Annotated in this window: 41 protein-coding genes; 21 read left to right on the plus strand and 20 right to left on the minus strand. The window is 63.0% G+C overall.

Annotation, left to right across the window (positions count from 1 at the left end; genetic code table 11):
- The 9 genes from flgJ to flgB all read right to left on the minus strand — a co-directional run.
- Window positions 1–772, minus strand: a 772-nt coding sequence (flgJ, locus tag ACO550_RS19950; RefSeq protein WP_485994943.1) for a flagellar assembly peptidoglycan hydrolase FlgJ, incomplete at its 3' end; no start/stop codon positions are given.
- Window positions 772–1,968 (minus strand): flagellar basal body P-ring protein FlgI, encoded by a 1,197-nt coding sequence (locus tag ACO550_RS19955; RefSeq protein WP_315593692.1) that lies wholly within the window; start codon window positions 1,966–1,968, stop codon window positions 772–774. The genes flgJ and ACO550_RS19955, both read right to left, overlap by 1 nt.
- A 7-nt stretch (window positions 1,969–1,975) precedes the next feature.
- Window positions 1,976–2,680, minus strand: a complete 705-nt coding sequence (gene flgH, locus ACO550_RS19960; protein WP_315593731.1) for a flagellar basal body L-ring protein FlgH — start codon at window positions 2,678–2,680, stop codon at window positions 1,976–1,978.
- A gap of 8 nt (window positions 2,681–2,688) precedes the next feature.
- Complete coding sequence (gene flgG / locus ACO550_RS19965) at window positions 2,689–3,474, minus strand: flagellar basal-body rod protein FlgG (protein WP_315593693.1); 786 nt, start codon at window positions 3,472–3,474, stop codon at window positions 2,689–2,691.
- 55 nt (window positions 3,475–3,529) lie between these two features.
- Entirely contained in the window at window positions 3,530–4,273 is a 744-nt protein-coding gene (gene flgF / locus ACO550_RS19970) for a flagellar basal-body rod protein FlgF (protein ID WP_315593694.1), read from the minus strand.
- Window positions 4,274–4,301: 28 nt separating this feature from the next.
- Window positions 4,302–5,555 (minus strand): flagellar hook protein FlgE, encoded by a 1,254-nt coding sequence (gene flgE, locus ACO550_RS19975; protein ID WP_315593695.1) that lies wholly within the window; start codon window positions 5,553–5,555, stop codon window positions 4,302–4,304.
- Window positions 5,556–5,666: 111 nt separating this feature from the next.
- A complete protein-coding gene (locus tag ACO550_RS19980; protein WP_315593696.1) occupies window positions 5,667–6,335 on the minus strand; it encodes a flagellar hook assembly protein FlgD in 669 nt (222 codons plus the stop codon).
- A 47-nt stretch (window positions 6,336–6,382) separates the two neighbouring features.
- Window positions 6,383–6,790, minus strand: coding sequence for a flagellar basal body rod protein FlgC (gene flgC, locus ACO550_RS19985; RefSeq protein WP_315593697.1), 408 nt, complete (start codon window positions 6,788–6,790; stop codon window positions 6,383–6,385).
- A 24-nt stretch (window positions 6,791–6,814) separates the two neighbouring features.
- Window positions 6,815–7,231, minus strand: coding sequence for a flagellar basal body rod protein FlgB (gene flgB, locus ACO550_RS19990; protein ID WP_315593732.1), 417 nt, complete (start codon window positions 7,229–7,231; stop codon window positions 6,815–6,817).
- Between the two features lie 401 nt (window positions 7,232–7,632).
- Here flgB and flgA point away from each other — a divergent pair, with 401 nt between their 5' ends.
- From flgA to ACO550_RS20025, 7 genes are all read left to right on the plus strand, one after another.
- On the plus strand, window positions 7,633–8,385 hold the full coding sequence (gene flgA / locus ACO550_RS19995) for a flagellar basal body P-ring formation chaperone FlgA (protein WP_315593698.1): 753 nt from the start codon (window positions 7,633–7,635) through the stop codon (window positions 8,383–8,385).
- A gap of 278 nt (window positions 8,386–8,663) precedes the next feature.
- A complete protein-coding gene (flgM, locus tag ACO550_RS20000; RefSeq protein ID WP_315593699.1) occupies window positions 8,664–8,981 on the plus strand; it encodes a flagellar biosynthesis anti-sigma factor FlgM in 318 nt (105 codons plus the stop codon).
- Between the two features lie 7 nt (window positions 8,982–8,988).
- Complete coding sequence (locus ACO550_RS20005; RefSeq protein ID WP_315593700.1) at window positions 8,989–9,453, plus strand: flagellar protein FlgN; 465 nt, start codon at window positions 8,989–8,991, stop codon at window positions 9,451–9,453.
- A 165-nt stretch (window positions 9,454–9,618) separates the two neighbouring features.
- A complete protein-coding gene (locus tag ACO550_RS20010; RefSeq protein WP_315593701.1) occupies window positions 9,619–9,789 on the plus strand; it encodes a hypothetical protein in 171 nt (56 codons plus the stop codon).
- Window positions 9,790–9,957: 168 nt separating this feature from the next.
- On the plus strand, window positions 9,958–10,986 hold the full coding sequence (locus ACO550_RS20015) for an FUSC family protein (protein WP_315593702.1): 1,029 nt from the start codon (window positions 9,958–9,960) through the stop codon (window positions 10,984–10,986).
- A gap of 102 nt (window positions 10,987–11,088) precedes the next feature.
- Window positions 11,089–11,988 carry a YhjD/YihY/BrkB family envelope integrity protein gene (locus ACO550_RS20020; RefSeq protein WP_315593703.1) on the plus strand — a complete coding sequence of 300 codons (900 nt, stop codon included), beginning with the start codon at window positions 11,089–11,091 and terminating at the stop codon, window positions 11,986–11,988.
- 319 nt (window positions 11,989–12,307) lie between these two features.
- Window positions 12,308–14,551, plus strand: coding sequence for an NADP-dependent isocitrate dehydrogenase (locus tag ACO550_RS20025; RefSeq protein ID WP_315593704.1), 2,244 nt, complete (start codon window positions 12,308–12,310; stop codon window positions 14,549–14,551).
- A gap of 124 nt (window positions 14,552–14,675) precedes the next feature.
- Here ACO550_RS20025 and ACO550_RS20030 read toward each other — a convergent pair whose 3' ends face one another.
- Window positions 14,676–16,010 carry a hypothetical protein gene (locus ACO550_RS20030; RefSeq protein WP_315593705.1) on the minus strand — a complete coding sequence of 445 codons (1,335 nt, stop codon included), beginning with the start codon at window positions 16,008–16,010 and terminating at the stop codon, window positions 14,676–14,678.
- Window positions 16,011–16,262: 252 nt separating this feature from the next.
- On the opposite strand from ACO550_RS20030, the gene ACO550_RS20035 reads away from it, so the two are divergent.
- Both ACO550_RS20035 and ACO550_RS20040 read left to right on the plus strand, forming a co-directional pair.
- Window positions 16,263–16,973 (plus strand): response regulator, encoded by a 711-nt coding sequence (locus tag ACO550_RS20035; RefSeq protein ID WP_315593706.1) that lies wholly within the window; start codon window positions 16,263–16,265, stop codon window positions 16,971–16,973.
- Between the two features lie 31 nt (window positions 16,974–17,004).
- Complete coding sequence (locus ACO550_RS20040) at window positions 17,005–18,894, plus strand: sensor histidine kinase (RefSeq protein ID WP_315593707.1); 1,890 nt, start codon at window positions 17,005–17,007, stop codon at window positions 18,892–18,894.
- A 7-nt stretch (window positions 18,895–18,901) separates the two neighbouring features.
- Here the strand turns inward: ACO550_RS20040 and ACO550_RS20045 are convergent, their stop codons facing one another.
- From ACO550_RS20045 to ACO550_RS20060, 4 genes are all read right to left on the minus strand, one after another.
- Window positions 18,902–20,197, minus strand: coding sequence for a hypothetical protein (locus tag ACO550_RS20045; protein WP_315593708.1), 1,296 nt, complete (start codon window positions 20,195–20,197; stop codon window positions 18,902–18,904).
- A gap of 100 nt (window positions 20,198–20,297) precedes the next feature.
- Window positions 20,298–20,822 carry a carboxymuconolactone decarboxylase family protein gene (locus tag ACO550_RS20050; RefSeq protein ID WP_315593709.1) on the minus strand — a complete coding sequence of 175 codons (525 nt, stop codon included), beginning with the start codon at window positions 20,820–20,822 and terminating at the stop codon, window positions 20,298–20,300.
- Between the two features lie 27 nt (window positions 20,823–20,849).
- Window positions 20,850–21,824, minus strand: a complete 975-nt coding sequence (locus ACO550_RS20055; RefSeq protein ID WP_315593710.1) for a tripartite tricarboxylate transporter substrate-binding protein — start codon at window positions 21,822–21,824, stop codon at window positions 20,850–20,852.
- Between the two features lie 67 nt (window positions 21,825–21,891).
- The gene (locus tag ACO550_RS20060) at window positions 21,892–22,686 is read right to left on the minus strand and encodes an SDR family NAD(P)-dependent oxidoreductase (protein WP_315593711.1); all 795 of its coding nucleotides are present in this window, start codon (window positions 22,684–22,686) and stop codon (window positions 21,892–21,894) included.
- A 105-nt stretch (window positions 22,687–22,791) separates the two neighbouring features.
- Between ACO550_RS20060 and ACO550_RS20065 the strand changes: the two genes are divergently transcribed.
- Window positions 22,792–23,829, plus strand: coding sequence for a LysR substrate-binding domain-containing protein (locus tag ACO550_RS20065; RefSeq protein ID WP_315593712.1), 1,038 nt, complete (start codon window positions 22,792–22,794; stop codon window positions 23,827–23,829).
- Between the two features lie 84 nt (window positions 23,830–23,913).
- On the opposite strand, the gene pstS is transcribed toward ACO550_RS20065, so the two are convergent.
- From pstS to ACO550_RS20080, 3 genes are all read right to left on the minus strand, one after another.
- Entirely contained in the window at window positions 23,914–24,918 is a 1,005-nt protein-coding gene (gene pstS / locus ACO550_RS20070) for a phosphate ABC transporter substrate-binding protein PstS (RefSeq protein ID WP_315593733.1), read from the minus strand.
- A 220-nt stretch (window positions 24,919–25,138) separates the two neighbouring features.
- Window positions 25,139–25,696 carry a GNAT family N-acetyltransferase gene (locus tag ACO550_RS20075; protein ID WP_315593713.1) on the minus strand — a complete coding sequence of 186 codons (558 nt, stop codon included), beginning with the start codon at window positions 25,694–25,696 and terminating at the stop codon, window positions 25,139–25,141.
- Window positions 25,693–26,751, minus strand: a complete 1,059-nt coding sequence (locus ACO550_RS20080) for a sensor domain-containing diguanylate cyclase (protein ID WP_315593714.1) — start codon at window positions 26,749–26,751, stop codon at window positions 25,693–25,695. The genes ACO550_RS20075 and ACO550_RS20080 overlap by 4 nt, the downstream gene beginning before the upstream one ends.
- Window positions 26,752–26,824: 73 nt before the next feature.
- On the opposite strand from ACO550_RS20080, the gene ACO550_RS20085 reads away from it, so the two are divergent.
- The 3 genes from ACO550_RS20085 to ACO550_RS20095 all read left to right on the plus strand — a co-directional run bounded on the left by ACO550_RS20085 (window position 26,825) and on the right by ACO550_RS20095 (window position 28,471).
- Entirely contained in the window at window positions 26,825–27,133 is a 309-nt protein-coding gene (locus tag ACO550_RS20085) for a DUF1272 domain-containing protein (RefSeq protein ID WP_315593715.1), read from the plus strand.
- A 107-nt stretch (window positions 27,134–27,240) separates the two neighbouring features.
- The gene (locus ACO550_RS20090; RefSeq protein WP_315593716.1) at window positions 27,241–27,594 is read left to right on the plus strand and encodes a hypothetical protein; all 354 of its coding nucleotides are present in this window, start codon (window positions 27,241–27,243) and stop codon (window positions 27,592–27,594) included.
- Entirely contained in the window at window positions 27,542–28,471 is a 930-nt protein-coding gene (locus ACO550_RS20095) for an ATPase (RefSeq protein WP_315593717.1), read from the plus strand. Before ACO550_RS20090 ends, ACO550_RS20095 begins: the two co-directional genes overlap by 53 nt.
- Here ACO550_RS20095 and ACO550_RS20100 read toward each other — a convergent pair.
- The gene (locus ACO550_RS20100; protein ID WP_315593718.1) at window positions 28,353–29,324 is read right to left on the minus strand and encodes a LysR substrate-binding domain-containing protein; all 972 of its coding nucleotides are present in this window, start codon (window positions 29,322–29,324) and stop codon (window positions 28,353–28,355) included. The genes ACO550_RS20095 and ACO550_RS20100 overlap by 119 nt on opposite strands.
- Before the next feature lie 134 nt (window positions 29,325–29,458).
- Between ACO550_RS20100 and gtdA the strand changes: the two genes are divergently transcribed.
- The 5 genes from gtdA (at window position 29,459) to ACO550_RS20125 (ending at window position 34,634) form a co-directional block, all read left to right on the plus strand.
- A complete protein-coding gene (gene gtdA / locus ACO550_RS20105; protein WP_315593719.1) occupies window positions 29,459–30,505 on the plus strand; it encodes a gentisate 1,2-dioxygenase in 1,047 nt (348 codons plus the stop codon).
- Between the two features lie 85 nt (window positions 30,506–30,590).
- Window positions 30,591–31,289, plus strand: coding sequence for a fumarylacetoacetate hydrolase family protein (locus ACO550_RS20110; protein WP_315593720.1), 699 nt, complete (start codon window positions 30,591–30,593; stop codon window positions 31,287–31,289).
- A 15-nt stretch (window positions 31,290–31,304) separates the two neighbouring features.
- Window positions 31,305–31,946: a maleylacetoacetate isomerase gene (gene maiA / locus ACO550_RS20115; RefSeq protein WP_315593721.1), complete on the plus strand. Its 642-nt coding sequence runs from the start codon at window positions 31,305–31,307 to the stop codon at window positions 31,944–31,946.
- 29 nt (window positions 31,947–31,975) lie between these two features.
- Window positions 31,976–33,190: a 3-hydroxybenzoate 6-monooxygenase gene (locus ACO550_RS20120; RefSeq protein ID WP_315593722.1), complete on the plus strand. Its 1,215-nt coding sequence runs from the start codon at window positions 31,976–31,978 to the stop codon at window positions 33,188–33,190.
- A gap of 97 nt (window positions 33,191–33,287) precedes the next feature.
- Window positions 33,288–34,634, plus strand: a complete 1,347-nt coding sequence (locus tag ACO550_RS20125; protein ID WP_315593723.1) for an aromatic acid/H+ symport family MFS transporter — start codon at window positions 33,288–33,290, stop codon at window positions 34,632–34,634.
- Here the strand turns inward: ACO550_RS20125 and ACO550_RS20130 are convergent.
- A complete protein-coding gene (locus ACO550_RS20130; RefSeq protein ID WP_315593724.1) occupies window positions 34,631–35,587 on the minus strand; it encodes a LysR substrate-binding domain-containing protein in 957 nt (318 codons plus the stop codon). The two genes, ACO550_RS20125 and ACO550_RS20130, sit on opposite strands and share 4 nt — an antisense overlap.
- Window positions 35,588–35,921: 334 nt before the next feature.
- Here ACO550_RS20130 and ACO550_RS20135 point away from each other — a divergent pair, with 334 nt between their 5' ends.
- Window positions 35,922–36,917: a tripartite tricarboxylate transporter substrate-binding protein gene (locus ACO550_RS20135; RefSeq protein ID WP_315593725.1), complete on the plus strand. Its 996-nt coding sequence runs from the start codon at window positions 35,922–35,924 to the stop codon at window positions 36,915–36,917.
- 127 nt (window positions 36,918–37,044) lie between these two features.
- Here ACO550_RS20135 and fliD read toward each other — a convergent pair whose 3' ends face one another.
- Window positions 37,045–38,505 carry a flagellar filament capping protein FliD gene (gene fliD, locus ACO550_RS20140; RefSeq protein ID WP_315593726.1) on the minus strand — a complete coding sequence of 487 codons (1,461 nt, stop codon included), beginning with the start codon at window positions 38,503–38,505 and terminating at the stop codon, window positions 37,045–37,047.
- A gap of 390 nt (window positions 38,506–38,895) precedes the next feature.
- Here fliD and ACO550_RS20145 point away from each other — a divergent pair, with 390 nt between their 5' ends.
- Window positions 38,896–39,207, plus strand: coding sequence for a hypothetical protein (locus tag ACO550_RS20145; protein ID WP_315593727.1), 312 nt, complete (start codon window positions 38,896–38,898; stop codon window positions 39,205–39,207).
- A gap of 229 nt (window positions 39,208–39,436) precedes the next feature.
- On the plus strand, window positions 39,437–40,423 hold the full coding sequence (locus ACO550_RS20150) for a tripartite tricarboxylate transporter substrate-binding protein (protein WP_315593728.1): 987 nt from the start codon (window positions 39,437–39,439) through the stop codon (window positions 40,421–40,423).
- Window positions 40,424–40,590: the final 167 nt, after the last annotated feature.

Consider the following 40,590-nt stretch of genomic DNA (forward strand, 5'->3'; position numbering starts at 1 on the left):
TGGTCGGGCCCTTCCAGTTGGCGCCGGCCTTGATGCCGAACACGTTGAAGGTGGTCGATCCATCCGGATTGCGAATCTCGCGGCGACCCCAGCCCGATTCCAGCGCGGCCTGGCCCACAATCAGCTTGGCCGGCACGCCCGAGGCGCGCGATGCAGCCATGGCCGGTTCGGCCATCCGATTGACGAAGCTGCTGATGTGTTCCGGCGAATCATCCGGCAGTTGGCCCAGCTGCGCCTGGCCGTTGCCCTGCCCGTCAGCCTGGTTCTGGTACTGGCGCAGGCCGGCCGTGGGGTTCCACGCGGCGCCCGGCAACGTGGTGCCGACCGGAGGCGGACCATCGGCGTCGGTGGCACCACGACCGTCGAGCAGGTGGGCCATCTGCGCATCGCGCACGCTGGCGCCGGTCACGCCACCGGCGGTGGCCATGCCCTGCGGCAGCTCGGTACCCGTGGCGCGTGCCAGCTGGCGAATCATTACATCAGCCAGGCCAATGCCGCGCGACGACAGTTGCTGCGACAGCTGTTGGTCCATCATCGACATGTACAGCTTGGTCTGCTCGTTGTCGAACATGCCGTCGGATGGCGTGGCATCGCGCATGCTCTTGAGCACCATCTGTGTGAACACCGCCTCGAACTGCTTGGCGGCGGCCTGCAGCGTGCCGGTGTTGTTGCCGGCGCGCGACTGGTTCTTTAGCGATTCGAATCCCTGCGTATCAAGGGCGAAGCGCTGCGAGATATCGGCCTGTCCGCTCAGCGTGTTGCCCGCCGCCATCAGATGATCTCCAGTTCGGCGCGCAGTGCACCCGCGGCACGCATCGCTTCGAGAATGGTCTGCAGGTCGGCCGGGGTCGCGCCCAGCGCGTTCAGGCCCTTGACCACCGCCGCCAGCGATGCGCCCGCCTTGACGATCTGCAGCGAACCGCCATCGCGCTTGAGGTCGATCTGCGACACCGGTGCCACCACCGTCTGGCCCTGACTGAACGGTGCCGGCTGGCTGATCACCGGCTGTGTATTGATGACCACCGACAGGTTTCCGTGGGCAATTGCGCAATCCTCCACCGTCACGGCCTGGTTCATCACGATCGAACCGGTACGGGCATTGAGAATGACCTTGGCCGCGGCCTTGGCGCGCGTGACGTCGATATTCTCGATACGGGCCATGAAGCCCACGCGCGCCGACGGCGACTGGGGCGTACGGACCTGCACCACGCGGCCGTCCATTGCGGCCGCCGTGCCGGCACCCAGGTTACGGTTGATGGCCTCGACCACGCGCTCGGCAGTGCCGAAATCGGTGTCCTTGAGTTCCAGGTTCATATAGCCGCCTTCGGGCTGGAAGGAGGCCACAGCGCGCTCGACGATGGCGCCATTGGCAATGCGCCCTACCGCCAGCTGGTTGATCTGGACCTTGCTGCCGTTGGCCGACGCACCCGCGCCGCCTACCAGCATATTGCCCTGCGCGATGGCGTAGACCTGGCCATCGGCACCCTTGAGCGGCGTCATCAGCAACGTGCCGCCGCGCAGGCTCTTGGCGTTACCCATCGACGACACCACCACGTCCATCTGGCTGCCCGGCTGTGCGTAGGCAGGCAGCGTGGCAGTCACCATCACCGCGGCCACGTTCTTGAGCTGCATGTTCTTGCCGGCCGGCAGCGTGATGCCAAGCTGCGACAGCATGTTGCTCAAGCTCTGCGTGGTGAACGGCGTCTGCATCGTCTGGTCGCCGGTGTTGTCCAGCCCCACGACGAGGCCGTAGCCGACCAGCGGGTTGTCGCGCACGCCCTGGAACGTAGCCAGGTTCTTCAGGCGTTCCGCATGCGCGGTACCCGTGCCCAGCACCAGGATGAGTGCGAGTAGCAGCAAGGACACGGCGCCGGCAAAAGAGACCGCGCGACCGGAGCGGGAACCAGGGCCGAACGGGGTGCCAAAGAACGAGCCTGGCTTATGGGAAGGCATCGGAGGCAGAAACATGGCGGAATCAGTACGGTAGGACATTGAGGAAGAAGCGCTGCAGCCAGCCCATGTTCTGCGCCTCGTCGATATACCCCTTCGCGGTGTACTCGATGCGCGCGTCCGCCACCTGGGTGGACGGCACTGCGTTGTCGCCGGTGATCGTGCGCGGATTGACCACGCCCGAGAAGCGAATGAATTCCGCGCCCTGGTTGATGGCCATCTGTTTTTCGCCAGATACCACCAGGTTGCCGTTGGGCAGCACTTCCAGCACCGTGACGGTGATGGTGCCGTTGAAGGTGTTCGCGGCCGTGGCACCACCGCCTGCCTTCAGCGAATTCGCACCACTGACGTCGGCGTTCTGGCTGGTACCGAACAGCCCGCTCAATGCACGTGGCACGGCATTGAATGCGAGGTTGGTGGTGCCGGTGCGGTTGGCGTTGGTTGCCGAATTCTTGCTGGCGTTGACGTTTTCACTGATCACGATGGTCAGGATGTCGCCAACGTTACGCGGCCGCCGATCCTCGAACAGCGGATTTCCCGCGTACGAGGATGCATAGATAGAGCCGGTAGCAGGGCCCGCCGCACGCGGCTCTGCGCGCGCGGTGGTAGGCATCTGCACCAGCGGCTCCCTCGGCATCATCGCGCAGCCGCCGCTTGCCAGCGCGGCCAGGCCGACGATGACATTGAGGACGATTGCACCGATGCGATACTGCGTGGCGGCCATGGTCATTCCCGTCATTAACCCATCTGCGTCAGGCGTTGCAGCATCTGGTCAGACGTCTGCACCGCCTTGCTGTTGATCTCGTAAGCGCGCTGGGTCTGGATCATGCTGACCAGTTCTTCCACCACGTTCACGTTCGACGCTTCGACGTAGTTGTTCTGCAGCGTACCGGCACCGTTCAGGCCCGGCACCGAGGTGTTCGGTGCGCCCGACGCGTCGGTCTGCACATACAGGTTCTCGCCCAGGCTTTCCAGGCCGGCCGGGTTCGGGAACGTGGCAAGCTGGATCTGGCCAACCGTCGCGGCGTTGGTCGAGCCCGGCTGCATCACGGTCACGGTACCGTCGCGTGCGATGTTCACCGACGTGTAGTTGGCCGGCAGCGTAATGGCCGGATTGATCACGAAACCGCTGGACGTTACCAGCTGGCCATTCGGATCGACCTGGAACGAACCGTCACGCGTGTACGACGTGGTGCCGTCCGGCATCGTGACCTGGAAGAAGCCCTGGCCAATGATGGCCACGTCCTTGGCATTGCCCGTTTGCTGCGGGTTGCCTTGCGTATGGATACGCTCCGTGGCCACGGGACGCACGCCGGTACCGAGCTGCATGCCGGAAGGCAGCACGGTCTGGTCCGACGACAGTGCGCCGGGCTGGCGGATCGTTTGATACATCAGTTCCTCGAACACCGCGCGGCTGCGCTTGAAGCCCGTGGTAGACACGTTGGCCAGGTTGTTCGAGATCACGTCCATCTGCGTCTGCTGCGCATCGAGGCCGGTCTTGGCAATCCAGAGAGAGCGGATCATGGGTTGTCCTAGTTCGCTAGTGTTGTCGTGCGTGCGATCGCTGGCGCGCGCGTCATCAGTTGTTCGAGAGCAGCGAGTTGGCCCGCTGGTCGTTGGTATCGGCGCCCGAGATCATCTTCATCTGCATCTCGAAGCGGCGCGCATTGGCAATCATGTCCACCATGGCCTCGACCGGGTTGACATTGCTGCCTTCGAGCGCGCCGGACACCACACGCACGTTGGGGTCCTGCTGAAGCGCATCCACGCCGGGACGCAGGCGGAAGTAGCCGTCGTCACCGCGCGCGAGCCCTTCGGGCGGCGGCGTGACCACGCGCAGCTTGCCTACCTGCGCCAGGCCGTTGGCGGCCTCGCCCGGGCCGCGCACCACCACGCTGCCATCGGTACCGATCGACACCGTCGAGCCCGGCGGCACGGCGATCGGACCGCCATCACCCATCACCGGGCGCCCCGCCGAGGTCTGCAACTGTCCGTCGGCCGATACCTGCAGCGAACCCGCGCGGGTGTAGGCCTCGGAACCGTCAGGCATCTGCACCGCCAGCCAGCCGTTGCCCTGCAGGGCAACGTCGAGATCGCGGCCCGTATAAGTCAGCGGGCCGGCCTTCATGTCGGCACCCGGCGTGGACGCCAGCGTGAAGGCGCGCGTCTGCGTTTCCTGGCCCTGCACCGGTACGGCGCGGTACAGGTTCACCTGCGCCTTGAAGGCTGGCGTGGAGGCGTTGGCCAGGTTGTTCGATACCGCGGCCTGCTGGTCGAGTATCTGCTTGGCGCCCGACAGGGCGGTGTAGATCATGCGGTCCATGGCGTATGCGTCAGCTCAGGGCCATCGATCAGATGTTCACCAGGGTCTGCAGGACGGTGTCCTGCGCCTTGATGGTCTGGGCGTTGGCCTGATAGTTGCGCTGTGCCACGATCAGGTTCACCAGCTGGCCGGACAGGTCCACGTTCGACTCTTCCACCGCGTTCGACTTCAGCGTGCCCATCGAACCGCCAGCCGTGCCGAGCAGTTCCTGGCCCGAGGCGCCGGTGGCCGACCACACGTTGTCGCCTTCCGGCTTCAGTCCTTCAACGTTGCCGAACGATGCCATGGCGATCTGGCCCAGCGACAGCGTCTGTTCGTTCGAGTACGAGCCCAGGATGGTGCCGTCTTCCTGCACCGAGAAGCCCAGCAGCGCACCCGAGGCAAAGCCGTTCTGCACGATGCTCTTCGGGTCGTTGTCGGAACCGAACTGCGTGGTGCCGGTCAGGTTGACCGCGGCAGTCATCGCGGCGGCGCCATTGGCGGCCGGCAGCGTGACGGTCGGAGCGGCGGGCGTGGTGCCGACCATCGTGCCGTTCGCATCGAACGAGATGGTGGTCGTGCTGAGGACATTGCCGGCCGAATCCGTCAGGTTCATGGTCCAGTCATTGCCGCCCGATGCGTTGAGCGGGGCCGGCGCAACGGGCGGGCCCGCCACGACCGACTTGCCGAAGTACGCGGTCAGCTGCTGCTTGTTGCCCAGCGAGTCGTACACGGTCATGGCCGTGCTGTAGCTGAACATCGACGAATCGGGCACGACCGGCGGCACTGCGGCCGGATTGCTGGCAAACACATTGGTCGGCACCGTGCTGCGCGAATCGAGCTGGAACTGCGCCGCGATGTTGGTCGTTGCCTTCGGCGGCATCTGCGCGTTGCTGATCGTGATCGGCTGCGGCGCCACGCCGCCGGCCTTCGAACCTGCCGGGTAACCGGTCACCTGCAGGCCCGTGGCGTTGACCAGGCGGCCATCGTCCAGGCGCTGCAGCTGGCCGTTACGCGAATAGAACACCGAACCATCGGTATTGGTCAGGCGGAAGAAGCCATTGCCGTTGCTGATGGCCACGTCCAGGTTGCGGCCCGATGTCGAGATATTGCCGTTGGTGAACGATTGCACCACGGCGTTCACGCGCGTACCGAGGCCGATCTTCGAGCCTGCGTACACATCGGCGAACTGTGCCGTCGATTGCTTGAAACCAACCGTGTTGGCGTTGGCAATGTTGTTACCGATCACGTCCAGGTTGGACGCCGCGGCATTCAGGCCGCTTACCCCTTGACCAAAACCCATGATTTTCCCCTAATAAGGCTGTCGTTCGTGAATTGCCCGCGCGTACGCCGGACCGGGTGATTCGTAATTTTCTAAAGGCGTTGAATCCGCTACCGTCGTTGGTGCCGATGCTCAGGAGATACGGCGCACGTCGTCGACGTTGGCGGTCTTGCCGTCGCCCAGGTCCACCAGCACGCCGGTGCTGTCGCCGCTGATGGCCTGCACCTTGCCGTAGATCAGCGCGACCGGGGTTACGTCCTTGCCGTTGGCCGTGGCGGCAACCTTGAAGCTGTAGTCGCCGTCGGCCACTGCGTTGCCCTGGTCGTTCTTGCCGTCCCAGGCGATGTCATGCACGCCGGCGGTCTGGCCCTTCATGTCGATGTTGCGCACCACGTTGCCGTTCTTGTCCAGCACCTGCACCGTCACGCTGTCTGCCGTCGACGGCACGTCCACGCCAATCTTGCCGGCCACACCGTCGGCCACGCTTACGGCCGAGCCGGGCACCATCACGGTCTTGCCGATCAGGCTTGCCGAATCCATTGCGCGGCTGGCGGCGGTCTGCGTCAGCAACTGCGTCATGGTCTGGTTCATGGTCTGCAGGCCGCTCACGGTGCTGATCTGCGCGAGTTGCGAGGTCAGCTGCGCGTTGTCCATCGGGTTGAGCGGATCCTGGTTGTTCATCTGCGTGACCAGCATCGTCAGGAAGTTGCTCTGCAGGTCAGACGCGCTGGCGCTGCCGCTTTGCAGGGCCTGGTTCACGGCCGAGGTGGAGGTGGTGCTGCCTACTGTGGAAGTTGCCATGGTGTATTCCGGCTAGTCGGAAATCAGGGATTCGAAAGGGTTGCGCGTTACTGACCAATGGTCAGCGTCTTCAGCATCATGTTCTTGGCGGTGTTGAGCACCTCCACGTTGGCCTGGTAGGAACGCGACGCCGAGATCATGTTGACCATCTCTTCCACCGGGTTCACATTGGGCATCGTCACGTAGCCATTGGCATCGGCCAGCGGATGCGACGGGTTGTGGATCATGCGTGCGGGCGCGGTGTCTTCCATCACGCCCGCCACCTGCACACCGCCTACATCGCTCTGGCCCGGCGTCGGCGCCATCTCGAAGATCACCTGCTTGGCACGATACGGCTGGCCGTTCGGCGCCACCGCGCTGTCGGCGTTGGCCAGGTTCGACGCGGTCACGTTCATGCGCTGCGACTGCGCGGCCATGGCCGAGCCCGCTACGTCAAAGATGTTCATGGAACCCATGGTCTACTCCATCAGTTCTGGATATCAGTTCTGGATCGCAGACAGCATCGTCTTGATCTTGGAACTCATCACGGTCAGACCGGCTTCGTAGTGCACCGTGTTGTCGGCAAACGCCACGCGCTCGGTGTCCATTTCCACGGTGTTGCCGTCGACGCTCGATTGCAGCGGAATGCGGTACTCAAGGTCGCGCTCGCTGTTGCTGATGGCCGGCGCCTGGGCAGCCAGGTGGCGGGTCGACGTGGTGGACAGCGACACGCCGTCGCGCTGCTGGTTGCCACGCTCCACCGACTGGGCCAGCGTGCTGGCAAAGTCGAAGTCGCGCGCCTTGTAGCCGGGCGTGTCCGCGTGGGCGATGTTCGAGGCAATCACCGATTGCCGCTGGGTCCGCAGGCTCAGCGCTTCCTGCTGGAAGCGGAACGCCGCATCGAGTCTGTCCATGATGTCTGCCTTTCCTGCAATGGCTTCATTTCGGGGAGAGAACTGCCGTAGACCTGGGTATACGCCCCGGTCGGGCTTCTTCAGGGTTGCCATCTTAGGGGCCGCCTTGTCACGCCAATCGCACGAATAAAGACGAGAAACCCGCGCATTTCCGGCTCGGTCTCTCGCGCGAGGCTGCCTACAATGGCTCCCACTGACTGCCTGCGTGGCTTTGCACGGCCGGCTCCAAAGGCGCGCCACACAAGGCCCTGCAGTCAGTGCGGGGATGGTCGCGTCACGGTTGGCCAGACCTCGCCACAAGCGTTTACGAATGTTCAACTGTTGTGCGACGGCATCGTCCGCGGGTTAACACCTTCGTACCGAACCTGCGTTCACTGCCGTCTCATCCTTGCTGGGATGACCCTATGACTCTCTATCGCCAGGCCGCCGCATGGATGGTGCTGGCCGGCATTGCGCTGGCATCGCCCGCAATGGCCGCGCCCGCCCAGGTCACGCCGGTGGCAGCCCCCGGCGCCGCGCACGCGCAGGCGGCCCCGAATCCGTTTAGCGATGACCCCGCACGCGTGGCCGTCGAGCAATTCCTGTTGCGCCAGTCGAACGGACTGCCGGGCAAGGTCAGCGTGCAAGTAGGACCGCCTTCGGGCGGCCGCGCACCTGACTGCGTGAATCCCGAACCGTTCCTGCCCGCGGGTGCCGCGCCTTACGGACGCGTCAACGTAGGCGTGCGCTGTGGTGGCGACCGGCCATGGACCCGCTACATGCAGGCGCGTGTCTCCGTACTGACCGACTACTACGTGGCCGCCCGCGCCATGGGTCCAGGCGAGACCATTACCGTCGCCGATCTGGAATTGCGTCAGGGCGACCTGGGCGCCCTGCCACGCGCCGTGGTGACCGACCCGTCGCAAGTTGAAGGGTCGGTGGCCGCTAACCGTATCGCGGCCGGCTCGCCAATGCGCACCGACCTGATCCGCAAACCGATTGCCGTGAAGTCAGGCCAGACCGTCAACGTGACCGTGGAAGGTGAAGCGTTCCAGTTGAGCAGCGAAGGCAAGGTGCTGACCGACGCCGCCACCGGCAATCCCGTGCAGGTACGTCTGCGCAACGGCCAGGTGGTGAGCGGACTGGTGCGCAACGGCGATACCGTAGTGCTGCAGTAACAGGCACCATGCATCCTGTGCATCACTTTTGGTTTCGATTTCTTTGTTGTGGTTAAGTCTTTGCAGTCTTTGCAGTCTTTTGCGTTATCGGGAAGTTAGTCGTCACACGGGCTGGGACCCTCGAAACAGCAGGAAAAAGCAGTCGTAACAACCGGCGCAGGCAGACCGTGCGAAAATGCGGCCAGCCCGCTCCGGGATTGGCCAGACAGCGCAGGAAATCATCTAAAGTTCCTGCCGGTCGGGCCGATAACCCAGAGGAACCCAGCAAGGATTTCACCGTGAAGATCAACAACTCCACTCCGTCCCGGCCCGCCGACACTACGGCTACCGAAGGCAACGCCCGTCCGGCGACCAACGGTGCCACGTCGACGGACCCCTCCGCCCTGACCGGCGTGCGCGTCAGCCCAATGGCCGCACAGGTTCGCGAGATTGGTGCGCGCCTGCTGCAGGACAGTGACAGCGACATCGATGCCGCCAAGGTGGAAGAGGTTCGTCAGGCAATTGCGGAAGGCCGGATCAAGATCGATCCCAGCAAGATCGCCGATGGCCTGCTCGCGTCATTGCATGAGCTGAGCCAGGGCGGCAGCCAATCCTGAACCTGACATGAGCCAAGCAGCCCTGATCCAGTCCCTTTCGCATGAAGCCAGCGCCATTGCGGCATTTGGCCGAACCCTTGCAGATGAGCGCGAAGCCATCAAGCGACAGGACTTTCAGGCGTTGAGCGAATTGCTCAACATGAAGATGGAACTGGCCCAGGCGCTGAAAATTGCCACGGCCGCACGCGAGGCGCAGATGATTGCGCTTGGCCTGCGTATCGGCGCGGGCGGCCTGCTGGTTGGCCGCCAGGTGGATCACGAGGTAGCCGAGGCGTGGCGCAAGGTGGTGTTCTTTGCGCACAAGGCCAAGGACTCCAACGAGATGAATGGCGCCATCGTCAATGCCCATCTGGAGTTCACGCAGGAAGCCATCCAGGTACTGCGACAGGGCGGCATGGCTCCCAACGAAATGTATGGCCGCAACGGCAAGTCGCACTCGAATGCCGCGGGCGTGAGCCTGGCCGCGGGCTGAGACAGCCCGTTTTCTGCAAGCGCGCGTCAGAGCCTGCCTACGTCAGGCTCGGCAATCGTCCGATTCCGCGCGACGGACTTCCTCCCTACATTGACAGTGAGCCACGCGCTGCAACTGCAGCGCTGTGACGTCCGGTAAGCAAAAACATCGTCCGGAGGAACTGCCATGTCATTTGCGCTATACGTTATTGGTCTTCTGCTGCTGGTAGGCGGCATCGCCTGGGGTCTTTCCACCGCAGGGCTTGCCCCGGTGTATATCGGCATTGCCTGCGTGATCGTGCTCGGCATCGGCATCATGTCGGCGGTATCGCGCACGCGCACCAAAGATCCATCCTGATCCCGCGGCGCCTCACGGCACCAAGCCGCCGTGGATAGCCCACAACTGCGCCCGGAACTGCCGCCCGGGCCCTCCCGCTTGCCTGACCTTCCGAATGTAAACATTGCGGAACTTGGGTCTCGCTCTATACACTCGAAGCGTTCTGATCTCCGGACGGTGATCACCGCGATGTTCGAGGCACTGCGAAAAACAACCAGCGCGCTGTTCGACCCCGACCGACGGTTCCGGCAGGCCCGCATTTTCCACGCCACGCGCGTGGCGCTGGCCTTGCTGGTTTCGATCGCGCTCACGACAGGCATCAATATTCCGCACGGTGAATGGGCCACCATCACCGTGCTGGTGGTGATCGGCGGTCTGCAGCACCACGGCAATATCCGCCGGCGTGCCGCCGAGCGCGGCGTGGGCACGCTGATCGGCGCCCTGATCGGCCTGTTCCTGATCATCCAGGAGAACTACTTCGGCATCCCGATGCTGACGTTCGGGCTGATGGCGGTTATCTGTGGATTCTGTGCCTATCATGCGGTCGGCAAGGGCGGCTACGTTGCGCTGCTGGCCGGGATTACGGTCGTCATTACTGCCGGGCACGGCAATCAGGATGTCTACGATGCCTTGTGGCGCACGGTCGACGTATTGATCGGCACGGTCATCGCCCTGGTGTTCTCGTTCGCGCTACCCGCCTATGCCTCGTACTCCTGGCGCTTCAAGCTCGCGGGCCTGTTGCGCGCCTGCGCGGCCGTGCATGCCAAGATCGAACGTGGCCAGCGCGACGAAAAAGAACGGCAGCAGGACATGATGAAGCTGTCGGCGTCGCTGGTACAACTGCGCAGCCTCATTCCGTCCGTGGCCAAGGAAACCAATGTATCCGCGGCAGATCTGGAAGAAGTCCAGCACAGCGCGCGCGTCTGCATCAGCGCGCTTGAGATGCTGGCTGCGATCGACCCCGATGCGGCGGACACCAGTGTCGACGAGCGCAATATCCGCGACCTGCTATTGGAAATGGCCAGCGCGCTGGAAGCCGGCGATGAAGCGATGGTGCACCAGAACGCGTCGCTGCCGGCGCCGCATCCCGACGACCCATCGATCGGCCATAGCTCCCATGCATTCCTGACCCTGCAACTCTCGGCGGAACTGGGCCACCTGCGCGATCACCTGTCGCAGATGGCCGCAAAAACGCGCTTTCCGTACGGCGTTCGCTAAGCCGACTTGCTTGTCTGACGGGGCTTGCGTGTCAGACAAACCCCGCTTGCGAGATGCCGGGCGCTGGTCCACATTGAACCCAGCACCTTCCACTCCGCCACCATGCAGCTGCTCGATGCCCGCATCCGCCTGGTGCTCCGGCACCCCCGGCGATTCCTGCTCAATGCGCTGACTCACTTCCGTGCCAACCAGGGCCTGCTGCTGGCCGGCGCCGTGGCGTACTACGCGCTGCTGTCGATCGTGCCTCTACTGATCCTGCTACTGATCGGCCTGTCGCACGTCATCGAGCCTGACCGTCTGCTGGCCACACTGGCGCGCTACCTGGAATGGCTGCTGCCGGGACAATCGCGCGCGCTGGTGGCGGAACTGTCGAGATTCATGACCAACCGTGGCGTGATCGGCTGGGTGCTGGCCATCACCATGATCTTCTTCAGTTCACTGGCCTTTACGGTGCTGGAAAACGCGATGTCGGTGATCTTCATTCATCGGGTAGCCATCCGGCGGCGCCATTTCCTGGTCTCCGCGATCCTGCCGTATTGCTACATCCTCGTGCTGGCCGTGGGCCTGCTGATCGTGACCGTGGTTGCAGGCGGCCTGCAAACCATCGGCGAGAGGCATCTGGAACTGCTTGGCCACGATTGGTCGCTCGACCGCCTGTCGGGCGGCCTGCTCTACCTGCTGGGGTTTCTTGGCGAAGTGCTGTTGCTGACGTCGATCTACCTGGTCATGCCGGTCGGGCGCCTGTCGGTGCGCCATGCACTGGTTGGCGCACTGTTTGCCGCGGTGCTCTGGGAGATCTCACGCCATGTGCTGGTCTGGTACTTTTCAACGCTGTCGCAGGTCGGTCGGGTGTATGGGTCGTTGACGACGGCCATCGTGGTGCTGCTTAGCCTGGAGATCGCTGCAACCCTGCTTCTGTTTGGCGCCCAGATCATTGCAGACTTCGAGCGCGGCGAGGATCCTGGCCGCGCCACGGCGGATGCCGGGGCCTTTCATACCTGAGCGAACCCTAACAAGTATCCCTTGAATCACAAAAGTCTGACCATACCCGACTAGCGAGGTCGGACTCTTCTATAAGATATAAGAATCTTCAGATTCACGCACTTGAGATTCTGGCGTAAATCAATGATTTTGAATGCAATTGTCGCCATGAAGACGGGTAGATGATCAACTCGGCCGTGAATGCCTCTGCATACAGCACACAAATTTCACATGAAGGATTACACCCCCGCCATGCAAAATCAGGCAAAATTCGAGTCTTGCCTCGAACCGCGACCCGGGCGGGGCATTATCCAAACCCGAATTTGATGCGAGATAAGCGATGAGCAACCAGCAGCCCACCATCATCTACACCCTAACCGACGAAGCTCCGCTGCTGGCCACCAGTGCCTTCCTGCCAATCATCCGCACGTTCACCGCGCCCGCCGGCGTGAACGTGGTGACCAGCGACATCTCCGTGGCTGGCCGTATCCTGGGCGAATTCCCCGAATTCCTGACTGAAGAACAGCGCGTGCCGGACAACCTGGCCGAGCTGGGCAAACTCACGCAAAACGCCGACACCAACATCATCAAGCTGCCGAACATCAGCGCATCGGTGTTCCAGTTGGTCAGCGCCATCAAGGAACTGCAATCGAAGGGCTACCGGATCCCCGACTTCCCCGAAGATCCGAAGACCGACGAAGAGAAGGCCATCCAGAAGCGCTACTCGAAGTGCCTGGGCAGCGCCGTGAACCCGGTCCTGCGTGAAGGCAATTCGGACCGCCGTGCTCCGGCCGCGGTCAAGAACTATGCGCGCAAGCACCCGCACAGCATGGGCGACTGGAGCATGGCTTCGCGCACGCACGTTGCCCACATGAAGCACGGCGACTTCTACCATGGCGAGAAGTCGATCACGCTGCAAGGCGCGCGTGAAGTCCGCATGGAACTGCTCACCAAGAGCGGCAAGACCATCGTGCTGAAGCCGAAGGTCGCACTGCAGGACGGCGAGATCATCGACAGCATGTTCATGAGCAAGAAGGCCCTGCTGGCCTTCTACGAAGAACAGATGGAAGACGCGCGCAAGACCGGCGTCATGCTGAGCCTGCACGTCAAGGCAACCATGATGAAGGTGTCGCACCCGATCGTGTTCGGCCACGCCGTCAAGGTCTTCTACAAGGACGCCTTCGCCAAGCACGCGAAGCTGTTCGACGAACTGGGCGTGAACGTCAACAACGGCCTGGTCGACCTGTACACCAAGATCGAGTCGCTGCCGGAGTCGAAGCGCGAGGAAGTCATCCGCGACATGCACGCCTGCCACGAGCATCGCCCGGAACTGGCGATGGTGGATTCGGCCAAGGGCATCTCGAACCTGCACGCGCCGAACGATGTGATCGTCGACGCATCGATGCCGGCCATGATCCGTATCGGCGGCAAGATGTGGGGTGCCGACGGCCGCACCAAGGACACCAAGTGCCTGATCCCCGAGTCGACCTTTGCTCGCATCTATCAGGAAATCATCAACTTCTGCAAGACCAACGGCGCCTTTGATCCGGTGACGATGGGCACGGTGCCGAACGTCGGCCTGATGGCGCAGAAGGCTGAAGAGTACGGTTCGCACGACAAGACTTTCGAGATCTCGGAAGACGGCGAAGCCCGCATCGTCGACAACGCCACCGGCGAAGTGCTGGCCGCGCTGACGCAGCAGGTCGAGCAGGGCGACATCTGGCGCATGTGCCAAGTCAAGGACGCACCGATCCGTGACTGGGTGAAGCTGGCTGTCACGCGCGCGCGCAACTCGGGCATGCCGGCCGTGTTCTGGCTGGACCCGTACCGTCCGCACGAAGCCGAGCTGATCAAGAAGGTGGAAACCTACCTGAAGGACTACGACACCAAGGGCCTCGAGCTCCAGATCATGTCGCAGGTCCGCGCCATGCGCTTCACGCTGGAACGCGTGATCCGCGGCCTGGACACCATCTCGGTAACCGGCAACATCCTGCGCGACTACCTGACCGACCTGTTCCCGATCATGGAACTGGGCACCAGCGCCAAGATGCTGTCGATCGTTCCGCTGATGGCTGGTGGCGGCATGTACGAAACCGGCGCGGGCGGTTCGGCACCGAAGCACGTGCAGCAACTGGTGGAAGAAAACCACCTGCGCTGGGACTCGCTCGGTGAATTCCTGGCGCTGGCCGTGTCGCTGGAAGAGCTCGGCATCAAGTCGGGCAACGCCCGCGCCAAGGTGCTGGCCACGACGCTGGACGCCGCGACCGGCAAGCTGCTGGACAACGCCAAGAGCCCGTCGCCGAAGACCGGCCAGCTCGACAACCGTGGTAGCCAGTTCTACCTGGCCATGTACTGGGCCCAGGAACTGGCCGCGCAAACCGGCGACGCCGAACTGGCCAAGACCTTCGCACCGCTGGCCAAGACGCTGACGGAAAACGAGAAGACCATCATCGGCGAACTGTCGGACGTGCAAGGCAAGCCGGTGGAAATCGGCGGCTACTACCAACCGGACGCCGCCAAGCTGGAAGCCGTGATGCGTCCGAGCAAGACGCTGAACGCCGCGCTGGATTCGGTGAAGGCCTAAGCGTTCGCCGTCGGAATATTGCAGGCCGCTTCATCGGTTTGCAGTGTCCGACGACAGCGCGCAAAAACGCCCCGGGGCAGTGATGCCACGGGGCGTTTTTTTTACGTCTTGCGATATTGCCGGCTCAACCCTTCCGGCACGTACCCTGCACCACGAATGTCCAGGGCACCGGGTCCGAAGCCGTGCTTTTGATTTCGGCGTAGTAGGCCATGGTGTTGGCATTCACGGGCAGGAACACCTGCGTGCGCGTATCGGTCGAAGGGGCCGGCAGGTTCCAGATCGCGGTCATCGTACCGGGTACCACGCTGGCCATGCTGTAGCCGATACCCAGCAGGTTGTTGGACAAGTTGGGCAGGAGCAGTGTGCTGGTGCCACGCTTTGCGCTTGTGACCACACCGTTGGTGTCGATGGTGAGCGTTTCAGTCACGATCGATCCATCTAGTGCCGCCCGGATGCCCAAGCCGGTGACTGCCGCATAGGCGGCGCCTGGCTCGGAGCATGTCCAGCTGCCTGCGAACTGGCCGACCGCGAGCGACTGACCGGGACGGAACACGCCGGTGCCGGTCATGGGGTTGCCTTGCGCATCGGCCATGTTGTGGTCCAGATATAGCGTCGGCACGCCATTGTCGAGCAACGGGAACACCCGGCCCCACACCTTGCCACCAAGCGTAAGCTGGTAGGCGCCCGGGTAGCGCGTCTGGTCAGCCAGCGAGAGCGTCCCTAGCAGCGCCGGAAAAGCACTGCAAGTGTCACTGTAGGTCTCGGTCTGGCACATGCGCACAGTGCCGTCGGCATTGACACGCATCTGTCCACCCATGGCGGCTTGCGTTTGCAAGTTGCCCGAGCTTGCGTAGTACGTCGACTGCGTGCGCAGGAATGTATAGGTACCCGCCAAAGTGGCAGCCGATACCGCCGTCGACACGCTGCTCGCGGTGACATGCCCCGACAGCTTGCCGCCGCCAAGCTGCTTCGGCAACCCGCCGATTTCGCCAGTCAGCGTGGTACCGGACACCGTAAATGTCACCGTGATGGTGCCCAGCACGGCGGAGACAAAGGCCGGTGGTGGATCGGCACTGTCCACTACGAGGTTGCTGACCGAATAGACGCCAGCGTTGAGCGCGTAGTCGCCAATCAGCGTGCCGCTCAGGCCAAACGCCGAGTCCGCAAAGCGGATCTTGAGCTTGCCGGCGACCGGTGCGTCCAGCGTAATGGCGATCGTGTCGCCAAAGCTGACAACCCCCATGTAGGTCACCGCAGCCGGCATGACTGGCGTCACCGCCCCTCCAGTCCCACCATTTCCACCATTGCCACTTCCCCCGGCGCTTCCACTACCGCCACTTCCACTACCGGCACTGGCGGTGCCGCTGCCCCCATCGCCACCGCCGCACGCGGCCAACGCCACGCCGATCGCCAGTGCCCCCAGTACCCACCTTGCCTGCCGTACCAATGCCGTTTTCATCCCTGACCCCTTCCCCGTTGTTGTTGGTCTGTAGTGCGTCTGTTGTTTTGATGCATGCACGCGCTGTATTGCGGTGACGCATACGACCCGCACGTGCAACAATTCGGGCGGATCGTAGCCCGATCCCTGCGGTCTGTATGTCCCCCAAACACGTGACATGCAGCCGCTCCCCCACTTTGGTGGGAACCCGCGGTTGCACGGGCCGCTGCCAACATCGTGCGCAGATTCCACGCCTTGCAGCCCAAAGCCGCCGTGTCCACAACCAGCCCTGCTCCGCTTGCCCCGCCCATTCGTGTTGCCCTGATCGATGACGATGCGCACTTCAGTGCCGCGTTTGCGCAGGCGTTGGCCAGCGCGCCAGACATGCGTGCGGCAGGAGCCGCCGCCACACTTCGCGATGGCCTGGCACTCCTGCAGCGTGCAAGCCCCGCAGACATCCTGGTGGTGGACCTTGGCTTGCCCGACGGCTCAGGCATCGATGCCATTCGCGCCACGCGCGCAGCGTGGCCGCATTGCGAAATCATGGTGGCTACCGTGTTCGGCGACGAGGCCCACGTCATGCGGTCGATTGAAGCGGGCGCCACGGGATACCTGCTCAAGGACAGCAGCGCCGCTGATATCGTGCGCGAACTGCGCTCGTTGCATCTTGGCGGCAGTCCAATGAGCCCATTGATTGCACGCCAGGTGCTGACGCGTTTGCGTGCGCCGGCATTGGACACCGTTACAGCACCGCCTCCGGCCAGTCCACCAGTCACCACGCCTGCGGCGTTGTCCCCACGCGAATACCAGGTCCTCAACGACATCACGCGCGGGTTCTCGCACGACGAGATCGCCCAGAGGCTGGCGGTGTCGCGCCATACACTGCTGACCTATGTGCGACGTATCTACGTCAAGCTGGACGTGCACTCCAAGGTGGAGGCCATCAACGTTGCGCGCACGCGGGGCTTGCTCGATGAGGATTAGGCACGGCGCATGCCATGGATGGCTCGTTGCGATGCTCCTGGCAATGCTGTCGGTAATGCTTGCCGGCGAGTTGCACGCACAGGACTTGCCTTTGCATATCACCGCTGCGCAAACGCGTATCACGCCAGACGGCTCGCTGGCGACGCCACCGATGACGCTGGATCCCAAGGAAATCGGCAACACGTGGACGGACACGCCGTTGCCCATGGTAGTCGCGCGTCATATCACGCCCGATGCCATCGACGCTGGCGCCATGGAGACGGTCTGGCTAAGGTTCACGCTGCCCCAGTCGCCATCACTGACCAGCTCGCAGGAGCCGCTGTACCTCTATGCGCCACGCTGGCAAACGGTGGGACGGCTCGCGGTCTATGCCGACGGCAAACTGCTCTGGCACTCGCGCGCCGGGCCGGTATGGAACAGCTACAACTATCCGCTGTGGATTGCCTTGGGCCATGCACCGCGTGAGATCGTCGTACGCATGGATGTCGTCGGGCAGGTCGGCGGCGCCATATCGACGGTGCGCATCGGCACCAATGGGCAACTGCTCTGGCGCTATGCGCTGCGCAGCTTCCTGCAGACGCAGTTTCCATACCTGTCGAGCGGCGCGTTGCTCGCCATCGGCATTTTCTCGCTGCTGGTCTGGTGCAAGCGCCGCGGCGAATCGCGCTATCTGCTGTGCTTCCTGGCGGCATCCAGCTACTTCCTGCACACGCTCCAGTATCTGGTCGGACAAGATCCGCTGCCGATCCCGGAAGCCTGGTTCAGCTGGCTGGCCTTCAACAGCATCGCGTGGCTGATCCTGACCTGCTATGTCTTCATATTCCGCTACCTCGGCATACGTTACCGTCGGCTTGAAGCGACGCTGATCTGCATCGTCATTTTCCTGGCCACCAGCACCTTGCCGCTCTCGTGGCTCACACACGCAGTGTTCCTGTTTCCGCTATCGAACCTGCTGCTGGTTGCCCTGAACCTGGTGGCGTCGATCGCCGCGCTGCGGGCGTCGTGGCGCGCAGGGTCGCGCGAGGCCATGCTGTTTTCTGCCTGGAACGCGATGAGCACGCCTATCGCGGTGCATGATGTGCTGCTGCAGAACTATCGCATCAGCATCGAGGGCATCTACCTGCTGTCTTACCTGGGCTGCGTACAGCTGTTGCTGTTCATGTACCTGATGTACCGGCGCTATATCGGTGCTCTGGAGGAAGTGGCGCAGCTCAACGCAAACCTCTCGGTCCGGCTCGCGCAACGCGAGGCCGAGCTTAACGAAAGTCATCGGCAGCTACGCGAAGTCGAGCGTCGCGAGACGCTCACGCAAGAGCGCCAGCGCCTGCTGCAGGACATGCATGACGGGCTCGGCTCGTCCCTGATCAGCGCCTTGCGCGTGGTCGAGCAACGTCGTGCAAAGATGGATGTCGAAGGCGATATCGCACAGTTGCTGCGCGAATGCATCGACGATCTCAAGCTGACCATCGATTCGCTGGAGCCGGTATCCGCCGACCTGCTCCTGTTGCTGGCCACGCTGCGCTATCGGCTCGGCCCACGCCTTGAAGCTGCCGGTATCGGACTGGAGTGGCAGGTCGAGGATGTGCCGGCGCTGCCCTGGCTCGATCCGCAGAGCGCGCTCCATATCCTGCGCATTCTGCAGGAAGTCCTGACCAATATCCTCAAGCACAGTGGTGCCACGAGGATCCGCGTGCAGACCAGGTCGGATGATCATGCGGTGACCGTGCGTGTACATGACAACGGCGAACCGTTCGATCATGCGCTTGTGCAAGAGACCAGCAACGGGCGTGGGTTGGCCAACCTGCGCAGGCGTGCGCGAGCAGTGGCTGCGGAGATCGCGTGGCAAGCCGACGCATACGGTACGTGGTTCGAACTACGGCTCCCCGTGGCGCACGCCATATCCGACGAGGCCGCATCGTAGCAACGCGTCAGTGGTAGCCTGCAACGCCGACGGCCGCGTGCCGGCCTTGCCGGCCTGCTATCAGCGCCCTGGCCGCTTCGGGACGCCCCTCCTTCAGATAGGCCGACACCAGCGTCAGGTCTACCAGATCGCGCTGGGCACGGCTGCCACCAATGCATACGGTGCGTGGCATGGCCGCTTCCAGCGTACGGATCGCAACGTCCCAGTCCTGAGCGGCGTAGGCCGAGAAGCCCTCGACCAGGTGGACGACGACGTCACCGGCCGCGTAGCGGTTTAATTCAAGCTTGTCGCGAATCTCCGCCAGACGCACCTGCAATGCTTCAATATCTTCCTCGACCACACAGGCGATCAGCGCGTGCAAGTCGACATAGCCCAGCCCCGCGGCCGGATAGCAGTGCTGTGCGTGGGCATGGAGTTCGCGCCAGGCAACTTCATCGCGTGGCTGCCCCGCCAGTTCCGCGCGCCACAGGAACGACACGGCGTCGGTCACGACATTGATCGGCGGCCCCCAGGCACCACCCGGATGCACACTCGCTCGATAGGCCTGCCAGGCAAGATCGGTCTTGCCAACCGCCAACGCGGCCAATGCCAGGTGCCATGACAGATGACAGTGCGTGAGGCTGCGCCTGTCATGCTGGGGCATCCAGCCTTCCAGGAATTCAAGGGCCAGCGCCGACTCGCCACGTTCATACATGACATGCGTACGAAAATGAGCCGCATGGGCATGGCGCGGATTCGCCTGCAATGCACGTTCAAGCCGTGTCCAGGCTTCGTCAAGCCGCCCGGTCTCGCCAGCGGCGAAACCGAGCACGGCATCGAACCACCAGTCCTCGCCGTAGGCCGCTGCCAATGACAACAGGTATTGGTAGAGCTGCTCCTCGTGGTCGGGATCGCCACTGAAGCCGTAAAGTCCGAACACGCTCGTGGCAGGCGCCAACACCATGCCGTCGCGCGGCCACGCCTTCAAGTGCGTGTGCATGGCCGGCATCGCCAGGGCGGATTTGCCCTCGATGCCAAGCGCAAGCACCTCGACGTGGCTCTGCTCGCGTGGCGAGTGATGTGCCACCAGCTTGCGCGCACTTCCGGCCAATTCCCTCGCCTGCGCCACCTCGCCGTCGAGGAACCAACCGCGCGCCAGGGTGATGGCGGCCAGCGCAAACGCGGGATCCAGGTCCATCGCCGCCGCCAGATGCTCACGGTAGCCGGCTACCCCCGACATCACGCTATCGACACCCGCCACATAGGCGTCGCGCGCCGGCACCGACGATGTGGACAGCGACAATCCGAATCTGTCTTCCAGCATGACGCACTCCTCACGCCATGCCCAGCGCCCGCGCGCTGCGGCCATGTCCGACTGTTATAGGTGACCCGGGTGGATTACGGTAGGCAAAGTGCCGAGTGGCCTAGCGCACGTCATGAGAATGCACCTGTAGCGCCTCAAGAAACCGGGACACCATGTTGTAGGCACCCACGGTCGCGGTCAGCTCGATAATGTGCCGCTCCGAAAACCGCTGCCGGATAGCGTCAAAGACCGGTGCATCGACCCGAATATTGCGTGTCATGGCATCGGTGTAGGCCAGCACCGCGCGTTCGGTGTCGTCGAACAGCTGGCTGTCCTGCCACGACGGCAACGCATCGAGCTGGGCCTGCGTCATGCCCTCCCTGAGCGCGATCGGCGCGTGCTGGTCGGCCTCGTAAGGCGCGCCGTTCAGAATCGCAACGCGCATGATGACCAGTTCGCGCAGCGCACCGGGTAGCGTGGACTTCTGCCTGATCGCCGTCAGGTAAGTCAGCCAGCCCTCGGCCACCGGCGGCGCATGGAGCAGCATCTGGTATAGGTGCAGCACACCACCGCGCTCCGCGGTGATGCGCTCGACAAGGGGCCGCACCAACGGATCGGAAAGGTCTGCGTAAGGGATGTTTGCCATCGCGAATCTGTCTCCTTGATTCAGGTTCTATTCCGAAACGATCACCTTGCGCTTGACAAGATCGGCCATCACGTCCGAATCCTTCCTGACGCGCGCGGCAAACGCTTCCGGGCTGTTGTTGACGATATCGAATGCGTTTTCCGCGAACCGCTTCGACACCTCGGGATCATGCATGACTTCGCGCGTAGCGCCCAGCAGCTTGTCGCGTACGTCCGTCGGCAACCCCCTGGGGGCCACCAGGCCGATCCAAGTCGGATACTCGAAGCCCGCGATCGATTCGCTCATGGTCGGTACATCGGGCAACATTGCCGAGCGCTTCGGCGAACTGACGGCCAGCGCACGGATCTTGCCCGCCTGGATATGCGGCAGCATCACGGACAACCCGGCAAACGCGTACTGGATATGTCCGCCAAGCAGGTCCGTCAGCAGCGGCGCGGCGCCCTTGTAGGGGATATGCGTCGTCGCAAGCTGCTTTGCAATGTTCAGTTGGGCGCTGTTGACATGCCCGGCTGACGCCGTACCAGCCGAACCGTACGAGGTCTCCGGATGCGTCTTGAGGTAGGCCACCAGTTGATCGAGATTCTTCACGGGCAGGTCATTACGCACGACCAGCACCTGCGGCGTGGTAACCAGCAGACTCAGGTAGTCGAACGATGTGAACGTATCGAAGCGCAGGTTCTTGACCGTATAGTGATTCACGGCCTGCGAATCCAGCGCCAGCATCAGCGTATAGCCATCGGGCTTCGCACGGGCCAGATCGCTGGCTCCGAGCGAGCCGCTGGCGCCGGGCTTGTTCTCGATGACCACGGTCTGGCCCAGTTGCTTGCCCAGCGCATTGGAAATGGTGCGTGCGGTCTGGTCTACCGCGCCGCCCGGCGCAAACGGCACGATCAGACGAATCGGCTGGTTCGGATAAGGCTGCTGCGCCCATGCCGACGACGCGCCAAGCATGAATGCAACCAGTGCGGCGGCACCGAGCAAGCGCCGGAAAATACCTGTCATCGTTATCTCCTGTTGTTATGGCTTCTGCGGGCGGGCTCTTGTGGCCCGTCCCCATATCCGATGCGGACTAGCGGGTGGCGGCAACCAGCCCGCCGTCCACCACGATCTCCGTGCCGGTGACATAGCGGCTTTCGTCCGCCGCCAGGAACAGCACGGCATGCGCGGTATCCCAGCCGTCGCCCATGCGTTTCATCGGCACCTGGTTGTTGCGATGCGCGATAAACCCTTCGGTATCGCCCTTCGCATACTTGGCCGCGAGTCCCTCGATCAGCGGCGTATGCATGAGGCCCGGCACCACACAGTTCAAGCGGATGTTGTCGGGGGCATGGATCACTGCAGTAGTGCGCGTAAAATGCATCAGCCCGGCCTTGGCCGCGGCATACGCCACTTGTGGCTTGCCCACATAGCGCAAGCCGGCCACCGATGCCACATTGACCACAGCGCCACCGCCTTGCCGCTGCATGATTGGCAGCACATGCTTGCAGCCCAGGAACGCACCCTTCAGGTTCACCTGCATCTGCGCATCCCAGACCGCTTCATCCATGTCCACAGGCCCCCCGGGCTGGGACAGGCCTACGTTGTTGACAAGGATGTCGATGCGGCCATGACGCGCCATGCAAGCCTGCACCACGCCCTCCACCTGATCGGCACGGGTGCTGTCGCATGCCATGACCTCGGCGCCGAAGCCCTCGGCCGCAATCAGGTTGCGCGTTTCGATGGCGTTTTCCAGGTTCAGGTCGGTGCCGAACACCGTGGCGCCCTGGCGCGCCATCAAGACAGCTGTGGCCCGCCCGTTTCCCCAGCCCTTGGCCACCGCGCCACAGCCCATTATCAGGGCCACCTTGCCTTTGAGATCCAGCATCCTGTCTCCGTTTCAATCGCTGACGTCAAACATTGCGGGCCTATTCTAGGCAGGCTACATTTATTGCGGAAATTCCATTTATTGATGATTTGATAGGCTGAGAGAATGAATATCACGCCGCGTCAGCTTCGTATCTTTCTGGCACTGGCCCAGTCGCTGAATTTCAGCCGCACCGCGGAGCAGTTCTTTGTCACGCAGCCGTCGCTGAGCAAGGCGGTCAAGGACATGGAAGCAGAGCTGGGGGTCGCGCTGTTCGAGCGCTCCACGCGCAGCGTACGGCTGACGCCCGCGGGGCAGCAACTGGTGCCGATGGCGCGTCGCATCGTCGGGGAATTCGATACGGGGCTGCAGCACATGCAGAACCGCGCGGAACATGAAGCGCACCGCCTGTCAGTAGCCGCGCTGCCTTCGCTAGCCAACGTGCTGCTACCTGGCGTGTGTGCCGCGCTGGAACATCGCTATGCCCAACCGCAGATTACCGTGCACGATTGCGCGGATCAGGCCGCCGTGATGCGTGTAGTCCACTATCAAGTCGACTTCGCGCTGGCGTCAGCATCGCCATCGAACCCCGAGTTGCATTACGAGGAAATCCTGCGCGACCGCTTCGTATTGCTAGCGCCTTCGGTCTGGCGCAAGCGCGTGGGCACGCGAGTGTTGATGGACAATCTTGCCGATCTGCCGCTGATCAGCATGACCGATGCCAGTACCGCGATGAAGTACATGAGCGCCGCGTTCCTGCAGCGCGGTGTGGTGTTCCGTCCCAAGCTGCAGCTCGACCAGATCGGCACAATTGCCGGCTTCGTCAAGCAGGGTCTGGGCATCGCCGTGTTGCCCTATCTGGGCATCATGCCGCTGCTGTCGCTCAAGGGGATGCACGTGGCGGAGATTGTCGGCGGACCGGTGCGATCCGTGGGAATCGTCAGCCGCAAGACGACCACGCCATCGGATATCGCCGCGCAAGCCATGGCGGAAGTGCGCGCGATTTCAGATCGGCTGAAACAGCAGGCGCCTGAATGGATCTGGCCACCGTTACAGCCACTTGCTACAACCCGGTCATCGAGGAATTCCACTGATGCCCTTGGTGGTCTCCCCTCTCCCGCCCGCGGGAGAGGGGCGGGGGAGAGGGCCGGCGGTTCAAGCTGAGACAAGTCGCAATTTGAGTCTCGATGCCCTCTCCCCCAACCCCTCTCCCGCAAGCGGGCGAGGGGAGCAAAACTGTAGGCATTTCTATTTGAACGTGGCCGACCAGTACGCGCGGATCTGCATTACCAGTGCCTGTGGTAGCGCGACATAGTGTTCGGCAAGCGCATCGGCCTGGCCCTCCATCAACGCCCACTGGAAAAATGCCAGCGCATCGCGCGTACCAACCGCATTGCCTGGCGCGCGCGGCATCAACACGAATACGGTACCCGTGATGGGCCAGACCGTCTGGCCGGGCGGATTGGTCAGCAACTGGTAGAAGTCCTGCTGTGGGTTCCATTCGGCCGCCGCCACTGCCGCGCTGAACGATTCGCGGGAAGGTTGCACGTATATGCCATCGCGATTCTGGACCGCCGCATAGGTCAGCTTGCGCTGCAGGGCATAGGTCAGCTCCACGTAACCGACAGCACCTTGCACGTTGCGGATGTAGACCGAGACACCCTCGTTGCCGCTGGCCCCGACCCCGGTTGGCCACTTCACAGTGGTGCCCGCACCGACAGTGTCCTTCCATTCCGTGCTGACCTTCGAGAGGTAGTCGGTCCAGTTGAACGTGGTCCCCGAACCGTCGCTGCGATGAACCACCACGATTTTCAGGTCGGGCAGCGGCACGCCGGGATTGACGGCGGCGATCGCGGGATCATTCCAGTTGACGATCCTGCCCTGATAGATGGCGGTCAGCAACGCGCCCGTCATGCGCAACTGGCCAGCGCCAATGCCTGCCAGGTTCAGCACTGGCACCACACCACCCACCACGATCGGAAACTGCGCCAGGCCAGCGCGCTGCAATTCGTCGGGCTTGAGCGGCATGTCCGTCGCGCCGAACGTGACATTGGCCGCCTTGATCTGACGGATGCCATTGCCGGAACCCACCGGCTGGTAGTTCACCTGCTGTCCGGTCTTGGCGTAATAGGTGGCAGCCCACTTTGACATGAGTGGGTAGACAAAGGTGGAGCCGGCTCCGGTGACATCGCCCGCTTGCGCTTGCCCAAGCCACGCACAAGTGGTCAGCAGCGTCGCCACGAATCCGCGCATCACGTGGCGCAGGAGAGCCTTCGGGATGCACGATCGGTCCATGATTGTTCTTCCTTCTGCTGGGCGCTGCCGGGCACTGCCTCACGGCGCATCGGCATATGCCGCATGCGTACCGCTTAACGAATGAGGCTAGCAGATGGCACGCGAAGAGAAAGGAATTTCCGCATGAAACCGCAAATTGTCACGAGTGATCGATCCGTCGTGAATTGTCAAAATAAGTTCACACAGCCGGGTCACGTGGCAGACGGTACAGCACGTGCCGCGTCAGTGCATGGTCTGGCGGCAGCGCAGGATGATCGAAATCGTCGGCCGTTGCGTGTCGCATGCCCAGCCGTTGCATTACACGCTCGGAACGCAGATTGATGGCCGCGGTGAACGATACGATTTCATCGAGCCGCAACACGTTGAAGCCATGATCCAGCGCCGCGCGCGCGGCCTCCGTGGCGTAGCCATGCCCCCAACTGTCGTGGGCCAGGCGCCAGCCGATCTCGACGCAACGCCCGAACGGAGGGTTCCAGGCCGGAATGGCCAGACCGGTGAAGCCGATGAAACTCGACGTCTCTTGCAGCTCCACCGCCCATAGACCAAACCCGTGCTGTGCGTGGTGCGTGACGATGCGATCGAAGAACGCATCGCTTTGGGCAGCACTCAACGTAGAAGGGAAAAACTCCATTACCCGTGTATCCGCATTGATCGCGCGAAACGGTTCGCGATCCGCTTCGCGCCACGCCCGCAGGCGCAGGCGCGATGTCGGTTCGGGTAACGGTGCGGCGCTCAACGTGAATGCACCTTGAACGCATCGCCCTGCATGCCCGCGCGATCCACGGCGGCAATACGGTTCCGGCCGTTATCCTTCGCGTGGTAGAGCTGCGCATCGATCAGGTTCAGGAAGGCCGTGGCGTCGCTGCGACCATTCGACACCGTGGTGCCCACGCCGAAGCTTGCCGTAACGCGCTGGTCGTACGGTGAACGCAGGTGGGGAATGGCAGCCGCGGCAATCAGCTCGCGGCAACGTTCGGCAATCTTCACCGCGGCGTCGGCATCGGTATTGCCCAGTACCATGGCGAATTCCTCGCCACCGAATCGCCCCAGGAAGTGATCGGGGCCCACCGCATCACGCAACACCGCGGCGATCTGCTTCAGGCACTCGTCGCCCTGCACGTGGCCGTAGTAGTCATTGAAGGACTTGAAGAAATCGATGTCCATGATGATCAGCGACAGCGGCGCACCAGATGCTCTCGATGCGGCCCACTCGCTGGCCAGAACGCTGTCGAACTTGCGACGGTTGCTCACACCGGTCAGGCCGTCGGTATAGGATAAACGCTCCAGTTCCTGCTGCAACTGCGCGAGCTTTTCCTCGGTGCGCTTGCGTTCGCTGATATCGAACATGAAACCGATCAGCGAATCGACCTCGCCTTTGTCGTTACGCACCACGTGCACCACATCGCGCAGCCAAACGTAGCCGCCGTCGCGGGTCAGCGCACGGTAGTCCGCCTCATGATCGGTCCCCGCCTGTGACTGCGACACGCAAAAATTGACCACGGATTCGCGATCGTCGGGATGCATGCGGTCGGCCCAGTCGTTCACATTCTTCCACGTCGATGGCGCCCAACCGAGCAATGCCTCGATCTGTGGACCGATATAGGCAAACTCCATCGTCGCCCAGTCGATCTTCCACGGAATCGCCTTCGTCGATTCGAGCAGCGTCCGGTAGACCGCACTGTCATCTTCACCCAATGCATGATCGGGCGGGGAAAGGGTTTCCTCGTGGCGCAGGAAAGCGGCCTTGAGCGGGCTGTTGGCGGGATCGGGGCGGTCGTCTTGGGTGGTCATGGCTGGTGAAAGACAATGGCAAGAACGAAGAGACGGCTATGATGGCACAACCCGAAACTGCAAGGAGATATCGATGCTGGAACTACGCCCCACGTGTGAGAACTGCAACACCTCCCTGCCGCCTTCTGCAACCGATGCGCGCATCTGCAGTTTCGAATGCACGTTCTGCGCCGACTGCGTCGACAACGTGCTTGGCAACGTCTGTCCGAACTGCGGTGGCGGCTTCACTGCGCGCCCCGTTCGGCCGGCGCAGGACTGGAAGAACGGCAATACGGTAGACAAGTACCCACCTTCGGCCACGGTCAAGCATCGGCCCGTCGATGTGGCTGCGCATCAGGCATTCGCGGCAGCGGTTCGCAATGTTGCGCCAGAAGATCGGTAAGCGCATCAGACCAACTGCGCGTGATCAAGGGTATGCGTTGCGAGGCGAAATGTTGTGATGTGCGGGCGTAGAATCGCCCGCACTTTTACATCATTGCGGAGACATTGATGCCAGCAACCAATCCATCCACCAAGCCCCGCAAGGCCGCCACGCGGCCGGCGCGCGCCGAACTGGTGATGACAAACTCCAGGGCGACGAACAGTGTCCGGGTGAAGTTTGGCGATGTCACCGTGATAGCGCCGAAACCCACCGAAGAGCAGGTTGAACAAGGCGTTCGGGACAGCATGCGAGCGATGAGAGGACTGGTCCGGTGCTTTCGCATGCAACCAAGTACGCCGCTGCACGGGCCGGAGATCCCCGTGTTCACCGCTGACCGAGAGAATCCCGAGCGCGTGATTCGCACATTGAATGGCAAATCCGAAAGCGGCCGCTTTCGTCGAGGCAAGTTCAAGGCTGACTAATGTCCCAACTTATTTGCCCAAAGCCATGCCAGACCGAAAAACCGTCATCCGTTCCATATCCGAGATCACGATGCTGGCCCGCGCATCGGGAAAGCCCATGGCCGTCATTCTCGCCGGACACAATGGATCCGGAAAGTCCACCCTGTGGTACGACCATATCGCCGATGAATTGCAGGTTCCGCTGATCAATGCGGACCGTATGATGTTGTCCATCCTGCCGACGGCAGGCGAAGACGGGCATCTGAGGGTCTGGGCCAAAAGACTGCGTGATTCTGATCAAAAATGGATGGCTACAGCGCAGAAGGGCGTTCATAGCTTTGTCGCGCAGGCCATGACACAGAAGGTTCCGTTCGCTGTCGAAACCGTGTTCTCCCATTGGAAGCGCAAGCCCGACGGTACGCACGAAAGCAAGATTGATCTGATCAAGGATCTTCAGGGGACCGGCTACTTTGTCCTACTGCTGTTTGTCGGCTTGGCAAACGCCTCCTTGTCGCTCGGGCGTGTTGCAATGCGCAAGGCCGAGGGTGGACACGCAGTAGCCGTTCAGAAACTACTGCGTCGATTTTCTCGGACACAGCATGCCGTCCGGCACGCCGTCCCCATCGCCGATGCGGTCATCCTTGTAGACAACAGTGGTTCCGCCTCTCGTCCCTTCACGCCGTGCTTTGTAAGTGCAGGGCCAGATATACTCTATGACCTTCGCAGGAACGGGCATATACCGGCCGAAATGGTGAGGTGGCTGAATATTGTCGCGCCAATCACCGATTGGCCGCACCCGGAGAATCCAACCCTGAAGCCTCCCCCACCGCATCGGGCACCGTCCGGTCCGCCGCCCTTCGCAAGCATTCCAGCATCGACACCACCGCCGAGCGCTTGAGGCCGTCGTCGCGCCAGTACATCGACACCGAGCCGAAGCCTGCCAGCCGCAGCGGCACGATGCGGAGCGCCCCGAGTTCTTCGAGTCGTCGCGCGGTGCGGTGCGAAGCGAGCCCGATCATGTCGCTGTTATTGAGCAGCGTGAGGTTGAGCACCGTGGAATTGCTCTCCACCGAATCCGCCGGTAACGGGTAGCCCGCGCTGGCCAGCGCCGCTTCCAGTGCGTTGCGGATCGGCGTGCCGCGAGGCCACACTACCCAGCGGTGGGCCTGCAGGTCGCGCCATTCCACCTGGTCACGCAGCATCAGCGGGTGGCGCGGCCGCGCAACGAAATGGATCGGCTCCATGTAGAGCGATTCGCTGCGTACCTGCGCGTCCTGCAGTTCCGGTGCCGAGCGACCCACCACGATATCGAGCTCGCTGTGCGCCAGTTGGCTCATCAGCCGGTCCATGGTGGTTTCCACCAGCCGGACCTGCGCGCGCGGCTGCCGTTGCAGCAGCCCAAGCACGGCCAGCGGCACGGTATCGGCCGCCGATGCGCCCGATGTACCCACCACCACGATCCCACTGCCGCCATCGCGCATGGCTTGCAGGTCGTCGCGTGCCGTATCGAGCTGGGCCTCGATCCGGCGAGCGTGATCGATCAGTGATTCCCCATAGGGCGTCGGCCGTAGCCCACGCGCCTGACGCTCGAACAGTGGCAGGCCGATATCGTCCTCGAGGTCCTTGAGCCACTTGGATAGTCCAGGCTGGGTGGTATTGAGCATGGCGGCCGACTGGCTCATGTTGCCGGTCTCCGCCAGGCTCAGGAGCATCTGCAAATTGCGCAGCCTAAGGCGCTGGGTCCAGTCCATATCGGTCTACCTATATATTTTTTAGTATGCATCCAAGCAAAACTTCATTTCAAATCTTATAGCGTGCGGCGTATAACTCCAAGCAACAGCAGATGCCAATCTCACTGGCACCGACAAAAGCAGATGGAGACACCATGTCAGAGCACTCGCTTGACCCGGCCCGCGCCGCGTACTACGAACGCATCGGCCATAGCCATATGACCCCGCTGTGGGAATCGCTGCATGCACTGGTACCGCCGCAACCACGGCCGCAGATCGTTCCCGCCATCTGGAAATATGCTCAGGTCCGCCCGCTGGTCATGCAGGCCGGCAGCGTCATCAGTGCCGAAGAGGCCGTGCGCCGCGTGCTGGTGCTGGAAAACCCGGGCCTGCCAGGCAAATCGAGCATCACTTCGACGCTGTATGCGGGCCTGCAACTGATACTGCCGGGCGAAGTGGCCCCGAGCCATCGCCATACGCAGTCGGCATTGCGCTTTATCGTCGAAGGCAAGGGCGCGTGGACCGCCGTCAATGGCGAGCGCACCACCATGCATCCCGGCGATTTCATCATCACGCCGTCGTGGACCTGGCATGACCATGGCAATCCCGCCGAAGCCGATGGCGGCGAGCCCGTGGTCTGGCTCGACGGCCTCGATATTCCGCTGGTGCAGCAGTTCGACGCGGGCTTTGCGGAGAACTACCCCGAAGCGCAGCAACCGGTGCTGCGGCCCGAAGGCGACAGCTTTGCGCGCTTTGGCCACAACATGGTGCCGGTGCGCCATCGTGTCAGTGACCCCACCTCGCCGATCTTCAGCTATCCATACGCACGCTCGCGCGAAGCGTTGGAGCAGCTGTTCCGCAATGGCGATCTCGATGCGTGGGACGGCGTCAAGCTGCGCTATGTGAACCCCGCCACCGGCGGCTGGCCGATGCCGACCATCGCCACGTTCATGCAGTACCTGCCGGCCGGCTTCCAGGGCAAGACCTATCGCAGCACCGATGCCACGGTCTACAGCGTGGTGGAAGGTAGCGGCACCGTGCGCATTGGCGATGCACAGTTCCAGTTCGAGCCACGCGACGTGTTCGTGGTCCCATCCTGGGCGCCCGTGCAACTGGGTGCCATCGAGGATGCCGTGCTGTTCAGCTATTCCGACCGCCCGGTACTGTCCGCGCTCAACCTGCTGCGCGAGTCGCGCACCTGATCGATTTCCATATCGCTTGCCATCGGCGCACATGTCATGCGCGCCGCGGCCCCCGTTCACCCTTTTTTTGCTGGGAACCACAACCATGAAGTACGTCTTTACGCCCCCCGCCACCGTCGCCGTTCCCGTTGCCGGCACCGACGATGTGTTCGCCGTACGCCGCGTCTACTGCGTTGGCCGCAACTACGCGGCACACGCCCGTGAAATGGGTTTCGATCCCGACCGCGAACCGCCGTTCTTCTTCTGCAAGCCGGCCGATGCGGTGATTCCGGTGCCGGACGGCCAGACCCTGGAGCTGCCCTATCCGTCGCAGACGCAGAACTACCACTATGAAGCGGAACTGGTAGCCGTGATCGGCAAATCCGGCGCCAACATCGCCGTGGAAGATGCGCTGCAATACGTGTATGGCTACGCCGTGGGCCTCGACATGACGCGCCGCGACCTGCAGATGAAGATGCGTGAAATGGGTCGTCCGTGGGAAATCGGCAAGGCCTTCGATGCGTCGGCACCGATCGGCCCGATCCACCGCGTCAGTGAGGCAGGTCATCTTCAAGACGCCGCCATCACGCTGACCGTCAACGGTGAGACAAAGCAGAGCAGCAACGTGACGCACCTGATCTGGTCGGTAGCCGAAACCGTGGCCTACCTGTCGCAGTTCTTCCGCCTGGAACCGGGCGATGTGATCTACACGGGCACGCCCGAAGGTGTCGGCGCGGTCAAGGCTGGCGACCTGATGGTGACTGCCGTGGCGGGCCTGGGCGAACTCAAGGCGCGCGTCATCTGATCTTGCGGGACTATCATGCAGCTCTATAGTTTCTTTAACAGCTCCACGTCGTATCGCGTGCGGATTGCGCTGGCCCTGAAGGGCCTGCCTTACGACTACCTGCCCGTCAACATCCGCACGGGACAGCATCGCGAAGCGGAATACGTGAACGGGATCAATCCGTCGGCCAGCGTGCCTGCACTGGTGGACGGCGATTTCTACCTGAGCCAGTCGCTGGCCATCATGGACTATCTGGACGCACGCCATCCGGAACCGCGCCTGATCCCGCAGGATCCGGTGCAGCGTGCGCGCGTGCTGGAACTGGCCAACCTGATTGGGTGCGACATCCATCCGGTCAACAATCTGCGCGTGCTGCGCTATCTGGACGGCGTGCTCAAGGTCACGCCCGAACAGAAAGACGCGTGGTATCGCCACTGGATCGACGAAGGCATGGCTGCCGTGGAGCGCCTGCTGACCCGTCATGGTCACGGCAAGTACTGCTTTGGCGATACGCCGACACTGGCCGACGTGACACTGGTTCCGCAGATTGCCAACGCTCTGCGCATGGGTTGCGACCTTTCCGCCTATACGCGCGCCATGGCCATCCATGAACACGCATCGGCGCATCCGGCCTTCGCGGCCGCCGCGCCAGCGCGCCAGCCCGACTACACCGCCTGACGTCGCGACCGACAGGCCAGGAGACAACCATGACAAAGACACCACGAAGCGACCGCAAGGTCCTGATCATCGGGGGCGGCATCGGCGGCCTGGCCGCGGCGCTGGCGCTGGCGCGCAAGGGCATCCGCATCGAACTGCTGGAGCAGGCCGAGCACATCGGCGAAATCGGCGCCGGCATCCAGCTCGCGGCCAACGCGTTCGCGGCGCTCGACGCGCTGGGCGTGGGCGAGGCCGCGCGCGGCCGGGCGGTCTTCACCGACTACATCCACCTGCGCGATGCGATCGACTGCAGCGATATCGCACGCGTCGATGTGGGCCAGGCGTATCGCGAGCGCTTCGGCAATCCGTATGCCGTGATCCATCGCGCCGATATCCACCTGTCGATCCTCGAAGCCGTACAGCACCATCCGCTGATCGAGTTCCGCACCGCCACACGTGTGGAACGGCTCGAACAGGACGACAAGGGCGTGACCGTGATCGACCAGCATGGCGAGCGCCATCGCGCCGACGCCGTGATTGGCTGCGACGGTGTCAAATCCGCCATTCGCGAAGCACTGATTGGCGATGAGCCGCGCGTCACCGGCCATGTGGTCTATCGCGCCGTGGTCGAGGTGGACAACATGCCCAAGGACCTGCAGGTCAACGCCCCCGTGGTGTGGGCCGGCCCGCACTGCCATCTGGTGCACTACCCGCTGCGCGGTGGCCAGCAATACAACCTCGTGGTGACGTTCCACAGCCGCGAGCAGGAAGTCTGGGGCGTGCGCGACGGCAGCAAGGAAGAAGTGCTGTCGTACTTCGAAGGCATCCACGCGCTGCCGCACCAGATGCTGGACCGCCCCACGTCCTGGAAGCGCTGGGCCACCGCCGACCGCGATCCCGTGGAGCGCTGGAGCTTCGGCCGCGCCACGCTGCTTGGCGATGCGGCGCATCCGATGACGCAATACGTTGCACAGGGCGCCTGCCAGGCGCTGGAAGACGCCGTGGCGCTGGGCGCCGCCGTGGATGCGGCCGAGGGCGACTTCGAGGCTGCATTCAAGCTTTACGAGCAGGCACGTATTCCGCGCACCGCGCGCGTGCTCTATGGCGCGCGCGACATGGGTCGCGTCTATCACGCCAAGGGTGTGGACCGCTTTGTACGTAACACGCTCTGGGTAGGCCGCACGCAGACGCAGTTCTACGATGCGCTGCAGTGGTTGCATGGCTGGCGTGCCGAGCAGGCGCTGAGCCCGACTCCCTGGCTGTAAGTCAGCACCTGCGCAGTACCCAGCAATCCCGCAGCAAGAGAAGCGGCCACAAGAGCCGCCTCGCCATCCTATTCCCCGTATTTCCGGAGGAGACAACATGTCCGCCAACTCCACGTTGAACGTGACCACGTTCATCGATCGCCAGCCGCTGTCCGCTTTCCAGGTAACGATCGTCGTCCTGTGCTTCCTGATCGTTGCGATCGACGGATTCGACACGGCTGCCATCGGCTTTATCGCCCCAGCCATTCGCGCCGAATGGCAGCTCACGCCCGCGCATCTGGCGCCGCTGTTCGGCGCTGGCCTTGGCGGACTGATGGCCGGCGCGTTCCTGTTCGGCCCCCTGGCCGACCGCTTCGGCCGCAAGACCGTGCTGGTGTTCTCGGTGCTGTTCTTCGGCGTGGCCAGCCTGGCATCCGCATGGTCGCCAGGTCTGTGGGAACTGATCGTGCTGCGCTTCCTTACCGGTCTTGGCCTGGGCGGCGCGATGCCGAACGCCATCACGCTGACCTCCGAGTACTGCCCTGCCAAGCGCCGTTCATTCCTGGTGACCACGATGTTCTGCGGCTTCACCGTCGGCTCGGCGCTGGGCGGCCTGGCTTCGGCAGGCCTGATCGAGGCGTTCGGCTGGCGCTCGGTGCTGCTGGTAGGGGGCGTGCTGCCGCTGCTGTTGTCGGTGGTACTGATCTGGTCGTTGCCGGAATCGGTGCGCTATCTCGTGGCGAAGGGGCGCCACCATGTGCGGGTGCGCGCGACGCTGCTTCGCATCGCCCCGCATGCCGATCTGCAGAACAGCTCGTTTGTCATCTCGGAGACGCCGGGCAACCATGGTTCGCCGGTTCGGCACCTGTTCAAGCCGGAGCTGCTGCGCGGCACGCTGCTGCTGTGGCTCACGTTCTTCATGAGCCTGCTGGTGATCTATCTGCTGTCGAGCTGGTTGCCCACGCTGCTGCGCGGCACCGGCATGTCGCTGACTACGGCCGCACTGGTCACCACGATGTTCCAGGTTGGCGGCACCGCTGGCGCCATCGCACTGGGCTGGCTGATGGATCGCTTCAATCCGCACTATGTGCTGGCTGCGAGCTATGCACTGGCAGGTGTGTTCGTGGCGGCTATCGGCAGTCTGGCGGGCGAGCCGGTAGCTGCTGGCGCCGCGGTGTTCTTCGCGGGCTTCTGCGTGTCGGGTTCGCAGGTTGGCGCCAATGCGTTGTCGGCCAGCTACTACCCGACCGATTGCCGCGCCACGGGCGTTAGCTGGGCCAATGGCGTGGGCCGTTTCGGCTCGGTGGTGGGCTCGGTTGGCGGCGCCACGATGTTGTCGATGGGGCTGACAATGCCGGCGCTGTTCGTGCTGGTCGGCATCCCGGCGGTCATCGCCGGGGGCACCATGCTGTCGCTGGGCATCGTACGGCGCGGCCGCATGACGCACGAACTGGCCGCAAGCTAGTCTGCGGGACGGCGCTTGCCTCGCTCGGCCGGCGGGACGGCCCGCCGCCGTTCTGCCGCATCCTGCCGCAGCGCATCGGCGAACGCGCGCACCGCTGGCGGCAGGTGACGTCCCACCATGGTCTGGATCTGCAACGCGCGCTGCTGCATCGCGCGGCCAATGATCGGCACCAGTACACGACGATCGGCACGCAGCGTGTTACGCACTGCCAGCGAGCCGGTCAGGTAGACCACATCGACATGGTTCTGATAGGCGACCAGCGCACTCAATGAATTGCTGGTCAGCAGCACCTGCGGCCGCAGGCCCTCCAGGCTGCATGCAAGATCGAACAGTTGCCGTAGCGTATGCACTTCGCTCGGCAGTACCAGCGGATGCATGACCAGTTCGCGCAACGGCACGCGCGCCATGCCGGCAATCGGATGATTGCGGCTCACACAGGCAAAGATGGGCGCGGCTTCCGAATACTCCACCGCAATGCCGGCCTGGTCGGCGATCGCAAACGTCAGCGCAATGTCGACATCGCCGGCGCGCACCATCCGCGTGGCCTCGGCCGCGGTGACTACCTCCAGCGCGAAGGTCACGCCCGGGTATCGCCGCTGAAACGATGCAATCAAGGTTGGCACATACTCGCGCGCAAAACCTTCGGTGCAGGCAACCCGCACCTTGCTGTGCGCGAGCCCCATCAAACCCTGCAGGTCGGCCTGCAGGGTCTCGGCGTCAAGAAACGCACGGCGGCCGTACTGTTGCACCACGCGGCCGGCATCGGTCAGGCGCATGCCGCGCGGTTCCCGGTCGAACAACACCACACCCAGTTCTTCCTCGAGCCGGGCAATCTGCCGGCTGATGGCCGATACGGCCACATGCAGCGTCTTCGACGCCGCCGTCAGCGAACCTGTCTGCGCCACCTCCAGGAAGTAGGCAAGCGGTACGGCGTGAATCGAGGTCAGTTTCATTGGCGGCTTCCGTGGCATCCATGTGCGATCTTCGCTTTCCGCATCTTACGTGCATTGCACAAAAACCCTTGCCAATTTTAGAAAGGTCCGTTCTGCTACGCGCGCCCGCCTCTGGTGCCTGCATCGTGCCGACATTCGCGTGATGACGGCACTTCGTACCACGGCTGCACCGCTCGCAAGCCATTGATGGCATGGCACGCGCCATCGGGGTGCCATCGGCGCGCTCCGAACGCGGATGCCTGCGTCACATTCCTGACACGCGATTTGCGGACTTTTTCGCCAAACCGGACTGGCTGGCGGTATCGTTGGTCATCAACGTCACCAAGGGGAAAACATGGTTGGAGCACCGCAGAAGAAATGGGTCCGGGCCGGCATGCTGATGGCAGGCGTTGCAGCCTGTCTCTCCACCACGCCCTCCGTCGCGGCCGCCGCGTATCCGGACAAGCCGATCAAGCTCGTTGTGCCTTTCACGCCGGGTGGTTCCACCGATGTACTGGGACGCTTGCTGGCAAAGAAGCTCAGCGAAACGCTCAATGCATCGGTCGTCGTGGAGAACCGTGCCGGCGCGGGAACGATCGTCGGCGCCGACTACGTCGCCAAATCCGCGCCCGATGGCTACACGCTGCTATTGAGCGCGGCCACTACATTCACGATTAACCCGGTCACCTATGCAAAGCTGCCATATGACCCGCTGAAGAGCTTCGACGCACTGGGCCTGGTCGGCTCGACGGGCCTGGTATTGCTGGCCAACCCGTCAGTGAAGGCGAACTCGCTCAAGGACCTCGTTGCCATGGGCAAGAGCGATCCGAAGGGCCTGACCTATGGGTCGTTTGGCGCAGGGACCACGTCGCACTTTGCTGGCGAGATGATCAATGCGGCCACTGGCCTGCACATGCTGCACGTGCCATACAAGGGCAGTTCACCGGCCATGTCCGACCTGATCGGCAACCAGATTCCGCTGACCGTCGACACCGTCGTGGCCGCTGCACCGATCCTCAAGGCCGGCAAGATCAAGGCGCTGGCAGTGACGTCAGCCACGCGCTCCGCGTTGCTGCCCGATGTACCGACCGCCGCCGAGAGCGGGTATCCAGCCGTGAACCTGTCAACGTGGTTTGCGGTAGTGGGCCCCAAGGGCCTGCCCGCACCCGCCAGGCAAAAGCTGGAGGCAGCGCTGGCAACCGTCATGAAGGACCCGGACATGCAGAAAAGCATGACGACCAATGGCTTCGAGCCCGAGTACGGTACTGCGGCAGACTATGCAAAGCGCGTGAACAGCGAGATCCCGCGCCTGAAGAAGATTGCCGAAGCGGCGAACATCAAGGCGGATTGAGGTTGCGGCGTTGGGTGGTCTCCCCTCTCCCGCCGCGCGGGAGAGGGGAGCGAAACCGAGAGCATCTGAAAATCAAACAAAAAAAGGGCAATAGCTTCCGCCATTGCCCTTTTCTACACCAGAGTCCTTACTTCTTCGTCGCGTTGTTGAGCGCGTTGAACTGCTGCGTCAGGTAGTTGCTGGTCTGGTTCATCTGGCTGACCATCAGGTCAAGCTGCGTGAACTGCTTGCGATAGCGTTCGATGGTTGCCTCGACGCGGTCGTTGGCGGCATTGAAACGCTTCTCCAGATCCTTCAGGGTCTTGTCCAGACCGGCGCTGGCGGCGCCCAACGGACCCTTGTCGGCAGTTACGCGATCCACCACATCCGACAAGCGGCGCGCAAACCCGCCCGTCTTGCCGTCGCCGGAAAACAGTTGGGTCACATCGCGCAGGTTGTCCTTGAGCGCGGCGTCGAGCTTCTTGTTGTCGATGGCCATCGTGCCATCCTTCTGCATCGACACACCGATCGCCGCCAGCATCTTCGGCGCGTTCTCCGCCATGCCAGTTTCCGGGCTGTTCAGCACCGCGCGCAGCGAAGTCTGGATGCCGCGCAGCACGCCGTCGCCATTCAGCGCACCTTTGGTACCGGCTTCGGTGTCGAATTGCGTCAGCGTCTTGGCCGACGACTGGATATTGTTGTAGGCGGTGACCAGCGTCTGGATCGATGCCTTGATGCTTTCGGTGTCCTGCGTCATCGACAGCGAGGTCGAGCCCGTCTTCTTGAGCGTCATCGTCACGCCCTGCGCGGCATCGACCACGGTATTGGAAGCGCTGGTAATCGCAATGCCGTTGACCGTCAACGCGGCATTGGTGGCACGCAGCGTCTCGGTCATGCCGTTCGAACCCGGGGTCTCCGGGTTGTAGCCAGCCAGCGACTGCAGTTCCGGCGACGAGCCGCTCACGCGCATGCTCATCGCCTCTCCGGTCTTTTCCGAGGTCAGGATCAGGCGGAACGGCTTGGTACTGCCATCGTTGATGATGCTGGCCTTGACGCCAATGTTCGACTTGTTGATCGCGTCGCGGATGTCCTGCAGCGAACCCTTGCCCGGCTCGATCGTGACCGTCTTCGGATTCGGCTCCTTGTCGGTGGACGTATTGGCCGTGAACTTCGGATTCACATAGGTGCCCGAGGTCTCGTCGAAGCCCGTGGTGGTGCCGAATTCGAACGTCACCGTGCCAGATCCCACCTCCGCGTCCTGCTTGGCATAGCCGATTCCGGCCAGCGACTGCGCCTGCGCCAGGCGGGTCACGTTGACGTTGAGATCGCCCGGTACCGCGGTGCTGCTGGTGGTCACGCCAAGGATGTCGGCATTGCCGACATTGGCCTTGACCGCACCGAACGTCGCTGAATTCATCAGCGTCTTGGCTGCGGCCTGGAAGCTGGTCAGCACGCTCTTGACCGTGCCATAGGCGGTCAACTTGGTCTGGTAGGCCGTGTGCTGCTGCTGCATGGCCTTGAGCGGCGCGCGCTCGGCGTCGGCCAGATTGTCCAGCAGGGTGGAAAGCTGAAGGTTCGAGCCAATACCCAAGGAAGAAACGGATGCCATTTTTTGTGCCCTTCTTTTTTTGTTTCTTTGGATGGCATCCATGCGCTGCGTCGCCTGAATGCCCTGACATCCATCGTTTACGTCGCCCGCTTTTTGTTCTTTAGCTTTCCTGGTACGTAATCGATACAAAGACGATACAAAAATGCCCTCAAGTTTTCTGAGTGTGAGTAATGACTCACGGGCTGACCCTTTATCAGAATGTAAGAAGCTAACTTGCGAGGGAAAGTCGGTGCAGCGCGAGATAGCGCTGACAAACAGGGCCTGCGAGCGCAGCCTGTATGGATACATTGGATACAACAGCTTACAAAGACGATCTCTGCAAGGTCAACGGTCGCCCCAGGGGGCCGTTACTATCGGCATCCATCGCAGCAAACCGACATCGGTGCCCATATGTCCAGGATCCTTTTCGCAAGTCTGATCGGCTTCGCCGCCCTCGCGGCTACCAGCGCGGCCGAAGCGCATGTCAATGTCGACGTCGGCATTGGCGTGCCGGCCTACGTGGCGCCGCCACCCGCGCCGGTCTACTATCAGCCGGCGCCGGTCTATATGGCGCCGCGCCCCGTGATCGTCGAGCCGCGCCCGGTAGTCGTGGCCCCGGGCTATTACGAAGGCTGGCGCGAGCATGAATGGCGTGAACGCCAGTGGCGTCATGAACAACGCCGTCGTGAACGCGAATGGCGCCGCTGGCACGACGACGACTGAGTCTGTCTGGCCGCCTGCGTCCTGCCATGCAGTACGCCTGGAGGCCATTCGCCGCACCGCCCGGCATCACGGTGCGGCTATCGCACAGTGCCGCGGCAAACCCGGGGCAGACCCGAACTACGGCGCCACGCTTCCTCACTGATAATCGGCAAGGCCGAGGCACTCGGCCGCCGAGCCCAAGGGCCACGACTGGACCTGGGCGCAGAAGAAAATCAGTGAAGGAGATGTAGTGAGTATCAAGCGTCAAGCTACGCGCGTTGCGTGCGGGGTGGCCGTTGCCGTGGCCACCGTATTTGCCAGCCAGATTGCCAGCGCCGCCGACGCATGGCCCACCAAGCCGATCAAGGTCATCGTGCCGTACACGCCGGGTGGTTCCACCGACACCGTGTCGCGCGTGGTATTCGAGAAAGTGGCGCAGAGCCTGGGCCAGCCAATCATCATCGAGAACAAGCCCGGTGCCAACAGTACCCTGGGCGTAGGCCTCGCCGCGCGTTCCGCGCCAGATGGCTACACCTTTGTGTCGGTGCTGGCCGCGTACAGCGCGAACATGTCGCTGTACTCGAAGCTCAGCTACAAGCCGTCGGAGCTGACACCGGTGGCCGAGATGGCAGAGCTTCCGCTCATCCTGTTTGCCAGCAAGAAGCTGCCGGTGAAAACCGTTGCGGAACTGGTCGACTACGGCAAGAAGCATCCCGACACGTTGACGTTCGGCTCCAGCGGCGTTGGCAGTTCCGCCCATCTGACCGGCGAGCGGCTGGCGATGGAATCGAAGGTCAAGATGACCCACATTCCCTACAACGGTAGCGCGCCGATCCTGCCTGCGCTGGTCTCCGGAGAAGTCTCCGTGGCATTCGACCCACTGCTGGTGCCGATGCCCCATGTGAAGTCCGGCAAGATCAACGCACTGGCCGTGGCATCGGCCAAGCGCTGGCCCGGCGAGCCGAATATTCCGACCATGGAGGAAGCCGGCTTCCCGGGCTTTGTGATGAGCTCATGGACTGGACTGCTGGCACCGGCCGGCACTCCGCAACCGATCGTCGACCGCATGGCAAAGGAAATTGCCGCGGCCACACGCAGCGCCGATGTGGCGAAGAAACTCACGGAGCTGGGCTTTATCCCGGTGGGCAGTACGCCTGACGAGTTCCGCAAGCTGATCGAGCGCGACACCACGCGCTATGCACAGATCGTGAAGGCCGGGAAGATTACGCTGGATTGATTGCGCTTGTTGCTCCCCTCTCCCGCAATGGCGGGAGAGGGGTCGGGGGAGAGGGCAATGAGGTTCAAATTGCGACTAGACTGTGGTTTTTGGGGGGGCCGCGGCCCCCCCCCCCCACCCCCCGCCCCGGGTCTGGTCCCGGGGCATGGGGGGGAGCGGGGGGTTAG

It is taken from the genome of Cupriavidus sp. (assembly GCF_057315035.1).

Bases quoted from the DNA above. Each gene is read 5' to 3' on its own strand.
- fliD (WP_315593726.1), bottom strand. From the start codon at position 38,505: ATGGCATCCGTTTCTTCCTTGGGTATTGGCTCGAACCTTCAGCTTTCC.
- flgG (WP_315593693.1), bottom strand. From the start codon at position 3,474: ATGATCCGCTCTCTCTGGATTGCCAAGACCGGCCTCGATGCGCAGCAG.
- pstS (WP_315593733.1), bottom strand. From the start codon at position 24,918: ATGCGCGGATTCGTGGCGACGCTGCTGACCACTTGTGCGTGGCTTGGG.
- ACO550_RS19980 (WP_315593696.1), bottom strand. From the start codon at position 6,335: ATGGCAACTTCCACAGTAGGCAGCACCACCTCCACCTCGGCCGTGAAC.
- ACO550_RS20085 (WP_315593715.1), top strand. From the start codon at position 26,825: ATGCTGGAACTACGCCCCACGTGTGAGAACTGCAACACCTCCCTGCCG.
- flgA (WP_315593698.1), top strand. From the start codon at position 7,633: ATGACTCTCTATCGCCAGGCCGCCGCATGGATGGTGCTGGCCGGCATT.
- flgE (WP_315593695.1), bottom strand. From the start codon at position 5,555: ATGGGTTTTGGTCAAGGGGTAAGCGGCCTGAATGCCGCGGCGTCCAAC.
- flgF (WP_315593694.1), bottom strand. From the start codon at position 4,273: ATGGACCGCATGATCTACACCGCCCTGTCGGGCGCCAAGCAGATACTC.
- ACO550_RS20110 (WP_315593720.1), top strand. From the start codon at position 30,591: ATGAAGTACGTCTTTACGCCCCCCGCCACCGTCGCCGTTCCCGTTGCC.
- ACO550_RS20120 (WP_315593722.1), top strand. From the start codon at position 31,976: ATGACAAAGACACCACGAAGCGACCGCAAGGTCCTGATCATCGGGGGC.
- ACO550_RS20145 (WP_315593727.1), top strand. From the start codon at position 38,896: ATGTCCAGGATCCTTTTCGCAAGTCTGATCGGCTTCGCCGCCCTCGCG.
- ACO550_RS20045 (WP_315593708.1), bottom strand. From the start codon at position 20,197: ATGCTGGAAGACAGATTCGGATTGTCGCTGTCCACATCGTCGGTGCCG.
- ACO550_RS19955 (WP_315593692.1), bottom strand. From the start codon at position 1,968: ATGTTTCTGCCTCCGATGCCTTCCCATAAGCCAGGCTCGTTCTTTGGC.
- flgC (WP_315593697.1), bottom strand. From the start codon at position 6,790: ATGGGTTCCATGAACATCTTTGACGTAGCGGGCTCGGCCATGGCCGCG.
- flgH (WP_315593731.1), bottom strand. From the start codon at position 2,680: ATGACCATGGCCGCCACGCAGTATCGCATCGGTGCAATCGTCCTCAAT.
- ACO550_RS20135 (WP_315593725.1), top strand. From the start codon at position 35,922: ATGGTTGGAGCACCGCAGAAGAAATGGGTCCGGGCCGGCATGCTGATG.
- gtdA (WP_315593719.1), top strand. From the start codon at position 29,459: ATGTCAGAGCACTCGCTTGACCCGGCCCGCGCCGCGTACTACGAACGC.
- ACO550_RS20130 (WP_315593724.1), bottom strand. From the start codon at position 35,587: ATGAAACTGACCTCGATTCACGCCGTACCGCTTGCCTACTTCCTGGAG.
- ACO550_RS20060 (WP_315593711.1), bottom strand. From the start codon at position 22,686: ATGCTGGATCTCAAAGGCAAGGTGGCCCTGATAATGGGCTGTGGCGCG.
- ACO550_RS20125 (WP_315593723.1), top strand. From the start codon at position 33,288: ATGTCCGCCAACTCCACGTTGAACGTGACCACGTTCATCGATCGCCAG.
- ACO550_RS20090 (WP_315593716.1), top strand. From the start codon at position 27,241: ATGCCAGCAACCAATCCATCCACCAAGCCCCGCAAGGCCGCCACGCGG.
- ACO550_RS20040 (WP_315593707.1), top strand. From the start codon at position 17,005: ATGCTCCTGGCAATGCTGTCGGTAATGCTTGCCGGCGAGTTGCACGCA.
- ACO550_RS20005 (WP_315593700.1), top strand. From the start codon at position 8,989: ATGAGCCAAGCAGCCCTGATCCAGTCCCTTTCGCATGAAGCCAGCGCC.
- ACO550_RS20015 (WP_315593702.1), top strand. From the start codon at position 9,958: ATGTTCGAGGCACTGCGAAAAACAACCAGCGCGCTGTTCGACCCCGAC.
- ACO550_RS20080 (WP_315593714.1), bottom strand. From the start codon at position 26,751: ATGACCACCCAAGACGACCGCCCCGATCCCGCCAACAGCCCGCTCAAG.
- ACO550_RS20055 (WP_315593710.1), bottom strand. From the start codon at position 21,824: ATGACAGGTATTTTCCGGCGCTTGCTCGGTGCCGCCGCACTGGTTGCA.
- ACO550_RS20095 (WP_315593717.1), top strand. From the start codon at position 27,542: ATGGCAAATCCGAAAGCGGCCGCTTTCGTCGAGGCAAGTTCAAGGCTG.
- ACO550_RS20100 (WP_315593718.1), bottom strand. From the start codon at position 29,324: ATGGACTGGACCCAGCGCCTTAGGCTGCGCAATTTGCAGATGCTCCTG.
- ACO550_RS20065 (WP_315593712.1), top strand. From the start codon at position 22,792: ATGAATATCACGCCGCGTCAGCTTCGTATCTTTCTGGCACTGGCCCAG.
- ACO550_RS20010 (WP_315593701.1), top strand. From the start codon at position 9,619: ATGTCATTTGCGCTATACGTTATTGGTCTTCTGCTGCTGGTAGGCGGC.
- ACO550_RS20020 (WP_315593703.1), top strand. From the start codon at position 11,089: ATGCAGCTGCTCGATGCCCGCATCCGCCTGGTGCTCCGGCACCCCCGG.
- maiA (WP_315593721.1), top strand. From the start codon at position 31,305: ATGCAGCTCTATAGTTTCTTTAACAGCTCCACGTCGTATCGCGTGCGG.
- ACO550_RS20025 (WP_315593704.1), top strand. From the start codon at position 12,308: ATGAGCAACCAGCAGCCCACCATCATCTACACCCTAACCGACGAAGCT.
- ACO550_RS20050 (WP_315593709.1), bottom strand. From the start codon at position 20,822: ATGGCAAACATCCCTTACGCAGACCTTTCCGATCCGTTGGTGCGGCCC.
- ACO550_RS20030 (WP_315593705.1), bottom strand. From the start codon at position 16,010: ATGAAAACGGCATTGGTACGGCAGGCAAGGTGGGTACTGGGGGCACTG.